This window comes from Actinomadura sediminis (assembly GCF_042675525.1).
Classification (GTDB): domain Bacteria; phylum Actinomycetota; class Actinomycetes; order Streptosporangiales; family Streptosporangiaceae; genus Spirillospora; species Spirillospora sediminis.
In genome coordinates this window covers 1-52713 of the sequence record NZ_JBHTJA010000049.1, presented here as the reverse complement: position 1 = coordinate 52713, position 52713 = coordinate 1, and the positions used below count along the sequence as shown (strand labels likewise).

61 protein-coding genes, 1 tRNA gene and 1 pseudogene are annotated in these 52713 nt (G+C 73.5%); 33 read left to right on the top strand and 30 right to left on the bottom strand.

Annotation, left to right across the window (positions count from 1 at the left end; translation table 11 throughout):
* The coding region (locus ACFQ11_RS22625) for a S1C family serine protease (protein WP_378301777.1) at nucleotides 1-785 on the top strand (785 nt) is incomplete at its 5' end.
* Between the two features lie 154 nt (nucleotides 786-939).
* Here ACFQ11_RS22625 and ACFQ11_RS22620 read toward each other — a convergent pair.
* Nucleotides 940-1773, bottom strand: coding sequence for an oxygenase MpaB family protein (locus ACFQ11_RS22620; protein WP_378301775.1), 834 nt, complete (start codon nucleotides 1771-1773; stop codon nucleotides 940-942).
* A gap of 79 nt (nucleotides 1774-1852) precedes the next feature.
* On the opposite strand from ACFQ11_RS22620, the gene arfB reads away from it, so the two are divergent.
* The 3 genes from arfB (at nucleotide 1853) to ACFQ11_RS22605 (ending at nucleotide 4702) form a co-directional block, all read left to right on the top strand.
* On the top strand, nucleotides 1853-2278 hold the full coding sequence (gene arfB, locus ACFQ11_RS22615) for an alternative ribosome rescue aminoacyl-tRNA hydrolase ArfB (RefSeq protein ID WP_378301773.1): 426 nt from the start codon (nucleotides 1853-1855) through the stop codon (nucleotides 2276-2278).
* A gap of 149 nt (nucleotides 2279-2427) precedes the next feature.
* Nucleotides 2428-3828, top strand: a complete 1401-nt coding sequence (locus tag ACFQ11_RS22610; RefSeq protein WP_378301771.1) for a hypothetical protein — start codon at nucleotides 2428-2430, stop codon at nucleotides 3826-3828.
* A gap of 16 nt (nucleotides 3829-3844) precedes the next feature.
* A complete protein-coding gene (locus ACFQ11_RS22605; protein WP_378301769.1) occupies nucleotides 3845-4702 on the top strand; it encodes a transporter substrate-binding domain-containing protein in 858 nt (285 codons plus the stop codon).
* Between the two features lie 56 nt (nucleotides 4703-4758).
* On the opposite strand, the gene ACFQ11_RS22600 is transcribed toward ACFQ11_RS22605, so the two are convergent.
* Both ACFQ11_RS22600 and ACFQ11_RS22595 read right to left on the bottom strand, forming a co-directional pair.
* Entirely contained in the window at nucleotides 4759-5559 is an 801-nt protein-coding gene (locus ACFQ11_RS22600) for an SAM-dependent methyltransferase (RefSeq protein ID WP_378301767.1), read from the bottom strand.
* Nucleotides 5560-5566: 7 nt separating this feature from the next.
* Nucleotides 5567-6802, bottom strand: coding sequence for an MFS transporter (locus ACFQ11_RS22595; RefSeq protein ID WP_378301765.1), 1236 nt, complete (start codon nucleotides 6800-6802; stop codon nucleotides 5567-5569).
* An 82-nt stretch (nucleotides 6803-6884) separates the two neighbouring features.
* Here ACFQ11_RS22595 and ACFQ11_RS22590 point away from each other — a divergent pair, with 82 nt between their 5' ends.
* The 4 genes from ACFQ11_RS22590 (at nucleotide 6885) to ACFQ11_RS22575 (ending at nucleotide 10051) form a co-directional block, all read left to right on the top strand.
* A complete protein-coding gene (locus ACFQ11_RS22590) occupies nucleotides 6885-7340 on the top strand; it encodes a winged helix-turn-helix transcriptional regulator (RefSeq protein WP_378301763.1) in 456 nt (151 codons plus the stop codon).
* Between the two features lie 106 nt (nucleotides 7341-7446).
* A complete protein-coding gene (locus ACFQ11_RS22585; protein ID WP_378301761.1) occupies nucleotides 7447-8025 on the top strand; it encodes a redoxin family protein in 579 nt (192 codons plus the stop codon).
* A 3-nt stretch (nucleotides 8026-8028) separates the two neighbouring features.
* Entirely contained in the window at nucleotides 8029-8892 is an 864-nt protein-coding gene (locus ACFQ11_RS22580; RefSeq protein WP_378301759.1) for a cytochrome c biogenesis CcdA family protein, read from the top strand.
* A gap of 112 nt (nucleotides 8893-9004) precedes the next feature.
* The gene (locus tag ACFQ11_RS22575; protein ID WP_378301757.1) at nucleotides 9005-10051 is read left to right on the top strand and encodes an NAD(P)/FAD-dependent oxidoreductase; all 1047 of its coding nucleotides are present in this window, start codon (nucleotides 9005-9007) and stop codon (nucleotides 10049-10051) included.
* A gap of 63 nt (nucleotides 10052-10114) precedes the next feature.
* Here ACFQ11_RS22575 and ACFQ11_RS22570 read toward each other — a convergent pair whose 3' ends face one another.
* The 3 genes from ACFQ11_RS22570 to ACFQ11_RS22560 all read right to left on the bottom strand — a co-directional run bounded on the left by ACFQ11_RS22570 (nucleotide 10115) and on the right by ACFQ11_RS22560 (nucleotide 12885).
* Nucleotides 10115-11185 (bottom strand): hypothetical protein, encoded by a 1071-nt coding sequence (locus ACFQ11_RS22570; RefSeq protein WP_378301755.1) that lies wholly within the window; start codon nucleotides 11183-11185, stop codon nucleotides 10115-10117.
* 153 nt (nucleotides 11186-11338) lie between these two features.
* The gene (locus tag ACFQ11_RS22565) at nucleotides 11339-12103 is read right to left on the bottom strand and encodes a crotonase/enoyl-CoA hydratase family protein (RefSeq protein ID WP_378301752.1); all 765 of its coding nucleotides are present in this window, start codon (nucleotides 12101-12103) and stop codon (nucleotides 11339-11341) included.
* A gap of 8 nt (nucleotides 12104-12111) precedes the next feature.
* The gene (locus ACFQ11_RS22560; RefSeq protein WP_378301750.1) at nucleotides 12112-12885 is read right to left on the bottom strand and encodes an SDR family oxidoreductase; all 774 of its coding nucleotides are present in this window, start codon (nucleotides 12883-12885) and stop codon (nucleotides 12112-12114) included.
* A 185-nt stretch (nucleotides 12886-13070) separates the two neighbouring features.
* Here ACFQ11_RS22560 and ACFQ11_RS22555 point away from each other — a divergent pair, with 185 nt between their 5' ends.
* Nucleotides 13071-13919 (top strand): SDR family oxidoreductase, encoded by an 849-nt coding sequence (locus tag ACFQ11_RS22555; protein WP_378301748.1) that lies wholly within the window; start codon nucleotides 13071-13073, stop codon nucleotides 13917-13919.
* 5 nt (nucleotides 13920-13924) lie between these two features.
* A complete protein-coding gene (locus ACFQ11_RS22550; protein ID WP_378301746.1) occupies nucleotides 13925-14944 on the top strand; it encodes a DNA topoisomerase IB in 1020 nt (339 codons plus the stop codon).
* Here the strand turns inward: ACFQ11_RS22550 and ACFQ11_RS22545 are convergent, their stop codons facing one another.
* The 6 genes from ACFQ11_RS22545 to ACFQ11_RS22520 all read right to left on the bottom strand — a co-directional run bounded on the left by ACFQ11_RS22545 (nucleotide 14945) and on the right by ACFQ11_RS22520 (nucleotide 19757).
* Nucleotides 14945-15706, bottom strand: a complete 762-nt coding sequence (locus ACFQ11_RS22545) for a metallophosphoesterase family protein (RefSeq protein ID WP_378301744.1) — start codon at nucleotides 15704-15706, stop codon at nucleotides 14945-14947.
* Nucleotides 15703-15948 (bottom strand): BON domain-containing protein, encoded by a 246-nt coding sequence (locus ACFQ11_RS22540; protein ID WP_026404455.1) that lies wholly within the window; start codon nucleotides 15946-15948, stop codon nucleotides 15703-15705. The genes ACFQ11_RS22545 and ACFQ11_RS22540 overlap by 4 nt, the downstream gene beginning before the upstream one ends.
* Nucleotides 15945-16562: a nucleotidyltransferase family protein gene (locus tag ACFQ11_RS22535; RefSeq protein ID WP_378301741.1), complete on the bottom strand. Its 618-nt coding sequence runs from the start codon at nucleotides 16560-16562 to the stop codon at nucleotides 15945-15947. The genes ACFQ11_RS22540 and ACFQ11_RS22535 overlap by 4 nt, the downstream gene beginning before the upstream one ends.
* Before the next feature lie 195 nt (nucleotides 16563-16757).
* A complete protein-coding gene (locus tag ACFQ11_RS22530) occupies nucleotides 16758-17153 on the bottom strand; it encodes an SCO5389 family protein (RefSeq protein ID WP_378301739.1) in 396 nt (131 codons plus the stop codon).
* Nucleotides 17154-17254: 101 nt separating this feature from the next.
* The gene (locus ACFQ11_RS22525) at nucleotides 17255-18580 is read right to left on the bottom strand and encodes a family 1 glycosylhydrolase (protein ID WP_378301737.1); all 1326 of its coding nucleotides are present in this window, start codon (nucleotides 18578-18580) and stop codon (nucleotides 17255-17257) included.
* A gap of 100 nt (nucleotides 18581-18680) precedes the next feature.
* Entirely contained in the window at nucleotides 18681-19757 is a 1077-nt protein-coding gene (locus ACFQ11_RS22520; RefSeq protein WP_378301734.1) for an alkene reductase, read from the bottom strand.
* A gap of 101 nt (nucleotides 19758-19858) precedes the next feature.
* Between ACFQ11_RS22520 and ACFQ11_RS22515 the strand changes: the two genes are divergently transcribed.
* Nucleotides 19859-22465, top strand: a complete 2607-nt coding sequence (locus tag ACFQ11_RS22515) for an ATP-binding protein (protein WP_378301732.1) — start codon at nucleotides 19859-19861, stop codon at nucleotides 22463-22465.
* 4 nt (nucleotides 22466-22469) lie between these two features.
* On the opposite strand, the gene ACFQ11_RS22510 is transcribed toward ACFQ11_RS22515, so the two are convergent.
* Nucleotides 22470-23096 carry a dienelactone hydrolase family protein gene (locus tag ACFQ11_RS22510; RefSeq protein ID WP_378301730.1) on the bottom strand — a complete coding sequence of 209 codons (627 nt, stop codon included), beginning with the start codon at nucleotides 23094-23096 and terminating at the stop codon, nucleotides 22470-22472.
* 115 nt (nucleotides 23097-23211) lie between these two features.
* On the opposite strand from ACFQ11_RS22510, the gene ACFQ11_RS22505 reads away from it, so the two are divergent.
* Nucleotides 23212-23287: transfer RNA gene (locus ACFQ11_RS22505), tRNA-Lys, on the top strand.
* 249 nt (nucleotides 23288-23536) lie between these two features.
* Here the strand turns inward: ACFQ11_RS22505 and ACFQ11_RS22500 are convergent.
* Nucleotides 23537-24316 (bottom strand): tyrosine-type recombinase/integrase, encoded by a 780-nt coding sequence (locus ACFQ11_RS22500; protein ID WP_378301786.1) that lies wholly within the window; start codon nucleotides 24314-24316, stop codon nucleotides 23537-23539.
* Here ACFQ11_RS22500 and ACFQ11_RS22495 point away from each other — a divergent pair.
* Nucleotides 24290-24670, top strand: coding sequence for a RidA family protein (locus ACFQ11_RS22495; protein WP_378301728.1), 381 nt, complete (start codon nucleotides 24290-24292; stop codon nucleotides 24668-24670). The two genes, ACFQ11_RS22500 and ACFQ11_RS22495, sit on opposite strands and share 27 nt — an antisense overlap.
* A 51-nt stretch (nucleotides 24671-24721) precedes the next feature.
* Here the strand turns inward: ACFQ11_RS22495 and ACFQ11_RS22490 are convergent, their stop codons facing one another.
* Genes ACFQ11_RS22490 through ACFQ11_RS22480 form a run of 3 tightly spaced genes read right to left on the bottom strand, consistent with a single transcriptional unit; the run spans nucleotide 24722 to nucleotide 26306 of the window.
* Complete coding sequence (locus ACFQ11_RS22490; RefSeq protein WP_378301725.1) at nucleotides 24722-24892, bottom strand: hypothetical protein; 171 nt, start codon at nucleotides 24890-24892, stop codon at nucleotides 24722-24724.
* Complete coding sequence (gene arsB / locus ACFQ11_RS22485; protein ID WP_378301723.1) at nucleotides 24889-25995, bottom strand: ACR3 family arsenite efflux transporter; 1107 nt, start codon at nucleotides 25993-25995, stop codon at nucleotides 24889-24891. The genes ACFQ11_RS22490 and arsB overlap by 4 nt, the downstream gene beginning before the upstream one ends.
* Entirely contained in the window at nucleotides 25992-26306 is a 315-nt protein-coding gene (locus tag ACFQ11_RS22480; protein WP_378301721.1) for an ArsR/SmtB family transcription factor, read from the bottom strand. The genes arsB and ACFQ11_RS22480 overlap by 4 nt, the downstream gene beginning before the upstream one ends.
* 79 nt (nucleotides 26307-26385) lie before the next feature.
* Between ACFQ11_RS22480 and ACFQ11_RS22475 the strand changes: the two genes are divergently transcribed.
* From ACFQ11_RS22475 to ACFQ11_RS22460, 4 genes and pseudogenes are all read left to right on the top strand, one after another.
* Nucleotides 26386-27102, top strand: a complete 717-nt coding sequence (locus tag ACFQ11_RS22475) for an arsenate reductase/protein-tyrosine-phosphatase family protein (RefSeq protein WP_378301719.1) — start codon at nucleotides 26386-26388, stop codon at nucleotides 27100-27102.
* Nucleotides 27099-27287 (top strand): annotated as a pseudogene (locus ACFQ11_RS22470) (three-helix bundle dimerization domain-containing protein); the annotation flags it as partial. The gene ACFQ11_RS22475 and the pseudogene ACFQ11_RS22470, both read left to right, overlap by 4 nt.
* A 61-nt stretch (nucleotides 27288-27348) precedes the next feature.
* Nucleotides 27349-27519 carry a low molecular weight phosphatase family protein gene (locus ACFQ11_RS22465; protein ID WP_378301788.1) on the top strand — a complete coding sequence of 57 codons (171 nt, stop codon included), beginning with the start codon at nucleotides 27349-27351 and terminating at the stop codon, nucleotides 27517-27519.
* Between the two features lie 64 nt (nucleotides 27520-27583).
* The gene (locus ACFQ11_RS22460; protein ID WP_378301717.1) at nucleotides 27584-28030 is read left to right on the top strand and encodes an arsenate reductase ArsC; all 447 of its coding nucleotides are present in this window, start codon (nucleotides 27584-27586) and stop codon (nucleotides 28028-28030) included.
* 412 nt (nucleotides 28031-28442) lie between these two features.
* Here the strand turns inward: ACFQ11_RS22460 and ACFQ11_RS22455 are convergent, their stop codons facing one another.
* The gene (locus ACFQ11_RS22455) at nucleotides 28443-29150 is read right to left on the bottom strand and encodes a hypothetical protein (RefSeq protein WP_378301715.1); all 708 of its coding nucleotides are present in this window, start codon (nucleotides 29148-29150) and stop codon (nucleotides 28443-28445) included.
* 196 nt (nucleotides 29151-29346) lie between these two features.
* On the bottom strand, nucleotides 29347-30639 hold the full coding sequence (locus tag ACFQ11_RS22450; RefSeq protein WP_378301713.1) for an acyltransferase family protein: 1293 nt from the start codon (nucleotides 30637-30639) through the stop codon (nucleotides 29347-29349).
* Nucleotides 30640-30826: 187 nt separating this feature from the next.
* On the opposite strand from ACFQ11_RS22450, the gene ACFQ11_RS22445 reads away from it, so the two are divergent.
* The gene (locus tag ACFQ11_RS22445; RefSeq protein ID WP_378301711.1) at nucleotides 30827-31597 is read left to right on the top strand and encodes an SGNH/GDSL hydrolase family protein; all 771 of its coding nucleotides are present in this window, start codon (nucleotides 30827-30829) and stop codon (nucleotides 31595-31597) included.
* 9 nt (nucleotides 31598-31606) lie between these two features.
* Here the strand turns inward: ACFQ11_RS22445 and egtD are convergent, their stop codons facing one another.
* Genes egtD through egtA form a run of 4 tightly spaced genes read right to left on the bottom strand, consistent with a single transcriptional unit; the run spans nucleotide 31607 to nucleotide 35865 of the window.
* Nucleotides 31607-32557 carry an L-histidine N(alpha)-methyltransferase gene (egtD, locus tag ACFQ11_RS22440; protein WP_378301709.1) on the bottom strand — a complete coding sequence of 317 codons (951 nt, stop codon included), beginning with the start codon at nucleotides 32555-32557 and terminating at the stop codon, nucleotides 31607-31609.
* Between the two features lie 10 nt (nucleotides 32558-32567).
* Nucleotides 32568-33302 (bottom strand): ergothioneine biosynthesis protein EgtC, encoded by a 735-nt coding sequence (egtC, locus tag ACFQ11_RS22435; RefSeq protein WP_378301707.1) that lies wholly within the window; start codon nucleotides 33300-33302, stop codon nucleotides 32568-32570.
* The gene (gene egtB / locus ACFQ11_RS22430) at nucleotides 33302-34645 is read right to left on the bottom strand and encodes an ergothioneine biosynthesis protein EgtB (protein WP_378301705.1); all 1344 of its coding nucleotides are present in this window, start codon (nucleotides 34643-34645) and stop codon (nucleotides 33302-33304) included. Before egtB ends, egtC begins: the two co-directional genes overlap by 1 nt.
* Nucleotides 34633-35865: an ergothioneine biosynthesis glutamate--cysteine ligase EgtA gene (gene egtA / locus ACFQ11_RS22425; protein ID WP_378301703.1), complete on the bottom strand. Its 1233-nt coding sequence runs from the start codon at nucleotides 35863-35865 to the stop codon at nucleotides 34633-34635. Before egtA ends, egtB begins: the two co-directional genes overlap by 13 nt.
* A 301-nt stretch (nucleotides 35866-36166) precedes the next feature.
* Here egtA and ACFQ11_RS22420 point away from each other — a divergent pair, with 301 nt between their 5' ends.
* Nucleotides 36167-37441: an RNA polymerase sigma factor gene (locus tag ACFQ11_RS22420; protein WP_378301701.1), complete on the top strand. Its 1275-nt coding sequence runs from the start codon at nucleotides 36167-36169 to the stop codon at nucleotides 37439-37441.
* 19 nt (nucleotides 37442-37460) lie between these two features.
* On the opposite strand, the gene ACFQ11_RS22415 is transcribed toward ACFQ11_RS22420, so the two are convergent.
* Entirely contained in the window at nucleotides 37461-39035 is a 1575-nt protein-coding gene (locus ACFQ11_RS22415) for an MFS transporter (RefSeq protein WP_378301699.1), read from the bottom strand.
* Between the two features lie 150 nt (nucleotides 39036-39185).
* On the opposite strand from ACFQ11_RS22415, the gene ACFQ11_RS22410 reads away from it, so the two are divergent.
* From ACFQ11_RS22410 to ACFQ11_RS22360, 11 genes are all read left to right on the top strand, one after another.
* A complete protein-coding gene (locus tag ACFQ11_RS22410; RefSeq protein WP_378301697.1) occupies nucleotides 39186-39821 on the top strand; it encodes a TetR family transcriptional regulator in 636 nt (211 codons plus the stop codon).
* A gap of 434 nt (nucleotides 39822-40255) precedes the next feature.
* Nucleotides 40256-40600, top strand: a complete 345-nt coding sequence (locus ACFQ11_RS22405; RefSeq protein WP_378301694.1) for a gas vesicle protein GvpO — start codon at nucleotides 40256-40258, stop codon at nucleotides 40598-40600.
* 66 nt (nucleotides 40601-40666) lie between these two features.
* Nucleotides 40667-41113: a gas vesicle structural protein GvpA gene (locus ACFQ11_RS22400; RefSeq protein WP_449193586.1), complete on the top strand. Its 447-nt coding sequence runs from the start codon at nucleotides 40667-40669 to the stop codon at nucleotides 41111-41113.
* 6 nt (nucleotides 41114-41119) lie between these two features.
* Nucleotides 41120-41833 carry a GvpL/GvpF family gas vesicle protein gene (locus ACFQ11_RS22395; protein WP_378301782.1) on the top strand — a complete coding sequence of 238 codons (714 nt, stop codon included), beginning with the start codon at nucleotides 41120-41122 and terminating at the stop codon, nucleotides 41831-41833.
* A 13-nt stretch (nucleotides 41834-41846) separates the two neighbouring features.
* Nucleotides 41847-42125, top strand: a complete 279-nt coding sequence (locus ACFQ11_RS22390; protein WP_378301692.1) for a gas vesicle protein GvpG — start codon at nucleotides 41847-41849, stop codon at nucleotides 42123-42125.
* 1 nt (nucleotide 42126) lies between these two features.
* Nucleotides 42127-42747, top strand: coding sequence for a hypothetical protein (locus tag ACFQ11_RS22385; protein WP_378301690.1), 621 nt, complete (start codon nucleotides 42127-42129; stop codon nucleotides 42745-42747).
* Nucleotides 42740-43867 carry an SRPBCC family protein gene (locus ACFQ11_RS22380; protein WP_378301688.1) on the top strand — a complete coding sequence of 376 codons (1128 nt, stop codon included), beginning with the start codon at nucleotides 42740-42742 and terminating at the stop codon, nucleotides 43865-43867. The genes ACFQ11_RS22385 and ACFQ11_RS22380 overlap by 8 nt, the downstream gene beginning before the upstream one ends.
* Before the next feature lie 47 nt (nucleotides 43868-43914).
* Complete coding sequence (locus ACFQ11_RS22375; RefSeq protein WP_449193585.1) at nucleotides 43915-44322, top strand: gas vesicle protein; 408 nt, start codon at nucleotides 43915-43917, stop codon at nucleotides 44320-44322.
* On the top strand, nucleotides 44319-45173 hold the full coding sequence (locus tag ACFQ11_RS22370) for a GvpL/GvpF family gas vesicle protein (RefSeq protein ID WP_378301686.1): 855 nt from the start codon (nucleotides 44319-44321) through the stop codon (nucleotides 45171-45173). The genes ACFQ11_RS22375 and ACFQ11_RS22370 overlap by 4 nt, the downstream gene beginning before the upstream one ends.
* The gene (locus ACFQ11_RS22365) at nucleotides 45163-45375 is read left to right on the top strand and encodes a gas vesicle protein (RefSeq protein ID WP_378301684.1); all 213 of its coding nucleotides are present in this window, start codon (nucleotides 45163-45165) and stop codon (nucleotides 45373-45375) included. Before ACFQ11_RS22370 ends, ACFQ11_RS22365 begins: the two co-directional genes overlap by 11 nt.
* A 5-nt stretch (nucleotides 45376-45380) precedes the next feature.
* A complete protein-coding gene (locus ACFQ11_RS22360; protein WP_378301682.1) occupies nucleotides 45381-45842 on the top strand; it encodes a gas vesicle protein K in 462 nt (153 codons plus the stop codon).
* 3 nt (nucleotides 45843-45845) lie between these two features.
* Here ACFQ11_RS22360 and ACFQ11_RS22355 read toward each other — a convergent pair whose 3' ends face one another.
* Together ACFQ11_RS22355 and ACFQ11_RS22350 are read right to left on the bottom strand one after the other, a co-directional pair.
* Complete coding sequence (locus ACFQ11_RS22355; protein WP_378301680.1) at nucleotides 45846-46235, bottom strand: VOC family protein; 390 nt, start codon at nucleotides 46233-46235, stop codon at nucleotides 45846-45848.
* Nucleotides 46232-46519, bottom strand: a complete 288-nt coding sequence (locus ACFQ11_RS22350) for an ArsR/SmtB family transcription factor (RefSeq protein ID WP_378301678.1) — start codon at nucleotides 46517-46519, stop codon at nucleotides 46232-46234. The genes ACFQ11_RS22355 and ACFQ11_RS22350 overlap by 4 nt, the downstream gene beginning before the upstream one ends.
* 192 nt (nucleotides 46520-46711) lie before the next feature.
* On the opposite strand from ACFQ11_RS22350, the gene ACFQ11_RS22345 reads away from it, so the two are divergent.
* The gene (locus ACFQ11_RS22345; protein ID WP_378301676.1) at nucleotides 46712-47308 is read left to right on the top strand and encodes a dihydrofolate reductase family protein; all 597 of its coding nucleotides are present in this window, start codon (nucleotides 46712-46714) and stop codon (nucleotides 47306-47308) included.
* On the opposite strand, the gene ACFQ11_RS22340 is transcribed toward ACFQ11_RS22345, so the two are convergent.
* Nucleotides 47298-47687, bottom strand: coding sequence for a YybH family protein (locus tag ACFQ11_RS22340; protein ID WP_378301674.1), 390 nt, complete (start codon nucleotides 47685-47687; stop codon nucleotides 47298-47300). The two genes, ACFQ11_RS22345 and ACFQ11_RS22340, sit on opposite strands and share 11 nt — an antisense overlap.
* A 139-nt stretch (nucleotides 47688-47826) precedes the next feature.
* Here ACFQ11_RS22340 and ACFQ11_RS22335 point away from each other — a divergent pair, with 139 nt between their 5' ends.
* Nucleotides 47827-48411 (top strand): HD domain-containing protein, encoded by a 585-nt coding sequence (locus ACFQ11_RS22335; protein ID WP_378301672.1) that lies wholly within the window; start codon nucleotides 47827-47829, stop codon nucleotides 48409-48411.
* A gap of 140 nt (nucleotides 48412-48551) precedes the next feature.
* Here the strand turns inward: ACFQ11_RS22335 and ACFQ11_RS22330 are convergent, their stop codons facing one another.
* Together ACFQ11_RS22330 and ACFQ11_RS22325 are read right to left on the bottom strand one after the other, a co-directional pair.
* Entirely contained in the window at nucleotides 48552-49724 is a 1173-nt protein-coding gene (locus tag ACFQ11_RS22330) for an acyl-CoA dehydrogenase family protein (RefSeq protein ID WP_378301670.1), read from the bottom strand.
* Nucleotides 49725-50855 (bottom strand): acyl-CoA dehydrogenase family protein, encoded by a 1131-nt coding sequence (locus ACFQ11_RS22325; RefSeq protein WP_378301668.1) that lies wholly within the window; start codon nucleotides 50853-50855, stop codon nucleotides 49725-49727.
* Nucleotides 50856-51115: 260 nt separating this feature from the next.
* Between ACFQ11_RS22325 and ACFQ11_RS22320 the strand changes: the two genes are divergently transcribed.
* The gene (locus tag ACFQ11_RS22320; RefSeq protein WP_378301666.1) at nucleotides 51116-51754 is read left to right on the top strand and encodes a TetR family transcriptional regulator; all 639 of its coding nucleotides are present in this window, start codon (nucleotides 51116-51118) and stop codon (nucleotides 51752-51754) included.
* A gap of 65 nt (nucleotides 51755-51819) precedes the next feature.
* Here ACFQ11_RS22320 and ACFQ11_RS22315 read toward each other — a convergent pair.
* The coding region (locus ACFQ11_RS22315) for a CU044_5270 family protein (RefSeq protein WP_378301664.1) at nucleotides 51820-52713 on the bottom strand (894 nt) is incomplete at its 5' end.

Here is a 52713-nt window from a genome sequence, read left to right as displayed (position 1 = left end):
CGCTCGCGGTGGGCGACGGCGCCGCGGGCGCCGCGGCGGCCCTCGCGCTGACCGGCGAGCCCGCCCGGTCGGCGCCGACCGCCGTCACGGGCGCGTCGAACGCGAACGGCTCGGTGTCGGCGGTCGCGGCGGCCGTCCTGCCGAGCGTCGTGTCGATCACCGCGCGGTCCGGGGCGGGCAGCAGCGGCGGTTCGGGCGTGATCCTCGACGAGAACGGGACGATCCTCACGAACGCGCACGTCGTCGAGGGGGCGCGGCAGGTGTCGGTGAAGTTCGGCGACGGCCGGACGGCGCAGGCGCGCGTGGTCGGCGGCGACCGGGCGAACGACATCGCCGTCCTGCGGGCGCAGGGGGTCTCGGGGCTGACGCCGGCCACGTTCGGCAGCACCGAGGGGCTCGCCGTCGGTGACCAGGTGCTCGCCATCGGCAGCCCGCTGGGCCTGGACGGCTCGGTGACCTCGGGGATCGTCAGTGCGCTCGGCCGGCAGGTCGGCGAGGGCGGCGAGCAGCCGGAGCAGCGGGCGCCCTGGCTGCCGCCCGGCCTGCAGGAGCGGCTCAGCCAGGAGGAGCAGACGGTGATCGAGAACGCGATCCAGACCGACGCGCCGATCAATCCGGGCAACTCGGGCGGCGCGCTCGTGAACATGTCCGGGCAGGTCATCGGGATCAACACGGCGATCGCCACCTCGGGCGGCGGCTCGGGCAGCATCGGCCTCGGCTTCGCCATCCCGATCGACAGCGCGAAGCGGACCGCATCGAAGATCATCGCGGACGCCTCGGTCTGACCCGGGGACGCCGTCCGGTCGAGCTCTGGGGGGAGCGGGCGGACGGGCGGCGCCGCGGGCAGGGGGACGTTCCCGGCCGGGCCGGGCACGGGAGCGCCCTCGGGAGGACGGCCGCGCGTCCCTTACCAGCGGGGACGCGCGGCCGTCCCCTGCGTCAGGCCCGTTCGGCGGGCGCCGGGATGGTGGGCCGGTGCCGCACTTTGGCGAGCATCCCGCGGGTGGTGGCCAGGTAGTGGTCGCGCGGGAGCGTCCGGATCCGTACCGGCAGGCGCGGGTACACCAGCGACAGCGCGCCGAGCAGCAGCCGGAACCGGAACCGCCGCGCGGCGTTCCACTTCCAGCCGTACTGCTCGCGGATCGGCGCGGGCATCAGCCCGGCGGTGAGCAGCCGGATCGCGGCCAGGCCCGGCGCGGCGAGGAAGCCGCCCGGCACCTTCGGGTACAGCACCTGGTCGGCGATGGCCCGCGACGCGTCGCTGATCTCGATCGTCCGCAGCATCTCGGCGTAGTACGCGCGGAAGTCCCGGTACGTCTCGGGCATCCGGCCCTCCGGGCAGCCGATGATCGTCGCGTAGACCTTCGTCTGCCCGTAGAACTCCTCCAGCTCCCGCTCGTCCAGTTCGCGGCGGAAGAGCGCCTGGTAGAACTGCGCGGCCACGGCGAACAGGGTCGCCGCCACCCACACCTGCAGGTCGGGGTCGTTCGCCCGGTATCCGGGGCCGGTGACCTGCTCGTGCCCCTTCCAGACGAGGGCGCTGAACGTCTCGGCCTCGTCCTTCGTGCCGAACTGCACCGCGTACAGCCACCCCATGGTGTTGCGCAGGCGGCGCAGCGGATCCTCGTGCGTATAGCTGTGGTCGTGAACGCCCTGGGCCACCTGCGGGTGGGCGGTCTGGAGCAGCGACGCGGCGCCGCCCGCCGCGATCAGCGCGCCCTCCCGGGTGATCACCCGGATCAGGTCCTCGTCCCGGAACAGTCCCTCGGTCATGGCGATCAGTGTAAGTAAGTGCTTGCCGACGCGAAAACCCGGGGGACAAGATCGCCCCGCACCGGGGATAATCACCCGCATGTCCGACTCGATCCCGATCCGCGGCCCGGTCTCGATCCCCGAGACCGAGCTGCGCTGGCGTTTCTCCCGCTCCTCGGGGCCGGGCGGGCAGCACGTCAACACCAGCGCGACCGCCGCCGAACTCTCCTTCGACGTCGCCGCCTCGCCGTCCCTCCCCGAGCCCTACCGGTCCCGCGCCCTCGAGCGCCTCGCGGGACGGCTCGTCCGAGGCGTCCTCACGATCCGCGCCGAGGAGTACCGCTCGCAGGTACGGAACCGTGATGCCGCCCGCGCGCGCTTGGCGTCGATCCTTGCCGACGCCATCGCGCCACCACCGAAGAAGCGAATCCCGAAGAAGATGCCCCGCGGCATCAACGAACGCCGCCTGGAGAACAAGAAACGACGCTCGGCCGTCAAACGCCAACGCTCCCGCCGCTGGGACTGACCCCGGACAGGCGGCCGGGCGTGCCGCACAAGGTCGTCCGCCGCGTTCCGGCGGGCCGGATCCGGGCACGGTGGCGATCTTGCCGACCCCGGGCGGCTTCCCCGAGACTGGAGAGCCGATCTCGGCGTCGCGCCTGAAGGGGGCCGGACGTGCCCGTCAAGCCGTGGGGTGCCGGCACCGTCGCGGGTCGCGTCCGGGCACTGGCCGCCCTGGCCCTGCTGGCGCTGGCGGTACTGGTCGCCTCCGCGTACGCGGCGGTCGGGGACGCCCGCGAGGGGGTGCGGACCCTCGGCGAACGCGAGGGGCCCCTGGCGGAGAGCATCGGCGACATGTACCTCGCGCTCACCGACATGGACGCGCAGGTGACCCGTGTCCTGCTGACCGGAGGCGAGGCCGGGTGGCTGTGCGCGCCGGAGACGGCGGGCGCCGGCTGCGAGCGCAGCGGCGCGCGGTACGCCTACGACATCCGGCGCGAGGACGCCCAGCGGGCCGCGCTGTCGGCGGCGCGGACGGGACGGACGGACGGGCCGCGGATGCGGACCGTCCAGTCGCTGCTGAACGGGCTGCACGAGTACGACCGGCACGTGCAGGCGGCGATGGCCGCGGCGGCGGGCCCCGGCACGCAACCGCCCCCGGAGGCGGTCCGGGAGTACCGGGCGGCGACCGCCCTCATGACCCGGGAGCTGCTGCCCAAGGCGTCCAACCTGGCCGCGGCGGAGACCGCCGACGTCACGACCGCCTACCGGGAGGGGCGCTCGTCCGTCCTCGCGGGCCGGCTGCGGGTCCTGGGCGCGGGGCTGGCCCTGCTGGCGGCCATGGCGAGCCTGCAGGTGTACCTGGCGCGGCGCTTCCGCCGCCTGGTGTCCCTGCCGCTGGCCGTGGCGCTGGTGGGCGCGCTGGCGCTGACGGCCACGCTGTCGGCCCGGCTGACCACCGAGGCGGAGCGGCTGCGGACGGCCAAGCGGACGGGCCTCGACCCCGCCCTCGACCTGACCCGCGTCCGGGCGCTCGGCACCGGCATGTACACGGACCGGGCACGCCAGATCCTGGACCCGGACAACGCCGACCGGTACGACCGCAGGTACCTCGACAAGTCCCAGACGATCCTCTACGTCGCCGAGGCGTCCGACCTGGACGCCTACTACCGGGCACTGGGCCGGAGCACGGACTTCGGCGGCCACCTCGGCAGGCGGGCGCGACGGGACCTGCCGCATCCGAGGGCGGGCGGCACCGGCGACCTGCTGGCGGCCTACCGGAACTACCAGGACCTCGACCGCACCGTCCGGGGACTGGCCGGGGACGGACGCCTCGACAGGGCCGCCCGCGCGCACCTGGACCCGCGCTGGCGGCATCTGCCGCACCCCGCCTTCCGTGCGTACGACCGCGAGCTCGACGCCCGGATCAGCCATCACCAGGCCCACCGGGTCCACGCCGCGCTCGAGGCCGAGCGGGCGCTGCGGCCGATGACGTGGCTGCCGCCGGTCGCGGCGCTCGCCATCGGGGCCCTGATCGTGGCCGGGATCTGGCCGCGCCTCGCCGAGTACCGCTGAGAACCGGGAGCCGTCCGTGCGCACCGTCCACAGTGCCCGAACCCGCGTCGCCACGGCCGCCTTGGCCGGGCTCTCCGTCGTGTCACTGGCGGCGGCCCTGGCGGTCGCGCCGCTGGTGTACGGCGGCGAACCCGAGTCGGTCACCGGACGGGACGAGCTGGTCATCGGCGTCGACGACGGCCTGCCGGGCCTGTCCGCGCGGACCGGGGACGGGACGCTCGAGGGCTTCGAGATCGACGTGGCCACCTACGTCGCCGGACGGCTCGGCGTCGCCCCGGCGGACGTCACGTTCCGGCCGATCCGTTCGGACGGCCCCGAGGACGCGCTGCGCGACGGCACGATCGACATGGCGGTCACGACCCGTCCCGTCACCGCGGAGCGCAGGGACCGGGTCACGTTCGCCGGGCCGTACTACCTCGCGCACCAGGACATCCTCGTCCGGCAGGGCGACCGGTCCATCGAGACCGTCCGGGACCTGCGCGGCAAGAGGGTCTGCAAGGTGCCCGGCTCCGGATCCTGGGAGGTGGTGGCCGGCGAGCGGGAGGTGGCCGCCGCACCGGTCCCGATGGCCTCCTACGGCGACTGCGCCGAGGCGCTGGCCGCCGGGCGCGTCGACGCCGTGACGACCGACGACCTCGTCCTCGCCGGGCTCGCGACGGCCGTCCCCGGCACCACCGTCGTCAACGCGTCCTTCACGGACGTGAAGTACGGCATCGCCCTCCGCAAGGGGGACCGGGAGGGATGCCTCGCCGTGAACCGCGTCCTGACCGGCATGTACCAGAACGGCGCCGCCGCGACCATGCTCGACCAGTGGTTCGGCACGTCCGGCCTGGACCTGCCCGCCACGGTCCCCCAGTTCGAGGGCTGCCCCTGATCGCCGCCCCGACCGCTGCGGCGCCAGGGCCGGACCCGCCGCCCCGCTCCTCGCCGCTACGGCTTGCGGCCCACGCCGCCGGTCATGAAGCGGACGTCGATCGTGCTGGCGTCGACGACGGGCTCGTCCGGGCGCCACAGCGGCAGCGGGACCAGTCCGGGCGGGAGGATCTCCAGGCCGTCGAAGAACGCCGCCAGTTCCGCCGGGGTCCGCACCCGGCCGGTCCCGAGCTGTTCGAGGAGCTGCTTCTCGAGCTCGACCGACTCGGGGGCGTCGCCGAGGCGGGTGAAGTTGGTGATGAAGAAGTACGATCCGCTCGGCACGGACTCGCGCAGCGTCTTGACGATCTCCCCGGGCCCCTCGTCGTCGGCCAGGTGGTGCAGGATGCCGCAGAGCATCACGCACACCGGCTTGGAGAAGTCGAGGAGGCGGCGCACCTCGGGGCGCTGAAGGAGCGCGCCGGGCTCGCGGATGTCCGCGGTCACCACCGTCGTGTTCGGGTTGTCGGCCAGGATCGCCCGGCCGTGCGCGAGCACGATCGGGTCGATGTCCACGTAGACGACACGGGCCGCGGGGTCGATCTCCTGCGCCACCTCGTGGGTGTTCCGCACCGTCGGCAGCCCCGACCCCAGGTCGAGGAACTGCGTGATGCCCTCCTCGGCCGCCAGGTACCGCACGACCCGGTGCAGCATCGCGCGGTTGTGCAGGGCGATGTCCCGCAGCTCCGGCATGATCTTCAGGCTGGCCTCGGCGACCTGACGGTCGACGGCGAAGTTGTCCTTGCCGTTCAGCATCACGTCGTACACGCGAGCGGCGGTCGGGACGTCGGTCGGAATGTCCGGGGGCACCTCGGCCATATGTGCCTCATTCAGTTGGAGGGGACTTCCCCGGCATCGTAGCCCGCGCGCACCCCGAATCGGCGCGGATTCGCCGAGACGCGCCGAGCGCGGGCGCCGGCGCGGGCTCGCCGATCGTCCGGACGGCGAGCGCGCAGAGCGCGAACGTCGCGCCGAGGACGGTGGGGCCGATCCAGCCGGCGGCGTCGAACAGCGCGGTGGTCGCGGCCGCCCCCGCGGCGGATCCGAGCGAGTAGAAGACCATGTAGCCGCCGATCGCGGAACCGGTGCGGCCGGGGTAGGCGGCGGTGAGCGCGTGCTGGTTGCTCACGTGCACGGCCTGGACGGCGAAGTCGAGCAGGATCACGCCGAGGACCAGCAGCGGCAGCGACCACGTGAGCTGCCCGATCGCGACCCAGGAGGCGAGCAGGAGCACCAGCGCGATGCCGGTGACCCGGCGCGCGTGCCCCGCGTCGCCCCAGCGTCCGGACCGGGCGGCGCCCAGGGCGCCGGCGAGCCCGGCGAGGCCGAACAGCCCGATCTGCGCTTCGTCCAGGTGCCAGGGCGGACCGGCCAGGGGCAGCGCCATGCCGCTCCACAGGGTGCCGAACGAGGCGAACAGGAAGAACGCGACGAGCCCGCGGCCGAGGAACAGCGGCCGGACGAACAGCCCGCCGAAGGACCGGAGGATCCGCCCGTACCCCGGCGCGTCCGGACGGGCGTCCGCGGCCGGCAGGGTGAGGGCGAGCGGCGCGAGGACGGCGGCGAGGACCGCCAGGGCCAGGTAGACGCTCCGCCATCCCCACGCGTCCGCGAGGGCGCCCGCGACGACGCGCCCGCCGAGGATGCCGATCACCACGCCCGACGTCACGATGCCGAGGTCGCGCCCCCGCTCGGCGGCCGGGGAGACCGCCGCCGTGTACGCGACGGTGGTCTGGACGACGACCGCGAACACGCCCGCGACGGCCAGCCCGGCGAACGCGGCCCAGGCGGCCGTGGCGGCCGCGGTGACCGCCGTCCCGGCGGACACCAGCGCGAGGTGCGCGGCGATCAGGCGCCTGCGGTCGAGCATGTCGCCCAGCGGCACCAGCAGCACCAGTCCCGCCAGGTATCCGAGCTGGCCGGCGGCCACGAACCAGCCGAGCGAGTCGGGCGGGACGTCCAGGTCGCGCCCCATCGGCGCCAGCACCGGCTGCCCGGCGTAGACGCTCGCCACCGCGGCCCCGCACACGACCGCCGCCAGCAGCCTCGTCCTCCGGTTCACGGGCGCCCCCATCTGGTTTCATTTTGCAACCGAACGGAGCGTAGGGCAGACTGGTTTCAATACGCAACTCATTGGAGGGGTGATGGCCGGCGACACCGGCGGGCGGCGGCCCGCCTGGACGGACCCGGACTGCCCGGTCGCCCGCACGGCCGACCTGGTCGGCGACCGGTGGAGCCTGCTCGTCGTCCGCGACGCGATGGACGGCGCCCGGTCGTTCACCGACTTCCAGCGGCGCACCGGCATCGCCCGCAACATCCTCGCCGAACGGCTTCGCAGGCTCACCGCGCACGGGCTGCTGGCCCAGGTCGATGCCCCTTCGGGCAGGCGCAGGCTGTACGCGCTCACCGAGGCGGGCAAGGACCTCTTCCCCGTGATCGTCACGATGCGGCAGTGGGGCGAGCGCCACGCCTTCGACGCCGGCGAACCGCACTCGGTCCTGGTCGACCGCGACGGCGCGCGCGTCCCCGACGTCGTGCCCGCGGCGGCCGACGGAACGCCGCTGACGAGCGAGACGACCTCGGTGCTCCGGCGGCCCTGAGCACCCGTTCCGGCGCCCGCGCGGCGCGCGCACCCGGTCTCGCCCTCCCCGGACGTCACGGCTTCGTAAGGGTCGGCGGGCCGCTTCCGCGGATAGCGTCACGCCCATGAAGAAGGCGATCGTGATCGTGATCGGTGCCGCGCTGCTCGCGGCCGGGTGCGGCGGCGGGGACGGGGACGGCGACGGCGGGTCCGCCGCCGTCGAACCGACGGCCGCCGCGCCCGGAAGTACGGCCCCGCAAACCCCGGGCGAGACGGGCGGGACGGGCCAGAACGTCCCGGAGGCGCTGCGGTTCAAGGGCGAGACGCTGGACGGTGAGCCGTTCGACGGGGCGACCCTCGCGGGGAAGCCGGTGGTGTTCTGGTTCTGGGCGCCCTGGTGCCCCAAGTGCATCGCCGAAGGGCCCGACGTGGCCAAGGCCGCCGAGAAGTACGGGGACCGGGTCTCCTTCGTCGGCATCGGCGGCCTGGAGAAGGACGCGGGCCGGTTGCAGGGGTTCGTGTCCCGGACGAGCTCGAAGGGCCTCACCCATCTGGACGACCGGACCGGCGACCTGTACGCCCACTTCGACGTCGCCGCGCAGTCCTCGTTCGTCTTCATGGCGCCGGACGGCACGACGAGCAGGGCGTCCGGGCCGCTCGGGGCCGCCGAACTGGGCCGGCACGTCGACGAACTGCTCGGCTGACCGGTGAAGGAGATCTCGCTGGCGCTGGCGGCCGGGTCGGTGGCCGCCTTCAACCCGTGCGGCTTCGCGCTGCTGCCGTCCTACCTGACGCTGCTCGTCGCCGCGCCCGGCACGGGCGGCGTCCGGCGGGCGCTGCGGCTGTCGGCCGCGATGACGGCGGGGTTCGTCACCGTCTTCGGCGTGTTCGGGCTGCTGATCTCGGTGCTGACCTCATCGGTCCAGGAGTACCTGCCGTGGGTCACCATCGTCGTGGGCGTGGCCCTGGTCGCGCTCGGCGGGTGGCTGGCGGCCGGGCGCGAGCTGAACGTCCGGGTGCCGCGCCTGCGGACGGGCGGGCCGTCGGGGTCGCTCGCGGGCCTGTACGGGTACGGGCTCTCGTACGCCGTCGCCTCGCTGTCGTGCACGATCGCCCCGTTCCTGGCCGTCACCGGGCTGGTGTCGGGCGGGACGGGCGTCGCCGCCGGGCTGGCGGCGTTCGTCGCGTACGGCGTCGGCATGGGGCTGGTCGTGGGGCTGCTGTCGATGCTGGTGGCGCTCGCGCACGACGCCGCGGTGGCGCGCACCCGCCGGATCCTGCCGCACGTCTCCCGCGTGAGCGGCGTCCTCCTGATCGCGGCCGGGCTCTACGTCGCCTACTACGGCTGGTACGAGGTGCAGGTCTTCGCGGGCGCGGACGCCGACTCGGCGGTCGTCGGCACCGCCACCGAGATCCAGGGCGCGCTGTCCGGCTGGGTGGAGCGGATCGGGATCTGGTGGATCGCCGCCGCCTTCGCCGGGCTCACCGCCGCCGCCGTGGCGGCGCGCCGGCTGCGGACCCGCGAACGGGACGCGGACACCGAGGGCGAACCGGCGGGCCGGCCCGGCTGAACCGGCCCGGCTGAACCGGCCCGGCACGACCGCTCACGCTCGCCGATGCGCGTTCACCGGCGCGCCACCGGGCGGCCACGAAGTCCATATCGGCGTGTTCCACCGTGGGTCTATGCGAATCGTCATCGTCGGGGGCGGTGTGCTGGGCACGATGCACGCCGCCGAGGCCGTCCGGCGCGGCCACTACGTCCTCCAGGTGGAGCGCGAGCCCGAGGCGCGCGGCGCGTCCGTGCGCGACCTCGGCCTGGTGCGGGTCGGGGTCCGCGCGGACGGCGCCGAGCTGTCCACGGCGCTTCGCGCGCGCGAGCTGTGGGAACGCATCGGCCGGGACGTGCCGGGCGCGGGCTTCCGCGCGAACGGGTCGCTGACCGTCGCCCGCACCGACGCCGAGCTCGCCGCGCTCGGGGACGTCGCCGAGCGCCCGGACGCGGCCGAGCGCGGCTTCAAGCTCCTCGACGCCGAAGAGGCCCGCGCCGTCAACCCCGCGCTGCGCGGCGCGATGCGCGGCGCGCTGTGGTGCGAACGGGACGCGGCCGTCGAACCCGGGGCCGCCCTGCCGGCCGTCCGCGCGCGCCTCGCCGCGTCGGGCCGGTACACGTGGCGGCCCGGCCGCGAGGTGCGCGGCCTCGGCGACATGCGCGACGTCGGCACCGCGTCCGTCCGCGACGATCACGGCGCGACCCATGAGGCCGACGCCGTCGTCCTGTGCACGGGCGCGCGGCCGTCGGGGCCGGTGCGCGAACTCGCGCCCGGCCCGCCAGTCCGCCGGGTGCGCCTGCGGCTGATGCGGACGGCGCCGCTGGACGAGCCGCTCACGACGTCCGTCGCCGAGCACGCCGCGCGGCTCCTCGTCGTGCAGCGCCTCGACGGCGGCCTGACCATCGGCGAGCCCCGCGCCCACGACGAGCCGGGCTCGCCCGGCGACGACGAGGCCGCCCACGACCGCCTGCGGGACGCCGCCGAGGCCGTCCTCGGGCGTCCCCTCCCGCCCGTCCGCCGCCGCTGGGCGGACGTCCACGCGCGGTGCGCCGACGCGTCCCGGATCGTCCACCGCGAGCGGGTCGCCGAGGACGTGTGGCTCGTCACCGGCACCGGCGAGAGCGGCCTGACCTGCTCCCCCGCCATCGCCGAGGACACCGCGAACGAATTGGGCCTGTGACGGCGCGGCCCGGCGGGAGGGTCGGTGCGGACCCGCCCACCGGGCCGCCGGCGAGGGTCGGCGTCAGCCGAAGTACTCGATGAAGGGGACCTTCTTGCTCGGGTCCGAGGCGGTGCCCGCGCTGACGACGGCGGACGTGCCGGGGCGTGCGTCGATGTCGCCCGCCTGGACCGTCCCGGCGCGCGACGGGCCGTTGTGGGTGGTCCAGCGGGCGCCGTCGTAGTGCATGTACTGGGTCTTGCCGCCGGTCGTGATCGGGAGCATGACCACGCCGCTGCCGCCGTCCGACGACAGGCCGATGCCCGCGGCGTTCAGCGGGGTGTCGATCGTCCGCCAGGACGAGCCGTTCCAGTGCATGAGCGCGTTGGTGATCTGGGCGTTCTGGCGGACGCGCAGGACGTACACGTTGTTCGCGGAGTGCGCCACGATGCGGTGCATCGTGCCCTGGTAGCCGGGGACGCCCATCCCGCCGGGAACGACCCTGGTCGTCCACTTGGCGCCGTTCCAGTGCATGACGAGGCCGTTGACGGAGGTGCCGTTGGACGACACGGTCCCGGCGAGCCACACGTCGTTGGCGGAGTTGACGTCCACGGCGGTGATGGTCGACGAGGGCGGGAGCGGGACCTTCGGGTCGACCCAGGCGCTGCCGGTCCAGCGGAGGATGGCGCAGGGGCCGCCGGCGGCGGCGTCGATGCCGGCGATCGACCAGGCGGAGCCGTCGGGGGCGGCGTCCACGGCCGTCGGGAATCCGACGAGCGGGTACGACACCTCGCTCCACTTGGTGCCGTTCCAGTAAAGGCCCTTGGTGCCGTTCCAGCTGTAGCCGACGACCCACGCCCTGTTCGCGTTCGCGACGGCGACGTCGGTGGGGGTGAAGCCGATGGGGCTCTGGTCGGCGACCCAGGCGGAGCCGTTCCACCGGACGAGCTTGGCCTGCGGGTTGAAGAGGTCGCCCGCGGACCCGACGGCCCAGCCCGCGTTCTTCGCACCGAAGTCGACCTTGTCGAGGGTGCCGTTGTAGTTGAGGGCCGCGCTGGGGATGTCCCGCCAGCCGGCGGCGTGGGCGGGCGCCGCCAGGGCGAGCGTCCCGGCGCCGCAGGCCACGGCGGTGACCATCGCCGCTTTCCGTCGCATATCCGCTCCCAAGATCCAGTTTTGGCAGGGATCACAGTACGGGACCGCTTACTCGTCGGTAAGGGGTGTTCCGGATCAGGCCACAGAAAAAGAAGAAAACGCCCGGAACCGAAGTTCCGGGCGTTCTCTGCGTGACCCGCGAGACGCGAAGGGTTACTCGCCCTTCCAGTTCGGCTTGCGCTTCTCCGCGAAGGCCGCCGGGCCCTCCTGGGCGTCCTTGGACGTGAACACCGGCAGCGTGATCTCCTGCTGCTTCTGCCACGTCTCGGCGTGCGACCAGTCGGGCGACTCGACGATGATCTTCTTGGTGGCGGCGAGGGCCAGCGGGGCGTTCTCGCCGACCTTCAGCGCCAGCTCCTTGGCCGCGGCGAGCGCGCCGCCCGACTCGGTGAGCCGGTTGACGAACCCGAGTTCGGCCATCCGCTCCGCGGCGTACTTGTCGCCGGTCAGCGCCATCTCCATGGCGATGTGGAACGGGATGCGCTGCGGCAGCCGCAGGAGGCCGCCGCCCGCGGCGACGAGGCCCCGCTTCGGCTCGGGCAGCCCGAACTGGGCGTCCTTGGCGGCCACGACCATGTCGCAGGAGAGGGCGACCTCGCAGCCGCCGGCGAGCGCGTAGCCCTCGACCGCGGCGATCAGCGGCTTGGTGGACGGCCGCTCGACGATGCCCGCGAACCCGCGGCCCTCGACGATCGGGTTGTCGCCGGTGAGGAACCCCTTCAGGTCCATGCCGGCGCAGAACGTGCCGCCCGCGCCGGTGAGGATGCCGATCGACAGGTCCTTGCGGGTGTCGAGCTCCTCCATCGCGGCCGCGATGCCCTGTGCCACGGCGCTGTTGACGGCGTTCTTGGCCTCGGGACGGTTGATCGTGATGGTGAGGACGGCCCCGTCCTCTTCGGTCAGAACAGCGTCGGACATTCAGTGCCTCACTTCGGCTGGAAGCGGATACCACCGTCGAAGCGGATGGTCTCGCCGTTCATGTAGTCGTTCTCGATGAGGGACTTGACCAGGTGCGCGAACTCCGCCGCCGTGCCCATCCGCTTCGGGAAGGGGACGGGCGCGGCCAGCTTGGCCTTGAACGCCTCCGCGGCCTCGCCCTCGCCGTAGATCGGGGTGTCGATGATGCCGGGGCAGATGGTGTTGACGCGGACGCCGATCGCGGCGAGGTCGCGGGCGGCGGGCAGCGTCATGCCGACGATGCCGCCCTTGGACGCCGAGTACGCGATCTGGCCCGTCTGGCCCTCGAGGGCGGCGATGGACGCGGTGTTGATGACGACGCCGCGCAGGCCGTCGGCGTCCGCGGGGTCGGTCTTGGAGATGGCGGCCGCGCCGACCCGCATCAGGTTGAAGGTGCCGATGAGGTTCACCCGGATGACGGTCTCGAACGCGCCGAGGTCGTGCGGGGTGCCGTCGCGGCCGACGGTCCGCGACGCCCAGCCGATGCCGGCGCTGTTGACGATGACGCGCAGGGGGGCGCCGGTGTCGACGGCGGCCTGCACCGCGGCCTGCACCTGCTCCTCGCTCGACACGTCCGTCTTGACGAAGACGCCGCCGATCTCGTCGGCGAGTGCCTTGCCCTTGTCCTCGTTCAGGTCGGCGACGACCACCTTGGCGCCCGCGGCGGCCAGCGATCGGACGGTGGCCTCGCCGAGACCGCTCGCGCCACCGGATACGACGGCGGAAACTCCGTTCAGGTCCATAAGCAGCACCTTACGTGAGGGACCGAATGTGGTTCGGGGTGATGTTACCCAGACGTCACCGCGCGCTCTGCTCACACCCCGGCGGATTGCGGAGGCACGGATGTTACTCAGGAGTCACACTAGGGGTCGTGTTTGCCCCCGGCCGCTCCGGGCACCCGCCCTACCGGATCCGAGGGGAGGACGATATGAGCGAACGACCGGCGCAGAGCCAGTCCTACCCGGGGCACACGGGCGACATGGCCCCCGAGCCCAAGGACGAGATGCGCGACTACACCGGCAGCGGACTGCTGGAGGGGCGCCGCGCGCTGATCACCGGCGGGGACTCCGGCATCGGCCGGGCCGTCGCCGTCGCGTTCGCCAAGGAGGGCGCGGACGTCGCGATCACCTACCTCAGCGAGGACGACGACGCCCGGCGCACCGCGGACCTCGTGACCGCGACCGGCCGCCGCTGCGTCACGTTCGGCGGCGACCTCGCCGAGGAGCGGCACGCCCGGGAGATCGTGCGGCACACCGTCCGCGACCTCGGCGGACTGGACGTCCTCGTCCTGCACCACGGCACCCAGACCCCCGTGCAAGACGTCCGCGAGATCGACGACGCGCAGCTCCGCCGGACGTTCGACGTGAACGTCTTCGCCGTGTTCTGGACGATCCAGGAGGCGCTCGACCACCTCGGGCCCGGCTCGTCCATCGTCATCACCGGCTCCATCAACGGGCTGCGCGGCAACAAGACGCTGATCGACTACTCGGCGAGCAAGGCGGCGGTGATGGCACTGACCGCGTCCCTCGCGCAGAACCTCATGGACCGCGAGATCCGCGTCAACTGCGTCGCGCCCGGCCCGGTCTGGACTCCGCTGATCCCCTCGACGCTGGAGCCGGAGAAGGTCGAGAGCTTCGGGCGGCAGGCGCCGATGGGCCGCGCCGCCGACCCCGACGAGGTCGCGCCGTCGTACGTCTTCTTCGCCGCGAACCGCACGTCGTCGTACTACTCGGGCCAGACGCTCGTCCCGGCCGGCGGCGAGATCCACCCGGGGTGAGGCCCATGGGCCTGCGGCGCAGCGACCCCGCCGAGCCCGGCTACCGACGACGCAAGAGCGGCAAAGGCTTCACCTACATCGGCCTGGACGGGCGCACGCTCACCGACCCGGACGAGCGCGCCCGCATCAAGTCCCTGGTCATCCCGCCCGCCTGGCGGGACGTGTGGATCTGCCCGGACGCCGACGGCCACATCCAGGCGATCGGCACCGACGCCGCCGGGCGCCGCCAGTACCTCTACCACGAGGAGTGGCGCGAGCAGCGCGACCGGGAGAAGCACGAGCACGTCCTCGACCTGGCCGAACGGCTCCCGGACGTCCGCGCGCGGCTCGCCGGGCACCTGTCGGGACGCGGGTACGGGCGCGAGCGCGTGCTCGCCGCGGCCGTCCGCCTCATCGACCTCGGTTTCTTCCGGATCGGCGGTGAGGAGTACGCGGCGGGCAACGGAACGTTCGGGCTCGCGACCGTCCTGCGCGAGCACGTCACGTGCCGGCGCGGCCGGGTGACGTTCGAGTATCCGGCGAAGGGGGCGAAGGAGCGGCACCAGTCGGTCGCCGAGGAGGACGTCTGCAAGGTCGTCGCCGGGCTCATGCGCCGCAAGGACGAATCCCCCGAACTCCTGGCATACCGGACGCGCGACGGCTGGCACGACGTCACGACGTCCGACATCAACGACTTCGTCCGCGAGATCACCGAGGGCGACTTCACCGCGAAGGACTTCCGCACCTGGCACGCGACCGTCCTCGCCGCCGTCGGCCTCGCCGTCTCCGCCCCGCGGGCCGGCGACTCCGAGACGGCCCGCAGGCGCGCGGTCGTCCGCGTCGTGAAGGAGGTCGCCGCCTACCTCGGCAACACCCCGGCGGTCGCCCGCGCGTCCTACATCGACCCCCGCATCATCGCCCTCTACGAGGACGGGCGCACCATCGCGCCCGCCCTCGAGGCCCTCGGCGTCGAGGCCGAGCCGGGCGAACTCGCCACGCAGGGGCCGGTCGAACGGGCCGTCCTCGACCTCCTGCGGTCCGCGTGATCACCAGGCGGACACGCGTTCCTCCGCCCGCTCGGCGCCCGCGCTCCCGGCCGTCTCCAGGCGGTACAGCGCGTACGCGTGCTGGAGCACCGGCAGCGCCACGTTCCGGACCCGCACGCCGCCCTTCGTGATGCCCTTCTCCGTCCCCTTGTGGGCGTGCCCGTGGACGGCCAGGTCCGCGCCCGCCGCGTCGATCGCCTCGCCCATCAGGTAGCTGCCGAGGAACGGGAAGATCTCCGGCGGCTCCCCCTCCAGGGTGTCGTCGACCGGCGAGTAGTGCGTCAGCGCGACCCGCACGTCGGCGTCCAGTTCCAGCAGCGCCGTCCCGAGCCGGGCGGAGAAGTCCCGCGTGTGCCGGACGAACTCCTTCATCTCGGGCTCGCCGAACTCACCGGCGCACTTGCCCTCGAACCCCCCGCCGAACCCCTTCCCGCCCGCGACGCCGAACCGCACGCCGCCGCAGTCCACGACCGTCCCGTCCCCCTCCAGCACCGTGATGCCCGCGTCCCGCAGCAGCGCGGAGATCCCGTCCTCGAGGTCGCTGTGGTAGTCGTGGTTGCCGAGCACGGCGATCACCGGGACGCCGAGGTCGCGCAGCTCCCCCGCCGCGACCCGGCCCTCCTCCAGCGTGCCGTGCCGGGTGAGGTCGCCGGCCACCAGGAAGACGTCCGCGTGCTCGGCGATCTCGTGCAGGTGCGCCCGGTACTTCCCGGCCGACTCCGGGCCGACGTGCAGGTCCCCCGCCGCCGCGACACGGATCATGAGATCCTCTCCTCCCGGTCCGGCTCCCGGACCTCGAAGACGGACACCTCGTTGCAGATGCGATGGCCCTCCGCCGCGGCGCGCGCGGCCTCCTCGACGTCCCGCCGCTGCTCCTCGCTCGCCACCTGCCCCCGCAGATGGACGACGTCCCCGCGGACGTCCACGCGGATGCCGAGCTCGTGCGCCTCGGTCGCGAGCCGTTCCTGGATATGGGCGGATATGTACGCGGACGGATCGGTCACAGTACGCCCCCTTCGATGACGTTCAGCCGGGCGAGCAGCGTGAGGAACGCGTAGGCGTACGGCGAGTCGGCGGTCTCGGCGGCCACCCGCGGCCAGTCCACCTGCTCCCGCAGCGCCCGGCACACGTGCAGGAACCCGCTGAAATCACACGTCGTCTCGGTGAACGCCAGCAGCCGCATGATCGCCAGATCGGTCGGGTGCAGCACGGGCATGAACACCGCGCCCACCGGGATCTCCCGCGTCCGGCTCAGCAGCTCCGCGTTCACCGGCCGCCCCGACGGCGTGTGGATCAGGTCGATCACGTGATCGCCGTCGCACGCCTTCTCCAGCCAATTCTCGGGGCTCTCCAGGTGCGTCATGCCCGCCTCGCCGAGCGCCTCGAGCGCGGCGCCGACGTCCTCCGGCCGCACGACGAAGTCGACGTCGTGCGTCGACACCGCCGCCCCGTGCGCGTACGCGGCGAACCCGCCCGCGAGCGCGTACCGGACGTCCGCGTCCCGCATCGCCGCCGCGGCCCGCTTCAGGCTCGGCAGCAGCCCCTCCGCGGGCCCGCCCGGCCCCGGCGCCCCGGACCCGCGCCCGGCCGTCCACGACCGGGCCTGCACATCGACCACGTGCTCCCCTGACTTCGACGGCGCTCGCGTTCGCGGTACCCGCAGAAACCCGCATCAATCCGGCGAGATCCCGCATCCGCCGCTCCCTTTCCGCGGAGCGACGCCCATGCGCCGCGAGGGGCGGGCGACGCGGCGGCGGCCTCGGGGGCGGGCCTGCCGGGTCCCGGCCCCGAGGCCGCCGCGCTCACCTTCCGGTCAGCAGTCGATCAGCTCCGGCGACTGGTTGAGGAGCTGGGCGCGGGGGGAGGTGAAGCGCGCGTGGCGGTCGGGGGTGGCTTCGGCGCGGGGGTCGAAAGCGGCGACGCGGTGGCAGTTCTGGAAGGCCAGGCGGACGCCGAAGTGCCGTTCGAGGGCGCCGCGCATCGCGTCGCTGGCGAGAGCGCGCAGCAGCTCGCCGCGGGCGCGCTCGTCCGGCGGCGGGGTCCGGTTGTCGGCGAAGCCCTCGCCGCCGTCCCGCATCCGCTCGACGACCTCGCCGATCACCTCCCACGCGTACGGCAGCGAGGCGCGGACGCACGCGACGAACGACGCGTCGTCCACCTCTCCCTTCATCGCGGCCTCCATGAGCCGGTCGTCGACGGTCAGCGACATGACGCACTCCCTCTCTGCGGTCGGGGCAGGACGCCTCCACTCTCACATGAAAACGGTTGTCATTTCCAGTGGCGCGCCGTAGGGAGTTTCCGGACGAACGACTACGAGGCGGGCGGGGTCGCGGGACGGCCGAAGCAACTGCCGAGAGGATCGCCGATCGAGCACCACCCGGGCTTCCGGACCGGGACGTACCCGGACGGCACCCCGCGCCGGGCGATCAGCGACCGGTACGTCGGCACGGCGTCGGTGGGCCGCCGGGTGAGGGACGGGTCGGTCAGCACGTCCACCGTGTACAGGCCGAAGCGCGGCCGGTAACTGCCCCACTCGTAGTTGTCGGTGAGGCTCCAGTAGTTGTAGCCCATCACCGGCACGCCCTCTGCCATGGCCCGCTGGATCCAGTAGACGTGGTCGTGCAGATGGTCGGAACGCGTATAGCCGTCCGGGCGGGGTTTGCCGTTGTCGGTGGGCATGCCGTTCTCCACGATGAACAGCGGCAGGTCCGGTACGCGCAGGTGGTACTGCTTGAGCACGTAGTAAAGGCCCTCCGGGGCGGGGTCGATCTTCCACAGCTCGCCCGTCAGCGCGTGGGCCGCGGTGATGTTCTCCAGGTTCGCGCCGTAGTAGTAGTCGACGCCGAGGAAGTCGAGCTTGTCGGTGACCTCATTGAACAGGGCCGCGTCGAACAGGCCGTTGAGGAGCGTGCCGTAGGCGATGTTGCTCGACACCATGGCGTCCGGGTCGATGCGGTGGATCATGTCGTAGGCGGCCCTATGGGTCTTCACGAGCGCCTTCTGCATCGTGAGGACCTGCCCCAGGTCCAACGGACGGTGCGTCAACTCCCGGTAGATGTACGAACTGGCCTCGTTGAACGTGACCCACAGAACGTCCATGTCCTTGTACCGGTTGACGACGAACCGGGCGTGCCGGAGCCAGTCCTCCTGCGTGCGGGGGTCGTCCCACGCGCCTTGATCGGCTACCCAACCCGGGTACACCCAGTGGTCGAGGGTCAGCATCGGCCGCATCCCGGCGGCCCGGATACGGCGGACGAGATCGTCGTAGTAGGCGATCGCGCCCGGGTCTCGGTGACCGCGGCGGGGCTCGAGGCGGGCCCACTCGACGGACGTCCGGAACACGCTGACGCCCAGGCCCCGCGCGAGCTCGATGTCGCCCGGATAGCGGTGCCGGAAGTCGACCGAGTCGCGGTACGGGTCCTCGACCTCTCCGGCCTTGCGTTCGACGTACCGCGTCCAATTGCTGTCGGGGAAGGAGCCCTCGCTCTGGAAGCCGCTCGTGGAGACGCCCCAGAGGAAGTCCGCCGGGAACCGGACGGTGCCGCGGACGTCCGCCGCGGCCGGGAGCGCCGTCCCGGCGGCGACGAGGAGCACCAGGACGGCCAGGAGACGCGCGCAACGGGATCTGCCGGGCACGGGAACCTCCGATGAACATGAGCCTTTCTCGGACTACAGATCCATGGGAGGTTCCCGTCAATCCCCTCGGACGGCCACATCCGGCGCGCCCCCGCGGGCGTCAGCCGGCGAGCACCGGGTAGTCGGTGTAACCGCGGTGGTCACCGCCGAAGAACGACGCCGCGTCGGCCTCGTTGTACGGGCCGCCCGCCCGGATCCGCGCCGGCAGGTCCGGGTTCGCCAGCCACAGCTGCCCCAGCGCGATCGCGTCCGCGACGCCCTCGCGCAGCGCCGCCGCACCGTCCTCGGGGCTCGCCGGCACCTCGTCCGTGACAGGGTGCGGGTTCAGGACGAGCGCGCCCGGCCAGCCGTCACGGATCAACCGCGTCACGTCCCGGTTACCCACCTCCAGGACGTGCAGGTACGCGAGGCCCAGCGGGGCGAGCGCCGCGACGAGCGCCCCGTACAGCTCGGGCACGTCGCTCTCGGTCACCCCGCCCGCGCCGTTGCCCGGTGACACCCGCAAGCCCACCCGCTCGGGCCCGATCGCGTCCGCGACCGCCCGCGCGACCTCCGTCCCGAACCTGATGCGGTTCTCGACCGAGCCGCCGTACCCGTCCGTCCGGACGTTGCTGCCGTCGCCGAGGAACTGGTGGATCAGGTACCCGTTCGCGCCGTGGATCTCGACGCCGTCGAAGCCCGCGTCGATCGCGTTGCGCGCGGCGGCGGCGAAGTCCGCGACCGCCTCCGCGATGTCGTCCCGCGTCATCTCCCGCGGCACCGGGTGCTCCAGCATGCCGTCCGGGTGGAACATGCTGTCGCCGCTCGCGATCGGCGACGGCCCCACCGGCAGGCCCCCGTCCGGGTACAGCACCGGATGTCCGACACGTCCCGAATGCATCAGCTGCGCGAAGATCCGCCCGCCTTCGGCGTGCACCGCGTCCGTCACCTTCCGCCACGCGGCCACCTGCTCGTCCGCGTGCAGCCCCGGCGTCCAGATGTACCCCTGGCCGCGGACGCTCGGCTGCACCGCCTCGCTCACGATCAACCCCGCGCCCGCCCGCTGCCGGTAGTACTCCGCCGTCAGCTCCGTCACCTTGCCGTCGTCGAACGCCCGGCTCCGCGTCATCGGGGCCATCACCAACCGGTTCGGCAGCTCCAGCTTCCCGACCGTCAGCGGCTCGAACAGCTCGTCCATCACGTCCTCCAAGCGGTGTTTGCGATGGTCACGAACCTACGAACCCCCGCATACGGGCCGCATCCGTACCGTTTCGGTACCTGGCCCCGTAGTTTGGACCCGTGCTCTACGGGCGGAACACCGAACGAACGCGCATCGCCACGCTCCTCGCCGAGGCCCGCGACCACCGGCGCAGCGGTGCGCTGCTGCTGCGCGGCGAGGCCGGCATCGGCAAGTCCGCGCTGCTGGACGACGCCGCGGCGGCGCTCACCGCGGCCGGCGGGACGCACGTCCTGCGCGCCGTCGGCGTCGAGGCCGAGTCGAACCTCGCCTACGCGGGCCTGAACCAGCTGCTGTGGCACGTCCGCGACCGGCTCGACGCGCTCCCCGCCGCCCAGTCGGCCGCGCTGCGCGCCGCGCTCGACGACCCCGGCGCCCCCACCGACCACCGCGACCGGTTCACCGCCGGCCTCGCCGTCCTCACCCTCCTCGCCGACCTCGCCGAGGAGAACGGCCCCGCCCTCTGCATCGTCGACGACGCCCAGTGGCTCGACGGCGCCACCGCGCAGTCCCTGCTGTTCGCCGCGCGCCGCCTCACCGCCGAGGGCGTCGTCATGCTGTTCGCCGCCCGCGACACGGGCTTCGCAGGCACGAGCCTGCCCGAACTGCGCCTCGAACGCCTCGACGCCCGCGACGCCGAGCGGATGCTCGCCGACCGGGACGTCCCGCGCGCCGCCCGCGCCCGCGTCATCCGCGAATCCCAGGGCAACCCGCTCGCCCTCCGCGAACTCGCCACCGGGCAGGGGACCCCGGACGCCCAGCCGCTCCCCGTCGCCGACCGGGTCACCGCCGCGTTCCGCGAACGCATCGCCGAACTGCCCGACAAGGCCCAGGTCATGCTGCTGCTCGCGGCCGCCGAGGGGCGCGGCCACATGCCCGCGCTGCTGCGCGCCGCCCGCCTCTTCGACGCCGGCCTCACCGACCTCGCCCCCGCCGAACGCGCCGGGCTCGTCGACGTGTCCGGACGGTCCGTCTCCTTCCGGCACCCGCTGATCCTCACCGCCGCCTACCAGGGCGCCGTCGCCACCCAGCGCATCGCCGCCCACCGCGCCCTCGCCGACAGCGCCGACGACCTCGAATGCCGCGTCCGGCACCGCGCGGCCTCCACGATGGTCCCCGACGAGGACGTCGCCCAGGACCTCCAGGCCGCCGCAGAGCGCGCGCGGAACCGCACCGGGTACGCCACGGCGTCCGCCCTGTACCGGCAGGCCGCCGAACTCACACCCGACACCCAAGCGCGCGCGGAACGCCTCGCCGCCGCCGCCGACCTCACCTTCCAGGCGGGCAACGTCGAGGAAGCCGAACAGCTCTCGGCGTCCGCCGAACGCCTCACCGCCGACCCCGCCGCCCGCGCCCGCCTCGGCCGCCTCCACGCGACCGTCGAGTTCGAACGCGGCGACCCCCGCGCCGCCGTCCGCATGCTCACCGAACACGCCGCCCACGCCGACCCCGCCGACCGGACCGCCATGCTCCGCGACGCCGCCACCTACGCGTGGACGTCCGGGGACGCGCCGTCCCTCCTGCGCATCGCCACCACCACCGACGACCCGTACGTGCGGGGCCTCGCCCACGAGGTCCGCGGCGAGCACGACCGCGGCCTGCCGATCCTCGCCGGCCTCCTGGCCCGCCCCGACGACCCGCTCCGCGCCGCGCAGCTCGCCCTCATCCTCGGCGACGACCGCGCCGTCCTCGACCTCACCACCGCCGAGACCCGCCGCTGCCGCCGGCACGGTCTCGTCGGCGCCCTCCCGAACGTCCTGCAGACCCAGGCGCACGCGCAGATCATGACCGGCCTGCACGCCGACGCCGAGGCGTCCGTCGCCGAGGCCGTCGCCCTCGCCCGCGACACCGGCCTCGCCCGCCGCGCCGGGCGGCTCCGCGCCGCCCTCGCCCGCGTCGCCGCCATCGAGGGCGACGAGGACCGCCTCCGCGACCTCGTCCGCGACGCCCCGCCGCCCGGCGGCGGCTACGCCGACAGCGCCCGCGCCCTCCTCGACCTCGCCCTCGGCCGCCACGACGACGCCCTCCGCCGCCTCGACGACATCGCCGCCGGCCCCCGCCGCCACGGCAGCCACGCGATCCTCTCCGCCGCCGACCAGGTCGAGGCCGCGGTCCGCGCGGGCACCCCCGACCTCGCCCGTGCCGCCCACGAGCGCTTCCGCGCCTGGGCGCGCGCGTCCGGCCAGCCGTGGGCCCTCGCGGTCGCCGCACGCTGCGAAGCCCTCCTCACCGACGCGGAAGAACCCTTCAAGATCGCGGCCGAACTGCACGAACAGTCCACGCGCCCCTTCGAGAGGGCCCGCACCGAACTCCTCTACGGCGAATGGCTCCGCCGTTCACGACGACGCTCCGACGCCCGCGTCCCCCTCCGCTCCGCGGTGGAGACCTTCGAACGCCTCCGTGCGACCCCGTGGCTCGACCGGGCGCGCGCCGAACTCCGCGCGACGGGCGAATCGACCTCGACGTCCGCCGCACCCAACGCGCTCGACCGGCTGACGCCGCAGGAACTCCAGGTCGTCCGCCTCGCCGCCGAGGGCACCAGCAGCCGCGACATCGCCGCCCAGCTCTTCCTGAGCCCCCGCACGGTCGAGTACCACCTGTACAAGGCGTACCCCAAGCTCGGCATCTCCTCGCGCAGGGAACTGTCGAACCTCCTGGAGCCCGCGTGAGCCCCTACTCCCGCAGGTGCCGCCGCAGGAACTCCTCCGCGAGCACCCACGCCCGTTCCGCGGGGGCCTCCTGGTAGAACATCGGAGCCTTCCGATTGTGGAACGCGTGCCCGCCGTCCTCCTGCACGTGCACCTCGACACCGTCCCTCGCCGCCCGCTCCACCTTGGCGACGTCCTCCCGGGGGATGTAGGGATCGGCACCCCCGAAGTGCAACTGCAGCGGCCCCCGCACACTCGCCATCAACTCAAGCTGCGAGGGCACACCCGACCCGTAGAACGACACCACGGGCGCCTCCACCCGACTGGCCAGCAGGTACGCGAGCGTCCCACCGAAGCAGAACCCCAGCACCCCGACACGCCCCACCCCGGGCAGCCCCCGCAGGCACCGCAGCGCCGCCTCGAGATCCCCGACCCCCGCGTCCCAGTCGAACCGCGACACCATCGACACCCCGCGCTCCACGGCCCGTTCGTCATGCCGCACCGACCAGTTCGGCTCGATCCGCCAGAACATGTCCGGCGCCCCCACGACATACCCGTCCCGCACGAGGTCCTCGGCGACCGCCTCCATGTACTCGCCGACCCCGAAGATCTCCTGCACCAGCAGGACCCCGGCCCGGGCCCCTCGCCCCACACCGTCAGATCGAACGCCCCGTCAACCCGCTCAACACGCTTCATCCCCCCATGATCCACCCTCCCTCCGTAACCCCGTCGCGAACCCGGCACCGATCTAGGTACGCTTGCTCAACGGGTCGCTAGCTCAATTGGCAGAGCTCCGGACTTTTAATCCGTAGGTTGTGGGTTCGAGTCCCACGCGACCCACCACCCCCGACCGGGGCGAACACCTGCCCTCCGCTGCGTCGAGGATCATGTCTGAGGCCCACCTGGGGCCGTCCTGAGGCCGGGAACAGGGACGTCCGTCCCCGTCTCGCCGACCTTCAGCGGCGTCACCACCAGCCCGGTGACCGGGCAGCAATCGAGTGCGCGTCCGACCTCGTCCGGGCGGATGCGGTGGCGATGTTCGGTTGGCCCTTTCAGTGGTGACGACTCAGGACTCGGAGCACAAGCTCTCGATCACGCGGCCAGCGCCGTGGCCGACCGGCCGCCACGTCTGGCTGCCGCGGCGGGGCGTCGTTGAGGGCTCGATGGTCGGCGGCGCCGCTTGCTGCCCGGCACTCGCCAGCCGGCCCGCAGCACGTGGGTGGCGGTTTGCTCGGCAGCGGTGTGGGCGACTTTGGGCAGCACCGAGGTGTAGGTGTCGGCGGTCAGCACGATGCTGGAGTGCCCGAGCATCTCCTGCACCACCTTCAACTCCACCCCCGCCGCCAGCGCGAGGGTCGCCGCACCGTGCCGCAGGTCGTGCAGCCGGACCGGAGGCAGCCGGTACTCGGCCAGTATCCGCTGGAACACGTGCGTGAGCCGCCCCGGAGAGACTGGGTCACCATTGAGGTTGGTGAACACGTACCCGCTGTCGCGATACCGGTCGCCGTAGGTGGTGGCCTCGGCCCGCTGCAGGTCACGGTGCGCTCGCAGCGCGGCAATGGTGGTGCGATCCAGCGCGACGACTCGGGCGCTGTGCGCGGTCTTGGCCGGGCACGCTTGCAGACGGCCGTTCCGCCGCTGGAGCTGCTGGACAATGGTCGCGGTGCCATGTTCCAGGTCCACGTCGACCCAGCGCAGCCCCGCCGCCTCACCGCGCCGCAGGCCGCGCAGTGCGATCAGGTGATAGGCGGCGTAGAGACGGTGGCCGCCGATGGCGTGCAGGAACGCGGCAGTCTGCTCGGCTGTCCACACCGCCACCGCCGGACGCTCACCGGTGCGCTCCCAATGCTCGACGCGAGCGGCCGTCCACACCACCGCCCGAGGCCGCCGCGCCGTCGGCAGCGCCAGCAGCGCGGCCGGGTTCTCGCTGATGAGGCCGTCCCGCAGCGCGGCATTCAGCGCACTGCGCACGCCGCGCAGGCCAGGCAGGCGTTCCGCAACGTCAAGCTGGCTCTGGAAGGCGTAGGTGCCGCTCCCGTGGACATGGTCCGACACAACATTTACGTCGTGGACCACCGTCCAGAGCTGGTGCCGATCATTTTCGGAGCGGCCCAGGAAGTCTACGGCGACCCGTGGCCGCTCGCCGCAAGCACCCTCCTCGGCGTGCAGACCCTCGGCCTTCCCGGCTGGCTGATCGAGGTGGAGGCGACCGCCCTCTTGTCCTGACTCCCGTGCCGGGCCCGCGTGAGAGCCGCGCTAATGGCCTTACTTGCGTGGTCACCGTTCCGCGGACCGGGCGGCCGGTGTCGGCGACCCCGACCCGCACATCCGCGCCGCCGCGGCCAAGGTGCGCCGGCGGCGCAGGTAGAAGCCTGCGGCCAGCCCGGCCTGGCCGCCGCCGATCACCACGACGTCGACCGGGCCGGGGTTGAGGGGCGCGGAGGTCAAGCTCGCGCCCCCGGCGATTCGGCCGATCGCGAGAGGGCGCGGCGGCGCAGCCACAGCGACACGTACACCAGGGCGACGAGGACGGGCACCTCGATGAGGGGGCCGACGACGCCGGACAGGGCCTGCCCGGACGTGACGCCGAACGTGCCGATCGCGACGGCGATCGCGAGTTCGAAGTTGTTGCCCGCGGCGGTGAAGGCGAGGGTGGCGGTGCGGTCGTAGGGCAGGCCGATGCCGCGTCCGAGGGCGTAGGAGCCGCCCCACATCAGCGCGAAGTACACCAGCAGCGGCAGCGCGATGCGCGCCACGTCGACGGGCTGCGAGGTGATCGTCTCGCCCTGGAGGGCGAACAGGATCACGATGGTGAACAGCAGCCCGTACAGCGCGACGGGACCGATGCGCGGCAGGAACCGGGACTCGTACCAGTCGCGGCCCTTGGCCTTCTCTCCGTAGCGGCGGGTGAGGTACCCGGCCAGCAGGGGGACGCCGAGGAAGACGAGCACGTTGACGATGATCTTGCCGGTGGAGAAGTTTAGGTCGTCCTGGTCGAGGCCGAGCCAGCCGGGGAGGACCTGCAGGTAGAACCACCCGAGGGCGCCGAAGGCGATCACCTGGAAGATCGAGTTGAGGGCGACCAGGACGGCGGCGGCCTCGCGGTCGCCGCAGGCCAGGTCGTTCCAGATGATGACCATCGCGATGCAGCGCGCGAGGCCGACGATGATCAGCCCGGTGCGGTACTCGGGCAGGTCGGGCAGGAAGATCCAGGCGAGCGCGAACATCAGCGCGGGGCCGACGACCCAGTTGAGGACGATCGAGGAGATCATCAGCCGCCGGTCGCCGGTTACGGTGTCGAGGCGGTCGTAGCGGACCTTCGCCAGCACCGGGTACATCATGACCAGCAGCCCGAGCCCGATCGGCAGGGAGATGCCGCCGATCTCGACGGCGGACAGCGCGTCGTCCAAGCCGGGGACGGCGCGGCCGAGGAGGAGCCCGGCCGTCATCGCCGCGATGATCCACACCGGGAGGAAACGGTCGAGGGTGGACAGCTTGCCGACGAGCCCGGCTTCGGGGGCCGGTGCGTCGGTGGTGGGGGCGCTCGTCACGGGCAGGGCCTCTTCCGGGTCTGGGCGCGGGCGGCCTCGGCGGCGCCGGCCAGTTCGTCCAGCCGCGCGGACGCCGCCCGCAGCGGCTCGGGCCGCAGCCGGTAGTAGGTGAACCGGCCGCACGGCTCGGTCTCCACGAGCCCGGTGTCGCGCAGGACGCGCAGGTGGTTGGAGATGTTGGTCTGCCGGGCGCCGGTCTCCTCGACCAGGTGGCACACGCACAGCGCCTCGGCCGCAAGGAGTTCCACGATCCGTGCGCGCAGCGGGTCGGCCAGGGCCCGCAACACATCAGCATTCGTTGATATCAGCACGGGCTGATGGTAGCCCTTGTACCGGACGCCCGTCTCCCGCCTCTTGACCGGGCAATTTTTCTCAATCTACATTGACTCAATGCATGCTGAGCAATCCGACCTGGTGCGGCGGGCGGCCGTGCACGCCGCGCTCGCCGAACCGGTCCGGCTGGCGATGGTGGACGCCCTGGCGCTGCAGGACGTTTCGCCGAAGGAGCTCGGCGCGCGCCTCGACCTGCCCTCCAACCTGCTGGCGCATCACCTGGGGGTGCTGGAGCGGGCGGGCCTGGTGGTCAGGGGACGCTCGGAGGCCGATCGCCGCCGCAGCTACGTCCGGCTGCTCCCCGAGACGCTGGACGGCCTGGTGCCCGCGGACGTCCGGGGCCTGGCCCGGCCGTCCCGCGTGGTGTTCGTGTGCACGCACAACTCGGCGCGGTCCCAGCTCGCCGCCGCGCTGTGGGCGCGGCGCAGCCCGGTGCCCGCGGCGTCGGCGGGAACCCGGCCGAGCCCGCACGTCCATCCCCGGACGGTCGCGACCGCGCGGGCTCACGGGCTCGACCTGGTGACGGGGGGCACCGCGCACGTCCGGGACGTCCTGGAGCCCGGCGACCTCGTCGTCGCCGTCTGCGACAACGCCCACGAGCACCTGGACCGGCGTTCCGGCGGGACGAGCACGGACCGCCTGCACTGGTCGGTCCCCGATCCGGTGCCGGCCGACACCGACGCGGCCTTCGAGGAGGCGCTGACCCTCATCCGGCACCGCGTCGGGCGACTCGCCGCGGCCGTGGACACGGCCGCTCCGGGGAGACCGGCGTGACCAGGGCCGGTGAACGGGCGGTGTTCGAGCGGACCGCGGCACGTCTCGCGGCCCGGTTCCATGGGCTCGCCTCCGCCGAGACGATCGGACGGCTGGTCGCCGATTCCCACGAGCGGCTCCGGGCGACCTCGCGCGTGGACGCCCATCTGGTCGTGCTCGCCGAACGGTTCGCCGCCGAGCGGCTGACCGCGCTCGCCCAGGCCGAGGGCCGCCGCGCCGGCCGCCGAACTCGAACTCGTCGAGGCGATGGCGGAGAACGGGGTCGATCTGTCTCCGGAGTCCCCCAAGCCGCTGACCGACGAGCTGGTGGCGGCGGCCGATCTGGTGGTCACCCTCAGCTGCGGGGGCGCGTGCCCGGTGCTGCCCGGCATCCGCCACCTCGACCGGACGGTCCCCGACCCGCCGGACGTCCCCTGACCGAAGTCCGCCGCATCCGCGACGAACTCGACCTGCTCACCGCCATCCAGTACAAGGAGAACGCATGACCGAGAGCCCCGCGACCACCGAGGCCGACACCACCGGGACGTCCGGCAAGCCGAGCGTGCTGTTCGTGTGCGTGCACAACGCCGGACGGTCGCAGATGGCCGCCGCCTACCTCGCGCACCTGGCCGGGGACGCCGTCGAGGTGCGGTCGGCGGGGTCCGAGCCGGCCGACCGGGTGAACCCCGCCGTGGTGGCGGCGATGGCCGAGGAGGGCGTCGACGTCTCCGCCGAGACGCCGAAGATCCTCACGGTCGACGCGGTGCGGGCGTCCGACGTCGTCATCACCATGGGCTGCGGCGACACCTGCCCCGTCTTCCCCGGCAAGCGCTACCTCGACTGGACGCTCGACGACCCCGCCGGGCAGGGCGTCGAGGCCGTCCGGCCCATCCGCGACGAGATCCGGAGGCGCGTCGAAGGGCTGATCGGCGAGCTGACCGGCCCCTGACCCTACCGTAGCCCCGGACGGACCTTCGCCATTCCTGAATTGCGGACGAATGGTCGGCCGCTGGCAGTGGAGCGAGCCTTGGCGGCCAGGTGTCCGTCCGGTGACGGTGACCTGGACGCGCCGACAGCGCACACCGGGATGGCAGGACGATCTTCGATCGCCGTTAACCGGACGGACACCCGACCCGGCGCCGCTCCTCCTACTGTCGCCCTCCGGTGGCCGACCCGGCGTCGGGCGGCCGAGATGCTCGACACTCAGCGGAGACGTCCATGCCAGACCAGTCAGGCGAGCGCGGCCGTCCGGCCGCGCTGCCCCTCCTTCCGACCCACAACACCGGCCGCTCGGCGCTGACCTGCCGCTACCGGTGCGGTAACGCCTGTTCCCACGACGCTCCGAACCGCTCGTCCAACCCCTACTTCGGTGATGTCGCGCGCCGGGCGCTTTCGCGCCGGGGGGTTCTGCAGGGGGCGGCGGCCCTGGCGCTGGCCACCAGCGCGACCGCGGCGACCACCGCGCCCGGCAGGCGGCCGCCCAGATGCGCGAGGTTGTAGAGCAGCGCGGTGTCGTACACCGTGAGCACCAGATGCCCGAGGGCCCAGACGGAAACGGCGAAGGCGAGCATCTGCGCGAGCGACGAAACCCGTGGCCCGCCCCGGTCCCGCCGTGCGAGCCATTGGACGAGCGGCGGCGTGACCACCGCCGCGCACACCCGGATCACGATGTCCTCGGTCGTGTACGGGTTGCGCAGGTCCCACTCCACGACGCAGAACACGAACGTGTACGACAGGGACGCCGCCCAGACGACCCAGGAACCCGCCACGCGCCGGTACAGGCCGCGATCCAGCCACCGCAGCACCGTCACGTACGCGAGCAGGACGAGCGGCAGTTCCAGAAACGCCTGCACCCGGAGGACGGACGGCGCCAGCAGTTCGGGACCCGGAACCCGTTCGGCGAGCGCCCGCATCGCCGGGCCGTCCGCCAGCGCGAACCATCCCTCGGGCAGGTACCGCGCCACGAACGCGACGTCCCCGTCGTGCACCCGGAGCACGTACACCGTGAACAACACCTGATTCACGTACACGAGCGCCGCAACGAACCCCAGGACGACCTCGGGGCACACGATGCGAGAGACGAACGGTCGGCCTTCGTTCCTCAGACCGCCCGCAAGAGGCCCCGCCCCTCGCGAGGGTCCACTCCCCCGCCCACCTCGCCCTTCCAGTGCCGCTCCGCCACGCCGCTCGTCGCCGTCGGTCCGTGTGGTGGTGTTGCGGTCGGTGTGCGTGCGGGGGTGGTCGGGTGGGCCGGCGGGGGGCGGGTCAGGGGCGGGGCGGGTCAGCAGGGGGACGGTCGCGAGGGCCGTCGCCGTGGAGGCCAGGACCGCCAGGTCCACCCAGAGCTTCATGTCGCGCCAAGCTAGCGGCCGGCTTCGCGGCGGCGCGCATCGGTTCGAGGGACGCGCGGAGCCGGACCTTCATCCAGCGGGCGGCGGGGCCTTCGACCAGGCGGTACACGGCGTAGGACAGCAGCAGGGACGCGGCGACGGTGACGGCGAGCGTGCCCCAGCGGCCGGCGGCCGGGTACAGGGCGTCGACGAGCGGGAGGGCGAGCTGCGAGTGGACGAGGTACAGCGGGTAGGTCAGCGCGCCCAGGACGGTGAGCCCGCGCCAGCGGATCCACCGCAGCTTGCCCAGCGCGATGAGGCTCATCAGCGCGAAGATGCCGGTGACGGCCGCGCTGACGACGATCTCGTTCGACTCCTCCCACACCGTCCGCGCGCGCCACGCGCCCCAGTGCAGGGCCAGGAGCCACGACACGGCGACGTATCCCCAGAGGAGCAGGGTGGGACCGAACCTGTAGATCATGTACAGGGCCATGCCGCCGATGAAGTACGGGCTCCACGTCGGCAGGAGCATGACCTGGAGCAGTTCGTTGTCCGCCTGGTTGGCGTAGAGGCCGCCGAACATCCAGGCGGCCATGAAGATGAGGCAGGAGCGGTACGTGATGCCGATCCCCGCGAGGACGGCGACGAGCACGTAGAAGTGGAGCTCCACCCAAAGCGTCCAGTACACGGCGTCCACGTTCCGGACGTCGAGGCCGCCCTGGAGCATCGTCAGGTTCGGGACGATGAGGCCCGGCACGCCGTGCCCCATCCTGAACACCGCGTAGACGGCCGCGCCGAGCAGCACGCTGAACCAGTAGGCGGGCATGAGGCGGACGAGGCGGGAGATGCCGAACTCGCCGGGCCCGCGTCCCCACGCGCTCAGCAGGATCACGAACCCGCTGATGACGAAGAACAGGTCGACGCCGAGGTACCCGTAGCTCGTCACGGCGCCGAGGCCGGGGAAGAGCTCCCGTGCGGGCTCCGGCCACGCGCCGCCGCCGTCGAAGCCGGTGAAGTGGTACAGCACCACCGCGACCGCCGCGAGGAAGCGCAGCAGGTCGAGCTCGCGGAGCCGGCCGTGCCCGGGACGTCCGCCCGCCGGGAGCAGCCGGGGAAGGTCCCGCGGGGGCCGGTCCTCCGGGGGGAGGCCGGGCGGGGGGAGGTCGGGCCGGGACCGGACCGCCGTCGGCGGCGCCGCGTCCGCGGGCGGGGAGTGGTGTCGGGTCACCGGCGGAACCCTTTCGGGGCCGGGTTTCCCGGCGAGTACCCGGACGTGAGGAACGGGTGAACGGCCGGTGTAGGTCAGGGCACCGGAAGGGGCGACACGCGCCGGGGGCGCGCGCGGTCCGCTCACGGAACGGTGGCCGGGTCAGTAAGATACGGATGCATCCCCCAGTTCTCTTTGGACGGTATCCATGTACCTTCGCCGCGCCCGTCGCGGCGCGGCGTTGACGCTGTGCCTGGCTTTGCTGGTCGGCCCGTGGGCCACCGCGGGCTGCTCGGCGGCCGCCGACCCGGTGCACAGATCCGCGGTGGCGGACGGCCCGTCCGCGTCGGCGTCGCCGGCCGCGCGGACCGCCCCGTCCGTGGTGATGTTCCTCGGCGACAGCTACACGGTCGGCGAGGTCGGGGTCACGCCGGAGGAGACGTACGCGGCCGCGACGGCGCGGCTGCTCGGCTGGCAGGTGATCATCGGCGGCCGCGGCGGCACCGGGTTCGTGAAGACGACGAACGGGCGGGACGACTTCCTGGGGCTGTTCGAGCTGCAGCTCGGCTGGCGGCCCGCGCCCGACATGCTGATCGTGTCCGGCGGCCACAACGACCGGCGACTGCCGCCCGCGGAGATCGCCGCCGCCGCGCGGACGCTGCTGGACCGCGCGAAGCAGCGGTGGCCCGGCACGCACCTCGTCCTGATGGGGCCGCTGTGGGGCAACGGGGCCCCGACCCCGCAGGTGCTCGGCGTCCGGGACGCGCTGCAACGGCTCGCGGGGCGGCTCGGCATCCCGTTCGTCGACCCGCTCGCCGAGAAGTGGATCACCGGTGGCCGGGCGGGCGGCAACGCGTCCCGGTACATCAAGACGGACGGCACCCACCCGACCCCGGCGGGCCACCGCTACCTGGCGTCCCGGCTGGCGGCCGGCGTCGAGCGGCTCGGGCTCGCCGCGCCCGTGCGCGAGACGCCGTAGCGGGCGGCGTCACGCGGGGCGCGCGAGGCTGAGCGAGAAGTCGCCCGCCGGGTCGGTCCAGAACTCGGCGAGGGCGAGCCCGGCGGCGCCCAGCTCGCTCTCGAGGCGTTCCCGCCGGAACTTCGCGGAGATCTCGGTGCGCATCTCCTCGCCCGCGGCGAACGGCACGTCGAGGTCGAGGCCGCCGATGCGGACGTCCTGGTCGCGGCGGGAGCGCAGCCGCATCTCGATCCACTCCTCGGCCGCGTTCCAGTGCGCGACGTGCTCGAACGCGGACGGGTCGAAGTCGGCGTCCAGCTCCCGGTTCAGCACCCGCAGCACGTTCTTGTCGAACTCCGCGGTGATCCCGGCGGCGTCGTCGTAGGCGCGGACGAGCCGTCCGGGGTCCTTGACGAGGTCGGCGCCGAGCAGCAGGAAGCCGTCGTCGCCGAGGACCGCGCGGAGCCCGCCGAGGAAGCCGATGCGGGCGGCGGGCGGCATGTTGCCGATCGTCCCGCCGAGGAACGCGACGAGCGTCCGTTCCCCGCCGGGCAGCAGGTGCAGGTGCTGCTCGTAGTCGGCGGCGACCGGCCGGACCGCGAGGCCCGGATGGTCGGCGGCGATGCCGCGCGCGGCGTCCTCGAGGAAGTCGGCGCTGACGTCCACCGGTATATAGGTCCGGAGCGTGCCGGACAGGGCGTCCAGGAGGAGCCGCGTCTTCTCGCCGGACCCGGCGCCGAGCTCCAGGAGGGTGCGGGCGCCGGTCGCCGCGGCGATGTCGGGGGCGCGGGCGGTGAGGATCTCCCGCTCGCGGCGGGTCGGGTAGTACTCGTCGAGCGCCGTGATCTCCTCGAACAGCTCGCTGCCGCGCTCGTCGTAGAACCACTTGGGCGGCAGCGTCTTCGGGACGGCGGTGAGGCCCTCCCGGACGTCGGCGCGGAGCGACTTGGCGAGGTCGTCGGCGGTCAGGAACCGGTCCACGTGGTTCTCCTTACAGGGATTCGATGCGGACGCCGGACGCGCGGTCGGCGGTGACGAGGCTGCGGTCGGGGACCCGTTTCCATCCGGGGCCGTCGTCGAGCGGCTCGGACGCGATCCGGATCGCGTCGGCGTCCTCCCGGACGAACAGCGAGTCGCCCCACGTGGTCGCGGCGAGGGCCGCGCCGTCGGCGGCGAGCAGGTTGTAGCGGCCGGGCGCGAGCGCGGTGACGGCGGCGACGGTCGCGGCGAGGCCCGCCCCGAGCGCGGCGCCGTCCCGCCAGTGCCGCGCGGCGATCGCGAGGAGCGGGGCGGAGTCGAGCGGGGCGCGGGCGTCCGGGACGCGCGCGACGTCGCCGGCGAGCTCGCGGAGCCGGGCCTCGACCTCCGCGTAGCCCTGGACGACGCCGTTGTGGCTGAACAGCCGGCCCTCGGCGCGGAACGGCTGGGCGCCCGACTCGTCGACGGGGAACCCGACCGTCGCCGACCGGACCGCCGCGACCGCGCACGACGCCCGCACGGTCGCGGCGATCTCCCGGAACGACGCGTCCGTCCAGAGGGGCTGCGCCCGCCGGAACCGGACGGCGTCGCCTCCGGCGTACCAGCCGACGCCGTACCCGTCGGCGTTGAGGAGGTTGCCCTGCGTCATGCGGGGCGCGTACGCCTGCGATTCGAGGGAGTGCTCGCCGTCGTAGACGAGCGAGTGCAGGGTGCGTTCCGGGCCGAGGTACCCGAGGTGGCGGCACATCAGCGGGTCCCGACGTCGCGCGCACAGCGGAACCCGGAGAAGATCTGCCTCCGGATCGGGTAGTCCCAGTTGCGGAAAGACCCGCGTATGGCGAGCGGGTGCGTCGCCCACGATCCGCCCCTGAGCACCTTGTACTCCGGTCCGAAGAAGACCTCCGAGTACTCCTTGTAGGGGAAGGAGCGGAAACCCGGGTAGCCGTGGAAATCGGACGACGTCCATTCCCACACGTCGCCGAGCATCCGGCGCACGCCGTAAGCGGAGGCACCCGACGCGTAGGAGCCTTCTGGGGACGGGCGGAGCGCGCGCTGCCCGAGGTTCGCGCGTCCTTCCTCGTACACCTCTCCCCACGGGTACTTCCTGGACCGCTGTACGGCCGGGTCCCAGCGCGCGGCCTTCTCCCATTCGGCTTCGGTCGGGAGCCGTTTGCCCGCCCAGCGCGCGTACGCGTCCGCCTCGTACCAGCACACGTGCTGGACGGGCTCGCCGGGCGGGACGGGTTCCGTGCGACCGAACCTGCGGCGAAGCCACTGCCCCCCTTCGCGCCGCCAGAACGCGGGCGCCCGTTTCCCGCTCTTGGTGCGCCATTCCCACCCGGCCTGGGTCCACCAACGCGGGTCGTCGTATCCGCCGTCGTCCATGAACCGCGTGTAGGCGGCGTTCGACACCGGTTCCGTGTCGATGTAGTACGACGGCACGTCCACGATGTGCACCGGGCGTTCGTTGTCGTACGCCCACGGTTCGTCCGACGTGCCCATCTGGAAGGGGCCGCCTTCGATCAGCACCTCGTCCCCGGGGCGGGCGCCGCGCGCCTGGACGGTCTCGGCGGGCGGGTCGAGGAGGGCGGGGGCGCCCGTGCGGAGCTGGTGCGTGGCGAGCATGGTCTCGTCGTGCATGTGCTCGTGCTGGACGACCATCCCGTACACGAACCCGCCGCGGGTGAGCGGGTCGGCGGTGTCGAACGGGACGGACGGCAGCGCGTCCAGCACCTTCGCGCGGACGGTCGAGATGTACGCGCGCGCCTCGCCCGGCGGGAGCAGCGGCAGCGACGGGCGCTCGGCGCGCGGATGCTCGAACGCGTCGTAGAGCCCGTCGATCTCCGGGCGCATCGGGTCGGCGCCCGCCGCCGCGCGCAGCAGCCACAGCTCCTCGTAGTTGCCGACGTGCGCGAGGTCCCACACGAGCGGGGACATCAGCGGCGACACCTGCGCGACCAGGTCGTCCTCGGCGAGCACGTCCGTGGTCAGGCCGAGGCTGCGGTCGCGGGACGCGCCGAGTTCGTCCGCGATGAGTTCCTTGAGCGCGTCCTCGTCGAGGGGCGGTTCGTTCCGGGTCACAGGGGGCATGCGGGGTCCTCCTTCTCGGCCGCGTTCGCACGCGCCGGTTCGTCGTCGGCGGGGCAGCGGCCGCGTTCCACGTACCGCCCGGCGTACTCGGCCACCAGCGGGACCAGCCCGGACGCGCCCAGCCGGGGCAGCGCGTCGAGTGCGGCGGCGAAGCAGGCGCGGGCGGCGGCGGCCAGCGGCGGGTCGGCGAGCCCGCACCGCGCGGCCTCCGGCCAGCGGTCCGCGACGGGCTCGGCGGCGGCCTCCGCGAGCGACGCGGCCGCCGGGTCGTCCAGCAGCGCGGCGACGACGGCGACCGGGACGGCCCAGTACGGTCCGGGCAGCGCGTCGATCATCCGCAGTTCCAGCCAGCCGCGCGGCCGGACGGGCGGGAACAGCGTCGACAGGTGGTAGGCCAGGTCGTCCGGGCCGGGCTCGCCCTTGCCGAGCCACTCCAGGAACGACATGCCGGGATCGGACACCCACTCGCCGGACGCGGTGTGGACGAGCATGACGCGGGCGTCGAGCGCGTACCGCGTCCACGCCTCGGCGGGGTCGCCGCCGTCGCCGTCGCGCAGGACGGGCAGGGTGCGGCAGGGGTCGAGCTCGGTCCAGATCGCCTGCCGGGACGACCGGAGCCCGGTGCGGCGCCCGGCGCGCAGCGGCGAGTTCGCGAACGCGGCGACCAGCACGGGGCCGAGCGCGTGCGCGCGCCGCCAGCGGCGGGCGGCGTCCGCCCGGTCGGCGCCGATGTCGACGCAGACCTGCACGGACGCGGTGGAGCACATCATCGCCTCGCCCGCGTCGGGGAACCCGCCGGACACGAAGTAGTCGCGCATGCAGCGGTAGCGGGGATGCTCGGCCTGGAAGCGGGGACGGCGGACGGGGTCGACGCCGTGGCCGGCGAGGGCGAGCCCGGCCGGGGCGAGGACGTCGCGGACGCGGGCGATGTCGCCGGCGAGCGCGGTGTGCAGGGCGGACAGGCCGGGGAACGGCGCGGAGCTGAGCTCGAGCTGGCCTCCGGGTTCGTAGGTCACGGTGCTTCCGCCGGCCGGCGGTCCGGCCGCCGCGGCGTCGGCGTCCATGAGGGCGCGGACCTTCGCGGCCGGGACGTGCGCGGCGGGATCGGCGGCGTCGACCACGAACCACTCGGTCTCGGCTCCGACCGTCCCGGGCGGGCCGGTCTTGAAACAGACTCCGTGAATGTGCTGGTAGACGTCGTCCACGGTCAGCCGGGTCACCCTTGACTCCTCTGGTCAGCCAACGGGTTCGGATCCTTCCCTGCTGAACCGCATCAGATATCCGGCGATTTTCATGATCTTCCTTAAATCTCCGTGAACATCACGATCCGCACGTGTCCCGATCACCCTCCGTGGCATTCCGCGAATCACCCATTACCGGACTTCTCACCTCTTGACCGGACGCGCTAAAGTCCCGACCACCACCGGTGTGCGCGCCTTCCGAGGGACGGGGTTCCGAGCGATCGGGCCCGCCCGCGGGAGACCGGGCACCGGCCCCCGCAGCGGACGACGTGGAGGTCACATGCGCGCAGACACGGGTTCGCTCTACGACGCGCACGCCGACCGCCTCTACGCGTACTGCTGGTCCCTCGTCGGCGACCAGATCGCGGCGGCCGCGCTCGGCGACGCGTTCGCCGCGGCCGTCCACCGGCCCCCGCGCGGCGACGGCGTCCTGTGGCTCTACTCCCTCGCCCGGACCGTCTGCGCGGACCGCGGCGCGTTCGCCCCGCCCCGCGGCCCCCTGTTCGCCGACCCGGACCCGCTGCTGCGCGCCGCCGCGACGCTGCCCTCCGACCACCGCGAAGCCCTGCTGCTGCAGGCCGGCGAGTGGCTGGAGGTGCCCGACATCGCGCGGCTGCTCGGCGTCGCCCCCGACACCGCCGGGCAGCTCGTCGCGTCGGCGCGGGCCCGGCTGGAACGCGCCGTCCTCGACATCCTCATGCGCGGCGCCGCCGGGCCGCGGCTCGACCTCATCACCGCGTTCGAGAAGGGCACGCTGCCCCGGCTGCTGGCCCGGCGCGCCCCGGCGCACGCGCCCGGCTGGCTGCGCGAGCGCGTCATCGCCGCCTGCGAGGAGGAGGCCGCCCGGGACGTCCCCACGGTGACCGCGCCGATCCCGCTCGTGGTCGTCGGCCGGGACGCCCCCGCCGAGGCCCGCCGGGACCGGCGCGGCCTCGGCGGCGCCTGGACCCGGGGGCTCGGCGCCGCCGCGGGCGTGGCGGCCTCGGCCGCCGCCGCCATCGGCCTGCTGGCGTCGTGGCCGTCCGCCCGGGGCGCCGGATCGTCGTCCACGATCGTCCCCTCGTCCGGCGAGGGCCGCACGCAGCCCGCGTCCGTCTCGCCCCACGGCACCGGCCACGACCCGGCCGCCGCCGAGGCGGGTCCCCGCCGGGTGACGAGCCCGTACGGCGACTCGCGGCGCCCCGCCGGGACCGGCGGGCCGACCGGCGCGCCGGCCGGGGGGTCGGCGGGCGGGTCGTCCGGCGGATCCTCCGGCGGGCCGGCGGGCGGCGACGCCGAGCGCCGCACGTCCGCGCCGGTCTCCAAACCCGCACCGGAGAAGTCGCCCGCGGGCGGCCGCGCGGAGGAGGGGAAGCCGTCCCCGTCGGACCCGCCGTCGACCCCGCCGGCCGACGGCACCCCCACGCCGCCGCCGGAGACGACTCCCCCGGACGGCACCACGCCCCCGGCCACTCCCCCGGGCACCGGCACGCCCCCGCCGTCGGCGACGCCCACCGCGCCGACGCCGTCCGGCCTGCCGAGCCCCACCGCGAACCCCGCGCCGAACCCGGGCTGACCCGCGCCCGCCGGGACGGTCAGACGGCCGCACCGCCCTCGACCGGCGACGAGCCCCGCCGGACGAACAGCGCCGCGAGCACCGCGACGGCGGCCACGGCCCCGGCGACGGTCAGCGACGTCTGGAAGCCGTCCATGAACGCCAGATGGCTCCCGGTCGTGATCGCGTCGGCCGCGGGTCCCGGCGTGCCGGGCGGGACCGGCGCGACGCCCTGCGCCACGATCCCCTCCTGCCCGGCGAGCCGCTGCGCGGCGGCGTCCGGGACGCCCGCGTCCGTGAGCCGCCCGAACAGGACCTCGCCGACCCGGGAGGACAGCAGCACCCCGAGCACCGACGTGCCGAGGACGCCGCCGACCTGCGACGCCGTCTGCTGCAGGCCCCCGGCGACCCCCGCCAGCCGCGGCGGCGCGTTCCCCACGATCGCCTCCGTCCCGGCGACGATCACCATGCCGAACGCCAGTCCCATCAGCACGAACCACGGCCACAGCCCGGCATAGGGGGCGGAGACGCCGACGCGCGACAGCCCGAGCAGCGCCGCGGCGGTGAACGCCATTCCGAGCGCCAGCGGCACGCGCGGCCCGAACCGGCTGGTCAGCATGCCCGCCAGCGGCGACGCCACGATGAACACACCGGTCATCGGCAGCAGCCGCACGCCCGCGTCGACCGGGCTCATCCCGTGCACCTGCTGCAGGTACAGGGTGATGAAGAAGATCGTCCCGAACATGGCGAAGAAGCCGAGGACGATCAGCCCGGTCGCCGCCGACAGCGACACCGACCGGAACAGGCTCAGCGGCAGCAGCGGGTTCTCCGCCCGCCGCTCGTTCCAGACGAACGCCGCGAACAGCACCAGCGCCGCCGCGAACGACGCGCGCGGGACGGCGTCCCCGAAGCCGTGCTCCCCCGCCCGGATCAGGCCCCACACCAGCGCGAACAGCGCGCCCGTCAGCAGCGCGACCCCCGCGAGGTCGAACGCGCCCCCCGCTTCCTCGTCCCGCGACTCGCGGATCACCCACAGGCCCACGGCGAGGGCGACCAGCCCCAGCGGCGCGTTGACGAAGAACACCGACTCCCAGCCGACGTTCTCCACCAGCAGCCCGGCCACGATCGGCCCGCCCGCGATGGACACGCCGACCGTCGCGCCCCACACCCCGATCGCGGTGTTGAGCCGCTCGGCCGGGAACGTGTTGCGCAGGATCGCCAGGCTCGCGGGCTGCAGCAGCGCGCCCGCGAACCCCTGCACGACCCGCCAGAAGATCACCATGCCGAGCCCGCCGGACATTCCGATGAGGACGCTCGACACGGCGAACCCGACGACGCCCGCCAGGAAGGTCCGCCTGCGTCCGAACCGGTCGGCGATCTTGCCCGCGGGAATCAGCGTCACGGCCAGGGCCAGCAGGTACGCGTTGGTCACCCACTGCAGGCCGGCCAGGTCGGCTCCGAACTCGCGGGCGATCGCCGGATTGGCGATGGCCACCACGGTCGCGTCGAGCCCGACCATCATCACGCCCAGTGCGACCGCGACCAGCGTGAGCCACGGATGCCCGTGCCCCGCCCGTCCCCGCGCCCGCACGGGCTTCTCGAGCAACTGCGTCATCGTCCGTCCTCCCGATCGACTTCCAAGAAAATGTCACGAAGCGACAGTTGTCGTCAACCGCCGCTTGTCAGTCGATGTCTACAGTCTCAAGATGACAACAGTTGCACTATGACGATTTACCCGCCGTCACCGGGCCGTTAGGATTCGCCCATGACCGCGACCGTCCCCGACGCCCGGCCGCCGGGCCGCCGGGAGCGCAAGAAGCAGCGCACCCGGGAGGCACTCGTCGACGCCGCGTTCGCCCTCTTCGCCGAGAAGGGGTTCGACGCGACGACCGTCGAGGAGATCGCCGACGCCGTCGACGTGTCGTCCCGCACGTTCTTCCGCTACTTCGCGTCGAAGGAGGACGTGGCGCTCACCTTCCAGGACGAGCAGCTCCGCGCCGTCCTGACCGTGCTGGCCGAGCGGCCCGCGGACGAGCCGATCATGACGGCGCTGCGCCGCACGGTCGTCCAGGTCGCCCGCGCCTGCGAGAGCGGCGAGCTCGGCTTCACGCCCGAGCGGTTCCAGTGCCTGATCACGATGACCGCCGACAGCCCGGCGCTCTCGGCCGGCAGCCTGGAGCACACGCAGCGCAAGCAGACGCTGCTCACCGAGGTCATCGCCGAGCGGATGGGCCTCGACCCCGCCACCGACATGCGCCCGCACATCGTCGCGGCCACCGCCACCGGCGCCTTCCGGACCGCCGCCGAGGCCCACAACTCGCCCTCGATGGGCTACCCGTCCCTCGCCGAGGCCGCCGACGCGGCCTTCGCGATCCTCGAGCAGGACCTCAACACGCGCTGACGCCCCACCACCCGCGCCGGCGCCCGGGGGCGCCCTCCGGGACGCGGGCATGTGGACCGCGGGCCGGCCGGGCCCGAACCTCGTCCTGCGCCAGACCGCCCCGGTCGTCGCCTGGGTACGCCCCCGCCTGACCCGCCCAGCCCGCCTGGACCGCACCGGCCGCCTCGGGCGGCCAGGGTCGTCCGCGCCTGCCCCGTTCGGCCATCACGGTGACCAGCGCGGAGGCGACCCGGGCTCGGCGGGGTTCGGCGTCGGCGTGCTGCGTCACGCAACAGAACAGTGCCGCATTGTTTTCACTCGCGACCGATTCGGGCCGCGTGGAGACCGAAACGGCCCGGAGGTGTGGATTCCACAGAGAGGGTACGAAAGGGGCCGTCCGCACTAACAGATGACGCGACCGACCTCAACCCCTTGCCCCGAATCCTGAGGAAACCATGACGAACAACGGACAGGACGATGGCGAGGCCGCCCGCGCCTCCTCCCCCGAGTCCGCCCGCGAGGGCGACCGGGAGGCGCCCCGCATCACCGCGCGCGACGCGATCCGCGGCGCCGCCGTGCAGCTGACCGAGCTGCTCGGCGCACAGCCGGACTCGGTGTCGGCGCTGCAGCCGCGGGACGGCGGCGGCTGGGTCGCGGACGTGGAGGTCGTGGAGATCGAGCGGATCCCCGACACCTCCAGCGTCATGGCGACCTACCGGGTGACGCTCGACCCGCGGGGCGAACTCGTGGGCTACGAGCGCACGCGGCGGTACGCGCGCGGACAACTGGACCGAGCCTGAAGGCCGGCCGCCCGCACGGGCGGCGACATCCCTGCGGGCCCAGTGCCGAACGAAGGGAGCCCCCCAATGACCGTCATGCAACAGCAGCAGGCACGTCCCTCCGGCGGAGGCAGCACGGGCCTCTACGACGTCCTCGAACTGATCCTCGACAAGGGACTCGTCATCGACGCGTTCGTCCGTGTCTCGCTGGTCGGCATCGAGATCCTCAAGATCGATGTCCGGGTCGTCGTGGCCAGCGTCGACACCTACCTGCGGTTCGCCGAGGCGTGCAACCGGCTCGACCTGGAATCGGGCCGCAAGGCGCCGACGCAGCTCACCGACATCGTCGGCGACTCGGTGGAGAGCGGCGCCAAGGGCAAGTCGAAGGGCGCGCTGACCGGCGCGGTCGAGGCGTTCAGCGATTCGCTGCAGCGCGGACGGGACGGCGACGACGAGGAGGGCGCGGAGCGCAAGAGCCGCTCGTCCTCGACGTCGACCGCCCGCCGGAGCACCCGGCGCAAGGAAGGCGAGTAAGTGGCCATGCCGGTGTACGTCTACGCGATCACGGACGCGGACCACCCGCACCGCCTGGACGGCCTGAAGGGCGTCGGGGAGTCCGCGGGCACGCCGACGACCGTCGCGGGACGGTCGCTGAAGGCGGTGGTGAGCGACGCGCCCGACGACCTGCGGCCGAAGCGGCGCGAGGTGCTCGCCCACCAGGCCGTCCTGGAGCGGCTGCTCGAGGACGGCGCCGTCCTGCCGATGCGGTTCGGGTTCCTGGCGCCGAGCCACGACGAGGTCGCCGGCGCGCTCGACGAGAACGCCGACTCCTACACGCGGACGCTGAAGCGGCTCGCCGGGCGCATCGAGTACCACCTCAGGTGCGGCCGCGCCCAGGACGACGTGCTGCGCGAGGTCCTCACCGAGTCGCCGGAGGCGCGGCGGCTCAACGAGGCCACCCGCCGGGACCCGTCCGCGCACGGCGACCGGGTGGCGCTCGGCGAGCTGGTCGCCCAGGAGGTCGCGCGCCGCAACGACGCCGCCGCCCGGGAGATCGTGGACGCGCTCGCGCCCGCGGCCGCCGAGGTCGCGCCGGGCGAGGCGCGCGGCGAGCACTTCCTCGCCGTGTCCTTCCTGGTGGACCGGGCGCGCGCGGCCGAGTTCGCCGACCTCGTGCAGGCGGAGCGGGCGCGCCGCGGCGACGGGTACGAGCTGGCGCTGCACGGGCCGCTGCCGCCCTACAGCTTCGTCTGACGGAAGGACCGGCATGGGCCTGATCACGCAGGTGCTGACCCTCCCGCTGGCTCCGGTGCGGGGCGTCGGCTGGGTGCTGGACCAGGTGGTCCAGACGGCCGAGCGGGAGTACTACGACCCCGCGCCCGTCCGCGCCGAGCTGCGGGAACTGGAGCGGGCACTGCTCGAGGGCCGCATCGACGAGGCGGAGTTCGACCGCCGCGAGGACGAGCTGCTCGACCGGCTGGCCTGGCTGGAGGAACGGTGGCGCGAGATCGGCGGCGACGGCCGGACGACCACGGAAACGGGATGAGATGCAGAGCAACGCGAAGATAGCCGTCGCGCTCGTGGGGGGCTACCTCCTCGGGCGCACGAAGAAGGCGAAGATGGCGATCGGGCTGGGCATGTTCCTGGCCGGGAAGAAGATCAGCCTGGACCCGCGCGAACTGAGCCGGCTGGCGGCGGCGTCGCCGCTGGTGAGCGGGCTGAGCGACCAGGTGCGCAAGGACCTGGTCGACGGCACCCGGACGGCGGTGACGTCCGCGGTCACCCAGCGCGCGAACACCCTGGCCGACACGCTGCACGAACGCACCCTCGACCTCGACGACCCGCTCCGCGGCGGCCGGGAGGACGACGAGGGCGAGCGGGACGCGGCCCGCGGCGACGGTGCCGCGGACGACGGTGCCCCGGACGACGGTGCCCCGGACGAGGGCGAGGACGGGCGGCCCCGCCGCGGCGCCCGCAAGGCCGCACCGGCGAAGGCGTCCAAGACCGCCAAGGCGTCCACGTCGACCGCGCGCCGCTCGGCGGGCAAGGCGTCGTCCAAGGCGTCGTCCGGCGGGCGGACCGCCGCGCGCAAGACCGCCGGGACGGCCCGCCGGACGGCGGCGGGCGGCCGGCGCAAGGCCGCCGACCGTGGAGACGCCGATGGCTGAGTCGACGATGAGCAAGGTGAAGGACGACCTGGTCGGGAGCCCCGCCGCGGACCGGCTGAAGAGCGAACTGGAGGCCTACCTGCAGGCGCGCGCCCTGAAGGCCGTGTCGGACCTGGGCGAGCGGATCGGCCGGGGCGCCGGAAGGCTCGCCGAGGGCGGCTCGCCCGGCGGGCTGGTGGGCGGCCTCGCCAAGGGCGGGCAGGCCCTCGGCGAGGGCGAGTCGCCCGCGCGGGCCGCCGCCAAGGCCGGCGGCTCCATGCTGAAGGACCGCGTGAAGTCGATGTTCGGCACGGGCGGCAAGAAGGGCAAGGGCGGCGGCGGCAAGTCCAAGAGCGTCGTCATCGTCGAGGACGTCGACGTGGGCGTCCCGGTGCGCGAGGCGTACGACCAGTGGACGCAGTTCCAGGAGTTCGCGTCGTTCGCGAAGGGCGTCGTCAGCGTGGACAAGGCCGACGACACCAAGAGCAACTGGACCGCGAAGGTCGCCAAGTCCACGCGGACCTGGCAGGCGACCGTCACCGAGCAGGTCCCTGACCGGCGGATCGCGTGGACGTCCGAGGGCGCGAAGGCCACGGTCAAGGGCGTGGTGACGTTCCACCCGATCACCGACGACCTCACCCGCGTGCTGCTGGTGCTCGAGTACTTCCCCAAGGGGCTGTTCGAGAAGACCGGCAACATCTGGCGGGCGCAGGGCCGCCGGGCGCGGCTCGACCTGAAGCTGTACCGCAAGTTCATCACGATGCGCGGCGAGGCCACGGACGGCTGGCGCGGCGAGATCCGCGACGGCGAGGTCGTCGTGGACCACGACGAGGCCGTCGAGGAGGACGAGCGCGCCCGCGAGGAGGACGAGCGCGGCGCCGAGGACGTCCGGGAGGACGTCCCCGAGGGCGCGGACCGCGCGGACGAACCCGCCGGCGAGGACGAAGGCGAGGAGGAAGGCGAGGCCGCCGAGTACGACGAGGAGATCGAGGACGCCGAGGACCTCGAGCCCGTCGAGGACGCCGAGGACGAGCCGGAGGAGCCCGCGGACGAGTACGAGCCCGAGGCCGACGAGTACGAGGAGGAGCCCGACGAGGAGATCGACGATGAGCGCGAACGGGCCGGGGCCGGCCGCCGCTGACGCGGCCGCCGCGGCACAGGACGACGACCGGACGAGGCTGGTGTGACATGTCCGACTCACTCGCGGGCCGCATGGGCCCCTCCACCGGCGTGAGCCCGTACGCGGCCCGCGACGGCGGTTCGTCGGCGAACCTCGCCGACATCCTGGAGCGGGTGCTCGACAAGGGCGTCGTCATCGCCGGCGACATCCAGATCAACCTGCTCGACATCGAGCTGCTGACCATCAAGCTCCGCCTGCTCGTCGCCTCCGTCGACAAGGCGAAGGAGATGGGCATCGACTGGTGGGAGCACGACCCGTCGCTGTCGTCGCACGCCCGGCGGCCGGCCGTCCGGGCGAGCACGCCGCGCGGGCGCGACTCGCTGGAGGAGGAGAACGCGCGGCTGCGCGACGAACTGGAGCGGCTGCGCGAGGCGGCCGGGCTGCCCGCCGCCGAACGGGAGGAGGACACCCGATGACCGTCGCATCGACGCCGGCGACGACGGCCGAGCTGAGTTACGTCTACGCGGTCGGGCCGCGCGTCCCGGAACTGGAGCGGGCCGCGTCGCGGCTCACGGGCCTGCTGGACCGGCCCGTCCACACCGTGGAGTCGGGCGGCCTGGCGGCGGTGGTGTCGAGCGTGCCGGAGGCGGGGTTCGGCGAGGAGGGCTTCAAGGCCCAGCTCGAGGACCTGGGCCGGCTGGAGGTGATCGCCCGGACGCACCACGGGGTGATCGACGCCCTGTTCCGTGAGGTCACCGTCCTGCCGCTCCGGCTCGCGACCGTCTACCGCGACGACGCGCGCGTGGCCGCGATGCTGGACGAGTCGGGCGCCGAGTTCGCCGCGCTGCTGGAGCGGCTCGCGGGGCACCTGGAGTGCGGCGTGAAGGTGTACGCGCTGCCACCGGGCCCGGGGAGCGGTCCGTCCGCCCCCGCCCGGACGGACGGCAACCGGACGGACGGTGCCGGAACGAACCCCGGCCGGGCCTACCTGCAGCGGCGCAAGGCGCAGCGCACCCGGCACGAGGACGCGGCGCGGGCGGCGGCGGAGACCGCGGCGCGGGTCCGCGAGGTCGCCGCGGCGCACGCCGTCGACCGGGTCGCGCACCGCCCGCAGCAGGGGGAACTCGCGACCGGAGAGGGCCGCAACATCACGAACGAGGCGTACCTCGTCCCGGCGGGGACGACCGGCGCGTTCGCGGCGGCCGTCCGGGAGGCGGCCCGGGACCTGCCGGGCGTGCGCGTCGAGGTGACGGGCCCGTGGGCGCCGTACAGCTTCGCGACGCCGCCCGCGCCGCGCGCGGAGGACGGGGACCGGCGTGGGCGATGACGTGTTGCTGCGGGGGTTCGACGAGGAACCGGCCCTCGCGGGCCGGCAGGTCGCGCTGATCGACCTGCTGGACCGGCTGCTGAACAGCGGCGCCGTGCTGACCGGCGACCTGGTGCTGTCGATCGCCGACGTGGACCTCGTCCGGATCAACCTGCGCGCCGTCATCCACTCCGTCACCCCCGACGACCCGGCCCCCTGGTGAGCACCGTGAACGAACCCGCCGCCCGCGAACCCCGCGCTTCCGCCGCCCCCGGCGCCCCCGAACGGCGGGGCGCCGCCCCGTCCGGCCGTCCCGGCACGCCCGGTGACCTGCGGCTGGACGGGGTGGCCGACGCCGCCGCCCGCGCCTTCGAGCTGCTGCCCGCCCCGCCCGGGGAGCCGCGGGTGCCGAGCGTCGCCGAGCGACTGAACACCGACCCCGAGACGGTCGAGCGCGACCTCGTCAAGCTCGTCCTGACGGTCGTGGAGCTGCTGCGCCAGCTCATGGAGCGGACCGCGCTGCACCGCGTCGACCAGGGGGACCTGACCGAGGAGCAGGAGGAGCGCATCGGCATGACGCTGATGACGCTCTACGACCGGATGGAGGACCTCTGCGAGCGCCACGGCCTGACCATGGACGAGCTCAACCTCGACCTCGGCCCGCTCGGCACGCTCCTCCCGCCCTCCTGAGCCTCACTCGTGCATCTGGGCGATCTGGATGAGGTTGCCGCAGGTGTCGTCCAGGACGGCCGTCGTGACGGGCCCCATCTCCAGCGGCTCCTGCGTGAAGCGGACGCCGAGGCCCTTCAGCCGCTCGTACTCGGCGTGGACGTCGTCCACGGCGAACTGGGTGAGCGGGATGCCGTCCGCGACGAGCGCCTCCTTGAACGCCTTGGAGGCCGGATGGCCGTCGGGCTCCAGGAGGAGCTCGGTTCCGTCGGGCTGCTCCGGTGAGACGACGGTCAGCCACCGGGCCCCGCCGGCCGGAACGTCGGTCTTCTTCACGAACCCCAGCGTCTCGGTGTAGAAGCGCAGGGCTTTCGCCTGGTCGTCGACGTAGACGCTGGTGACGTTGATCCTCATTGCCGCCTCCCATTCGGCTTGAGCCACCGGTCGGCGATGCGCTCAAGCGGTTCGGTGCACAGGTCGTGGAACTTGTAGCGGCCCTCGCGGCGCGTCCGGATCAGGCCGGCGTCCTCCAGCACGGCGAGGTGCTGGCTGATCGCCTGCCGGGACGACGCGAGGCCGTGCCGCATCGCGAGCCGCCCGCAGATCTCGAAGAGTGTCTGCCCGTCGCGCTCGGTCAGCTCGTCGAGGATCTTGCGTCGCGTCGGATCGGCCAGGGCCTTGAAGACATCGTCCGCCACACACCCACCATATGCAAGCCACAACTTGCATATCAAGCCGGGACGTGCGCGTTTATCGCAGCGTCGACGAGGGAGGGGCTCATCGGCGACGCGGCCGGAAAAAGAATCGGGCCGGGATGTCGAGAACCGTGCGGCGGCTCCGATCGATGGGTGAGGGCGCCCGCGGGGGGCGCCCCGGACGGAGGTCACACGATGGGCGAGGTCACCTGCGACGTCACGATGTCCCTGGACGGCTACGTGGCGGGACCGCACCAGAGCCTGGAGAATCCGCTCGGCGTGGGCGGCGAGCGGATGCACCGGTGGATGTTCGAGCAGCGGGAGCAGAACGCCGCCGCGATCGAGAGGATCACGGCGGCGGGCGCCTACATCATGGGGCGCAACATGTTCGGCCCCGACCGGGGCGACTGGGACCTGGACTGGACGGGCTGGTGGGGCGAGGAGCCGCCGTACCACGCGCCGGTGTTCGTCCTCTCCCACCACCCGCGCGAGCCGCTGCCGATGAAGGGCGGGACGACGTTCCACTTCGTCACCGAGGGGATCGAGGCGGCGCTCGCCCGGGCCCGGGAGGCGGCGGGCGGCCGGGACGTCGCCGTCGCGGGCGGGGCGGAGACGATCGGCCGGTACCTCGCGGCCGGGCTGATCGACGAGCTGCGGCTGCACGTGGCGCCGGTGCTCCTCGGCGGCGGCGCGCGGCTGTTCGACGGGGTGGGCGACCTCGGCCTGCGGGCGTCCGGCCCCGCGCCGGGCACCGACCTGGTCACCCACCTCACCTACCGGATCACGCGCTGACCGGCCCGGCGGACGGCCCGGCGGGGGTCACGAACTCGGGCTGGTCGATGACGCGCAGCCAGCTCCCGTCGGGCTGCCGCCGGACGACCTGGGCGCGGGCGCCCGCGCCGTCCCGCGGCGGCGTCGAGGTGAGCGCGATGTCCCCGTTGACGAGCGTCGGGAGCGGCTCCTCCGGTGCGAAACGGGGACGGTTCGCCAGGACCTTCTCCCACAGTTCGCGGATCGCCTCGCGGCCGACGGTGACGGCGCCGGGAGGGTACGCCAGCACGGCGTCCTCCGCGTAGAGCGCCGCCACCCCGGCCGCGTCGCCCGCGTTGGACCGCTCGACGAACAGGCGGGTGATGTCTTCCGGGCGCATGGCCTTCTCGAGGTTCGGCATGCCTCCATCATCGAAGCCGAGGACGTATAAGTCCAAGAGATAGTTCTTCTGAGTGCCAGAAGGATCATTTATGGAATCGGCTCCGGCCGGGCCCGGCCACCTCCGGCCCGGATTCGCGATCGGTTGATAAGATCCGACAATGCGGCTTTTGAGTGACGAGGACGTTCGTGCGCTGCACGCCAAGTACGCCCCCTCCCAGGAGGCGTTCGACCTCGTCCACTCGCACTGCGAGACCGTCTGGCGCATCGCCGAGCAACTGCTCGCGCGCCGCGCCCTCGACGTGGACGCCGAACTCGTCCGCGTCGGGTGCCTGCTGCACGACATCGGCGTTTACCGGCTGTACGACGCGGACGGCGGGTTCGACCACGCCGGCTACATCCGGCACGGGATCCTCGGCCACGAGATCCTCGCCGACGAGGGGTTCCCCGAGGCCGTCTGCCGGTTCTGCTCGCACCACACCGGCGTGGGCCTCACCCGCGAGGACGTCCGCGGGCAGGGCCTGCCGCTGCCGGTCGCCGACTACCTGGCGGAGACGGTCGAGGAGGAGCTCGTCATGTACGCCGACAAGTTCCACAGCAAGAGCAACCCGTCCCGGTTCGTGACGGCGGACGAGTTCGCCCGGCACGTCCGCCGGTTCGGGGACGAGAAGGTCACCGCGTTCGAGGAGATGTGCGGCCGGTTCGGCCTGCCCGACTTCGCGGCCGTCGGCGCCGCACCCGGCTGACGCCGCACCCAGCTGACGCCGGGACGGGCGGTGCCCATCGCGCCGCGGGACGGGCCGGGGCGGGACGGGCGGGGCCGCTCGCCGGCGGACGGCCGGCCGGCGAGCGCTCCGGATTCGTCGTGCATCGTTCTCGCCGTCCCTCAGCGGGGCGCGCGGGGCAGCCCGAGGCCGATCATCGAGATCAGCTCCCGCTGGATCTCGTTGACGCCGCCGCCGAACGTCAGCACGAGCGCGCCCTTGACGCCCTCGTCGAGCCGGTCGGCGAAGTCGGCGGTCGCGGGATCGCCGGGGTCGCCGAAGCGGGCCAGCACGTCGCCGATGACGCGGCCGACGTCCTGCATGCGCTCCGAGCCGTAGATCTTGCTGGCGGACGCGTCGGCGGCGCCGAGCCAGCCGAGGTCCTGGTTCGCGGCGACCTGCCAGTTCAGCAGCTCGTTCACGCGCAGGTACGCGTACACCCGGCCGAGGGCGCGGCGGACGGCCGGTTCGTCGATGAGCGGACGGCCGTCCCGCCCGCGCGCCGTGCGGGCCCAGCGCTCGAACCGGTCGTAGGTGTGCCCGATGTTCCCGGCGGGGGCGAGGGTGACCCGCTCGTGGTTGAGCTGGTTGACGATGAGGTCCCAGCCCTTGTTCTCCTCGCCGATCAGCATGTCGGCCGGGACCCGGATGTCCTCGAAGTACGTCGAGTTCGTGTGGTGCCGGCCGTCCATCGTGATGATGGGCGTCCAGGAGAACCCCGGGTCCTTGCAGTCGACGATGAGCATCGAGATGCCCTTGTGCTTCTTGGCGTCCGGGTCCGTGCGGGCGGCGAGCCAGACGTAGTCGGCGTGCTGGGCGCCCGAGGTGAAGATCTTCTGCCCGTTGACGACGTAGTGGTCGCCGTCCCGGACGGCGGTGGTGCGCAGGGCCGCCAGGTCGGTGCCCGCGCCGGGCTCGCTGTAGCCGATCGCGAAGTGGCACTCCCCCGCCAGGATGCGCGGGATGAAGTACTCCTTGTGCGCGTCGGAGCCGTACTGCAGGATCGTCGGCGCGACGGAGTTCAGCGTGATCAGCGGGTAGGGGACCTCCGCCCACGCGATCTCGTTGGCGAAGATCGTCTGCTCGACGGGGCCGTACCCGCGGCCGCCGTACTCCTTCGGGAGCGCGACGCCGAGCATCCCGTCGCGGCCGAGGCGGCGGGTGTGCTCCATGAACTCCGGGCCGAACGGGTCGCGGCGGATCGCCTCGGCCTGCTCGGCGGTCAGGCAGCCGCGGAAGTACTCGCGCAGTTCGGCGCGGAGCCTCTTCTGCTCGTCGGTCAGGTCGATGAACATTCAGGCCTCCTGGGCCCGCACGAGGGCGCCGATCGTGTCCAGGGTGTCCTCCGCGCCGCCGAGCAGGTGCCCGTAGTGCTTGCCCCAGGCGAAGTAGCGGTGCAGCGGATAGGTGACGTCCATGCCGATGCCGCCGTGCAGGTGCTGGCAGGTGTACAGAGCTCGCACGACGGGGTCGCAGGCGTTGAACGCGGCGATCGCCAGCACCTCGTCGGCGTCGGGCGCGCCCTCGGCGAGCCGCCACACGCCCGCCCAGACGGCCACGTCGAGCGCGCGCTTGGCGATGTAGACGTCGCCGATCTGCATCGTGACGGCCTGGAACTGCGCGAGCGCCCGGTCGAACTGCTCGCGCGTCCTCACGTACTCCTTGGTGAGGTCGAGGGCGCCCTCGATCACCCCGGACGAGATCGCGACGGCGCCCGCGACGGCCGTCCGGCGCAGGGTGTCCCACGCGGCGCCGTCCGTGCCGGTCTCCGGGCCGCCGAGCAGCGCGTCCGGCCCGACCCGGACGCCGTCCAGCGCGATCCGCGACAGCGGTTCGGAGATCGCCGACGGCTGCGCGGTGATGGCGACCCGCGACGGTTCGACCAGGAACACCCCGACGCCCGCGCCGTCCACCCGCGCCGGGACGAGGATCCGCGCGGCCTCGCGGGCGCACGGCACGAACGTCTTGACGCCGTCGAGGACGAAGCCGTCGCCGTCCCGGCGGGCCGTCGCGGCGACCTCCCCGGCCGGGCCGACCTCGCGGTAGGCGCCGGTCAGGACGGTCTCCCCCTCGATCAGCGGGGCCAGCAGCGCGCGCTGCTCCGCCGTGCCGTGCCGGGCGATCGGCAGCGCCGCGAGCGCCAGCGACGCGTACGCCGGGACGGGCGCGACCCGCGCCCCGACCTCGCGCAGCACGACCGCGAGCTCGATCGGGCCGAGTCCCGCGCCGCCGACGTCCTCGGGCAGGACGACGCCGAGCAGCCCGGCCTGCGCGAGGGCCTTCCAGGTGCCGCCGTCGAACGCGGGCCCGCCCTTGCCGTGTTCCCCGTCGAACGCCTCCAGCCGTTCGGCGGTCGCCTCGCGCGCCAGGACGTCCGCGGCCAGGCCGCGGAGTTCGCTCCGGGTCTCGTCGAGGTTGAAGTCCACTCATCCGCTCCCTTCCAGGAGGTGCGGCCGGCCGCGCCGACCCCACGGCCGAAAGTAGAACAGATTCTACTTTGTGTCCAGAGGGATGATCAGAGGCCGTCCGGCGGCGATTCACCTAGCACGGCCGCGTGGACGGGACGGCGGCGGGCGGCCGTGCGGCACGCTGCGCCGATCGTTCAGATAACAGGTTCTTGCGAGCGTTGTAGGCTGGGGGGCGACACGGCGGGCGACCGGGCCCGCCCGAAGGGGATGTGAGGACCGTGACCGCAGAGCCGACCGTGGCCGAGGACGAGATCCCCGGGCAGCCCGCCGGGCGGGCGGGGCAGAACGCGCGGTCCCGCAGCCAGCACCAGCGGCGCAAGCGTATCGTCCAGGCGGCGGCCGCGCTCGCGTCGCGCGGCGGCATCGACGCCATGCAGATGCGCACCGTCGCCGAACGGGCCGGGGTGGCGCTCGGCACGCTCTACCGCTACTTCCCCTCGAAGGACGACCTCGTCGTGGCCGTCGTCGGCGAGGAGATCGAGCTGCTCGAACGCAGCATCGAGCGGCGCCCGCCCCGCGCGGGCACGTCCCCGCAGCGGGCGGTGGAGGCGCTGATGCGCGCCACCCGCGGCCTGATGCGGGAGCCGGAGCTGGCCGCCGCGCTGATCCGGTCGCTGCTGCTGTCGGACGTCCAGACCGACTTCAGCGACCGGATGACCGGCCTGCTGCTGCGCGCCGCCGTGGGCCCCGAGTCCGCCGCGTCCGACTCCGGGGCGGACGACTCGCGGCGGGTCATGGCCCGTGCGCTCACCGCCGTCTGGACGATGGAGATGATCGAGATGCTGCGCGGGCAGGCCGGGGCCGAGGAGATCCAGGCCCGGCTGGAGATCGCCGCCGCACGGCTGCTCGGCGACTGAACGCGGGCGGGCGGCCGGAGGAGCACCTCCGGCCGCCCGCCGGGATCCGCGGACGCCGCGGGGCGTTACGGGCGCTGCCCCGCCTCGTCGACGATCCCGGTCTTCACCTGCACCGTCAGCCGCATCAGGTCGCCCTTGCGGAACGAGAGGGTCCCGTCCTCGCCCCGCGTCGAGTGGTCCTTGATCGCGACGGCTCGCTCGCCGAGGTACCGGTACGTCTTCGGGTCGAAGAGGATCTCCTCGTGGATGTACCCCTCGGTGATCCGGCCGAGGGCGATCGCCTGGCGCCCGGCCATGTCCACGCGTCCCTCGACGAGCGTCACGTCCGGAATCTTCTTGATCGCCCGGAACACCGCCGCCTCCAGCCTCGGCGGCAGCACGTTGTCCCGCAGGATCGCGCTGAGCGTCCCATAGGCGGTCGAGTAGCGCCCCTCACTGGTCTCGCCGAGCCCGCCCATTCCCGCGTAGACCCACTTCAGCAGCGCGTCCGGGTCCGTGGGCAGCTTCGCCAGGCTCGCGTAGTCCGACGGCGGCATCGTCCCCGCCGCCAAGGGCACCTGTTCGAGCCGCCCGTTCTCCATGAGCGCGATGACCTTGCCGTCGGCGCGCGTCCAGCTCCGGTTCGTCCGGGTGTCGGCCGGGTCGTCCGACAGCGGGCCGTTCGGGGTGTCGCCGCGCCGCGACCGCGACTCGGTGTAGACCCACTGGTCGGGGCGCGGCGGGGTGAACGGGCGGGCCTCCGCGGACTGCGCGGCCCGCTCCAGCAGCTCGGACGCGTTCGCGACCGGTCCCGCCGGGATGCCGGGGACGACCGGCGCCGGCCGCCCCTGCTCGTCCACGCCGCCCGACTGGAGCACCGTCACGCCGACGACGGCGGCGGTGGCGAGCGCGCCGACGGCGGCGAGCCGGACGCCGAGGCGCGGGAGGCGCCCGGGGCCCGCGGCGCGCCGGGAGGCCGC

What these genes read in the sequence shown, in the direction of transcription:
- ACFQ11_RS22570 (WP_378301755.1), bottom strand. Translation starts at nt 11,185, where the DNA reads ATGCGACGGAAAGCGGCGATGGTCACCGCCGTGGCCTGCGGCGCCGGG.
- ACFQ11_RS22410 (WP_378301697.1), top strand. Translation starts at nt 39,186, where the DNA reads ATGACCGCGACCGTCCCCGACGCCCGGCCGCCGGGCCGCCGGGAGCGC.
- ACFQ11_RS22385 (WP_378301690.1), top strand. Translation starts at nt 42,127, where the DNA reads ATGCAGAGCAACGCGAAGATAGCCGTCGCGCTCGTGGGGGGCTACCTC.
- ACFQ11_RS22545 (WP_378301744.1), bottom strand. Translation starts at nt 15,706, where the DNA reads ATGATCCGTGTCGCGGCGGCGGGGGACCTGCACGTCGGCCCGGAGTCG.
- ACFQ11_RS22335 (WP_378301672.1), top strand. Translation starts at nt 47,827, where the DNA reads ATGCGGCTTTTGAGTGACGAGGACGTTCGTGCGCTGCACGCCAAGTAC.
- ACFQ11_RS22465 (WP_378301788.1), top strand. Translation starts at nt 27,349, where the DNA reads ATGGCGGAGAACGGGGTCGATCTGTCTCCGGAGTCCCCCAAGCCGCTG.
- egtB (WP_378301705.1), bottom strand. Translation starts at nt 34,645, where the DNA reads ATGCCCCCTGTGACCCGGAACGAACCGCCCCTCGACGAGGACGCGCTC.
- ACFQ11_RS22340 (WP_378301674.1), bottom strand. Translation starts at nt 47,687, where the DNA reads ATGCCGAACCTCGAGAAGGCCATGCGCCCGGAAGACATCACCCGCCTG.
- ACFQ11_RS22575 (WP_378301757.1), top strand. Translation starts at nt 9,005, where the DNA reads ATGCGAATCGTCATCGTCGGGGGCGGTGTGCTGGGCACGATGCACGCC.
- ACFQ11_RS22585 (WP_378301761.1), top strand. Translation starts at nt 7,447, where the DNA reads ATGAAGAAGGCGATCGTGATCGTGATCGGTGCCGCGCTGCTCGCGGCC.
- ACFQ11_RS22600 (WP_378301767.1), bottom strand. Translation starts at nt 5,559, where the DNA reads ATGGCCGAGGTGCCCCCGGACATTCCGACCGACGTCCCGACCGCCGCT.
- ACFQ11_RS22390 (WP_378301692.1), top strand. Translation starts at nt 41,847, where the DNA reads ATGGGCCTGATCACGCAGGTGCTGACCCTCCCGCTGGCTCCGGTGCGG.
- ACFQ11_RS22415 (WP_378301699.1), bottom strand. Translation starts at nt 39,035, where the DNA reads ATGACGCAGTTGCTCGAGAAGCCCGTGCGGGCGCGGGGACGGGCGGGG.
- ACFQ11_RS22560 (WP_378301750.1), bottom strand. Translation starts at nt 12,885, where the DNA reads ATGGACCTGAACGGAGTTTCCGCCGTCGTATCCGGTGGCGCGAGCGGT.
- ACFQ11_RS22395 (WP_378301782.1), top strand. Translation starts at nt 41,120, where the DNA reads ATGCCGGTGTACGTCTACGCGATCACGGACGCGGACCACCCGCACCGC.
- ACFQ11_RS22590 (WP_378301763.1), top strand. Translation starts at nt 6,885, where the DNA reads ATGGCCGGCGACACCGGCGGGCGGCGGCCCGCCTGGACGGACCCGGAC.
- ACFQ11_RS22495 (WP_378301728.1), top strand. Translation starts at nt 24,290, where the DNA reads ATGCTCGACGCGAGCGGCCGTCCACACCACCGCCCGAGGCCGCCGCGC.
- ACFQ11_RS22380 (WP_378301688.1), top strand. Translation starts at nt 42,740, where the DNA reads ATGGCTGAGTCGACGATGAGCAAGGTGAAGGACGACCTGGTCGGGAGC.
- ACFQ11_RS22405 (WP_378301694.1), top strand. Translation starts at nt 40,256, where the DNA reads ATGACGAACAACGGACAGGACGATGGCGAGGCCGCCCGCGCCTCCTCC.
- ACFQ11_RS22520 (WP_378301734.1), bottom strand. Translation starts at nt 19,757, where the DNA reads ATGGACGAGCTGTTCGAGCCGCTGACGGTCGGGAAGCTGGAGCTGCCG.
- egtC (WP_378301707.1), bottom strand. Translation starts at nt 33,302, where the DNA reads ATGTGCCGCCACCTCGGGTACCTCGGCCCGGAACGCACCCTGCACTCG.
- ACFQ11_RS22420 (WP_378301701.1), top strand. Translation starts at nt 36,167, where the DNA reads ATGCGCGCAGACACGGGTTCGCTCTACGACGCGCACGCCGACCGCCTC.
- arfB (WP_378301773.1), top strand. Translation starts at nt 1,853, where the DNA reads ATGTCCGACTCGATCCCGATCCGCGGCCCGGTCTCGATCCCCGAGACC.
- ACFQ11_RS22555 (WP_378301748.1), top strand. Translation starts at nt 13,071, where the DNA reads ATGAGCGAACGACCGGCGCAGAGCCAGTCCTACCCGGGGCACACGGGC.
- ACFQ11_RS22530 (WP_378301739.1), bottom strand. Translation starts at nt 17,153, where the DNA reads ATGTCGCTGACCGTCGACGACCGGCTCATGGAGGCCGCGATGAAGGGA.
- ACFQ11_RS22550 (WP_378301746.1), top strand. Translation starts at nt 13,925, where the DNA reads ATGGGCCTGCGGCGCAGCGACCCCGCCGAGCCCGGCTACCGACGACGC.
- ACFQ11_RS22475 (WP_378301719.1), top strand. Translation starts at nt 26,386, where the DNA reads ATGCATGCTGAGCAATCCGACCTGGTGCGGCGGGCGGCCGTGCACGCC.
- ACFQ11_RS22400 (WP_449193586.1), top strand. Translation starts at nt 40,667, where the DNA reads ATGACCGTCATGCAACAGCAGCAGGCACGTCCCTCCGGCGGAGGCAGC.
- ACFQ11_RS22620 (WP_378301775.1), bottom strand. Translation starts at nt 1,773, where the DNA reads ATGACCGAGGGACTGTTCCGGGACGAGGACCTGATCCGGGTGATCACC.
- ACFQ11_RS22345 (WP_378301676.1), top strand. Translation starts at nt 46,712, where the DNA reads ATGGGCGAGGTCACCTGCGACGTCACGATGTCCCTGGACGGCTACGTG.
- ACFQ11_RS22460 (WP_378301717.1), top strand. Translation starts at nt 27,584, where the DNA reads ATGACCGAGAGCCCCGCGACCACCGAGGCCGACACCACCGGGACGTCC.
- ACFQ11_RS22375 (WP_449193585.1), top strand. Translation starts at nt 43,915, where the DNA reads ATGTCCGACTCACTCGCGGGCCGCATGGGCCCCTCCACCGGCGTGAGC.
- ACFQ11_RS22370 (WP_378301686.1), top strand. Translation starts at nt 44,319, where the DNA reads ATGACCGTCGCATCGACGCCGGCGACGACGGCCGAGCTGAGTTACGTC.
- ACFQ11_RS22565 (WP_378301752.1), bottom strand. Translation starts at nt 12,103, where the DNA reads ATGTCCGACGCTGTTCTGACCGAAGAGGACGGGGCCGTCCTCACCATC.
- ACFQ11_RS22445 (WP_378301711.1), top strand. Translation starts at nt 30,827, where the DNA reads ATGTACCTTCGCCGCGCCCGTCGCGGCGCGGCGTTGACGCTGTGCCTG.
- ACFQ11_RS22330 (WP_378301670.1), bottom strand. Translation starts at nt 49,724, where the DNA reads ATGTTCATCGACCTGACCGACGAGCAGAAGAGGCTCCGCGCCGAACTG.
- ACFQ11_RS22355 (WP_378301680.1), bottom strand. Translation starts at nt 46,235, where the DNA reads ATGAGGATCAACGTCACCAGCGTCTACGTCGACGACCAGGCGAAAGCC.